Origin of the sequence: Methanosarcina sp. UBA5 (assembly GCF_002505485.1) — an archaeon.
Lineage (GTDB): Archaea > Halobacteriota > Methanosarcinia > Methanosarcinales > Methanosarcinaceae > Methanosarcina.
Map to the genome: position 1 here is coordinate 3,594 of NZ_DAVG01000096.1, position 57,671 is coordinate 61,264.

59 protein-coding genes and 2 pseudogenes (1 of these 61 only partly in view) are annotated in these 57,671 nt (G+C 39.1%); 41 read left to right on the plus strand and 20 right to left on the minus strand.

Annotation, left to right across the window (positions count from 1 at the left end):
* Nucleotides 1-447: 447 nt before the first annotated feature.
* Complete coding sequence (locus tag BP621_RS10615; protein WP_292389738.1) at nucleotides 448-1,722, plus strand: adenylosuccinate synthase; 1,275 nt, start codon at nucleotides 448-450, stop codon at nucleotides 1,720-1,722.
* A gap of 485 nt (nucleotides 1,723-2,207) precedes the next feature.
* On the opposite strand, the gene BP621_RS10620 is transcribed toward BP621_RS10615, so the two are convergent.
* Entirely contained in the window at nucleotides 2,208-2,414 is a 207-nt protein-coding gene (locus BP621_RS10620; RefSeq protein WP_292389740.1) for a peptidoglycan-binding domain-containing protein, read from the minus strand.
* A 696-nt stretch (nucleotides 2,415-3,110) separates the two neighbouring features.
* Between BP621_RS10620 and BP621_RS10625 the strand changes: the two genes are divergently transcribed.
* Both BP621_RS10625 and BP621_RS10630 read left to right on the plus strand, forming a co-directional pair.
* Complete coding sequence (locus tag BP621_RS10625) at nucleotides 3,111-3,602, plus strand: hypothetical protein (RefSeq protein WP_292389742.1); 492 nt, start codon at nucleotides 3,111-3,113, stop codon at nucleotides 3,600-3,602.
* Nucleotides 3,565-4,329 carry a winged helix-turn-helix transcriptional regulator gene (locus BP621_RS10630; protein ID WP_292389744.1) on the plus strand — a complete coding sequence of 255 codons (765 nt, stop codon included), beginning with the start codon at nucleotides 3,565-3,567 and terminating at the stop codon, nucleotides 4,327-4,329. Before BP621_RS10625 ends, BP621_RS10630 begins: the two co-directional genes overlap by 38 nt.
* 647 nt (nucleotides 4,330-4,976) lie before the next feature.
* On the opposite strand, the gene BP621_RS10635 is transcribed toward BP621_RS10630, so the two are convergent.
* Nucleotides 4,977-6,068: a hypothetical protein gene (locus tag BP621_RS10635; RefSeq protein ID WP_292389747.1), complete on the minus strand. Its 1,092-nt coding sequence runs from the start codon at nucleotides 6,066-6,068 to the stop codon at nucleotides 4,977-4,979.
* Nucleotides 6,069-6,812: 744 nt separating this feature from the next.
* On the opposite strand from BP621_RS10635, the gene BP621_RS10640 reads away from it, so the two are divergent.
* The 19 genes and pseudogenes from BP621_RS10640 (at nucleotide 6,813) to BP621_RS10725 (ending at nucleotide 23,010) form a co-directional block, all read left to right on the plus strand.
* The gene (locus tag BP621_RS10640; protein ID WP_292389749.1) at nucleotides 6,813-7,328 is read left to right on the plus strand and encodes a hypothetical protein; all 516 of its coding nucleotides are present in this window, start codon (nucleotides 6,813-6,815) and stop codon (nucleotides 7,326-7,328) included.
* A 147-nt stretch (nucleotides 7,329-7,475) separates the two neighbouring features.
* The gene (tnpA, locus tag BP621_RS10645; RefSeq protein ID WP_292389752.1) at nucleotides 7,476-7,886 is read left to right on the plus strand and encodes an IS200/IS605 family transposase; all 411 of its coding nucleotides are present in this window, start codon (nucleotides 7,476-7,478) and stop codon (nucleotides 7,884-7,886) included.
* A gap of 9 nt (nucleotides 7,887-7,895) precedes the next feature.
* The gene (locus BP621_RS10650) at nucleotides 7,896-9,008 is read left to right on the plus strand and encodes an RNA-guided endonuclease InsQ/TnpB family protein (RefSeq protein WP_292389860.1); all 1,113 of its coding nucleotides are present in this window, start codon (nucleotides 7,896-7,898) and stop codon (nucleotides 9,006-9,008) included.
* 863 nt (nucleotides 9,009-9,871) lie between these two features.
* Complete coding sequence (locus tag BP621_RS10655; protein WP_292389755.1) at nucleotides 9,872-10,708, plus strand: ABC transporter permease; 837 nt, start codon at nucleotides 9,872-9,874, stop codon at nucleotides 10,706-10,708.
* On the plus strand, nucleotides 10,708-12,015 hold the full coding sequence (locus BP621_RS10660; RefSeq protein WP_292389756.1) for an ABC transporter ATP-binding protein: 1,308 nt from the start codon (nucleotides 10,708-10,710) through the stop codon (nucleotides 12,013-12,015). Before BP621_RS10655 ends, BP621_RS10660 begins: the two co-directional genes overlap by 1 nt.
* Entirely contained in the window at nucleotides 12,012-12,788 is a 777-nt protein-coding gene (rfbF, locus tag BP621_RS10665; protein WP_292389758.1) for a glucose-1-phosphate cytidylyltransferase, read from the plus strand. Before BP621_RS10660 ends, rfbF begins: the two co-directional genes overlap by 4 nt.
* Nucleotides 12,789-12,794: 6 nt before the next feature.
* Nucleotides 12,795-13,880 (plus strand): CDP-glucose 4,6-dehydratase, encoded by a 1,086-nt coding sequence (gene rfbG, locus BP621_RS10670; protein ID WP_292389759.1) that lies wholly within the window; start codon nucleotides 12,795-12,797, stop codon nucleotides 13,878-13,880.
* Nucleotides 13,880-14,431: a dTDP-4-dehydrorhamnose 3,5-epimerase gene (gene rfbC / locus BP621_RS10675; RefSeq protein ID WP_292389762.1), complete on the plus strand. Its 552-nt coding sequence runs from the start codon at nucleotides 13,880-13,882 to the stop codon at nucleotides 14,429-14,431. The genes rfbG and rfbC overlap by 1 nt, the downstream gene beginning before the upstream one ends.
* Nucleotides 14,428-15,657 (plus strand): class I SAM-dependent methyltransferase, encoded by a 1,230-nt coding sequence (locus tag BP621_RS10680; RefSeq protein ID WP_292389765.1) that lies wholly within the window; start codon nucleotides 14,428-14,430, stop codon nucleotides 15,655-15,657. The genes rfbC and BP621_RS10680 overlap by 4 nt, the downstream gene beginning before the upstream one ends.
* Before the next feature lie 43 nt (nucleotides 15,658-15,700).
* Nucleotides 15,701-16,549 carry an NAD-dependent epimerase/dehydratase family protein gene (locus BP621_RS10685; protein ID WP_292389767.1) on the plus strand — a complete coding sequence of 283 codons (849 nt, stop codon included), beginning with the start codon at nucleotides 15,701-15,703 and terminating at the stop codon, nucleotides 16,547-16,549.
* A 29-nt stretch (nucleotides 16,550-16,578) separates the two neighbouring features.
* Nucleotides 16,579-17,310 (plus strand): cephalosporin hydroxylase family protein, encoded by a 732-nt coding sequence (locus tag BP621_RS10690; RefSeq protein WP_292389769.1) that lies wholly within the window; start codon nucleotides 16,579-16,581, stop codon nucleotides 17,308-17,310.
* A gap of 1 nt (nucleotide 17,311) precedes the next feature.
* Nucleotides 17,312-18,199 carry a glycosyltransferase family 2 protein gene (locus tag BP621_RS10695; RefSeq protein ID WP_292389770.1) on the plus strand — a complete coding sequence of 296 codons (888 nt, stop codon included), beginning with the start codon at nucleotides 17,312-17,314 and terminating at the stop codon, nucleotides 18,197-18,199.
* A 44-nt stretch (nucleotides 18,200-18,243) separates the two neighbouring features.
* Nucleotides 18,244-18,522, plus strand: a complete 279-nt coding sequence (locus BP621_RS10700; RefSeq protein ID WP_292389771.1) for an FkbM family methyltransferase — start codon at nucleotides 18,244-18,246, stop codon at nucleotides 18,520-18,522.
* A 328-nt stretch (nucleotides 18,523-18,850) separates the two neighbouring features.
* A pseudogene (locus tag BP621_RS17250) lies at nucleotides 18,851-19,014 on the plus strand (IS1634 family transposase); the annotation flags it as partial.
* A 145-nt stretch (nucleotides 19,015-19,159) separates the two neighbouring features.
* Nucleotides 19,160-19,861 (plus strand): class I SAM-dependent methyltransferase, encoded by a 702-nt coding sequence (locus tag BP621_RS10705; RefSeq protein ID WP_292389772.1) that lies wholly within the window; start codon nucleotides 19,160-19,162, stop codon nucleotides 19,859-19,861.
* A gap of 4 nt (nucleotides 19,862-19,865) precedes the next feature.
* The gene (locus tag BP621_RS10710) at nucleotides 19,866-20,069 is read left to right on the plus strand and encodes a hypothetical protein (protein WP_292389773.1); all 204 of its coding nucleotides are present in this window, start codon (nucleotides 19,866-19,868) and stop codon (nucleotides 20,067-20,069) included.
* The gene (locus tag BP621_RS10715) at nucleotides 20,066-20,950 is read left to right on the plus strand and encodes an alpha-1,2-fucosyltransferase (RefSeq protein WP_292389774.1); all 885 of its coding nucleotides are present in this window, start codon (nucleotides 20,066-20,068) and stop codon (nucleotides 20,948-20,950) included. The genes BP621_RS10710 and BP621_RS10715 overlap by 4 nt, the downstream gene beginning before the upstream one ends.
* A gap of 211 nt (nucleotides 20,951-21,161) precedes the next feature.
* On the plus strand, nucleotides 21,162-21,914 hold the full coding sequence (locus BP621_RS10720; protein WP_292389776.1) for a class I SAM-dependent methyltransferase: 753 nt from the start codon (nucleotides 21,162-21,164) through the stop codon (nucleotides 21,912-21,914).
* 34 nt (nucleotides 21,915-21,948) lie between these two features.
* Nucleotides 21,949-23,010, plus strand: coding sequence for a glycosyltransferase family 2 protein (locus tag BP621_RS10725; protein WP_292389778.1), 1,062 nt, complete (start codon nucleotides 21,949-21,951; stop codon nucleotides 23,008-23,010).
* Here the strand turns inward: BP621_RS10725 and BP621_RS10730 are convergent.
* The 3 genes and pseudogenes from BP621_RS10730 to BP621_RS10740 all read right to left on the minus strand — a co-directional run bounded on the left by BP621_RS10730 (nucleotide 22,994) and on the right by BP621_RS10740 (nucleotide 26,263).
* The gene (locus BP621_RS10730) at nucleotides 22,994-23,830 is read right to left on the minus strand and encodes a glycosyltransferase family 2 protein (RefSeq protein WP_292389779.1); all 837 of its coding nucleotides are present in this window, start codon (nucleotides 23,828-23,830) and stop codon (nucleotides 22,994-22,996) included. The two genes, BP621_RS10725 and BP621_RS10730, sit on opposite strands and share 17 nt — an antisense overlap.
* A 470-nt stretch (nucleotides 23,831-24,300) precedes the next feature.
* Nucleotides 24,301-24,470, minus strand: a pseudogene (locus BP621_RS10735) (IS630 family transposase); the annotation flags it as partial.
* Nucleotides 24,471-24,826: 356 nt separating this feature from the next.
* Nucleotides 24,827-26,263 carry a PKD domain-containing protein gene (locus BP621_RS10740; RefSeq protein ID WP_292389780.1) on the minus strand — a complete coding sequence of 479 codons (1,437 nt, stop codon included), beginning with the start codon at nucleotides 26,261-26,263 and terminating at the stop codon, nucleotides 24,827-24,829.
* A gap of 986 nt (nucleotides 26,264-27,249) precedes the next feature.
* On the opposite strand from BP621_RS10740, the gene BP621_RS10745 reads away from it, so the two are divergent.
* From BP621_RS10745 to ftsY, 9 genes are all read left to right on the plus strand, one after another.
* Entirely contained in the window at nucleotides 27,250-27,699 is a 450-nt protein-coding gene (locus tag BP621_RS10745; RefSeq protein WP_292389782.1) for a 30S ribosomal protein S19e, read from the plus strand.
* A gap of 98 nt (nucleotides 27,700-27,797) precedes the next feature.
* On the plus strand, nucleotides 27,798-28,166 hold the full coding sequence (locus BP621_RS10750; RefSeq protein WP_292389784.1) for a DNA-binding protein: 369 nt from the start codon (nucleotides 27,798-27,800) through the stop codon (nucleotides 28,164-28,166).
* Between the two features lie 5 nt (nucleotides 28,167-28,171).
* Nucleotides 28,172-28,789: a DUF7411 family protein gene (locus tag BP621_RS10755; protein ID WP_292389786.1), complete on the plus strand. Its 618-nt coding sequence runs from the start codon at nucleotides 28,172-28,174 to the stop codon at nucleotides 28,787-28,789.
* A gap of 257 nt (nucleotides 28,790-29,046) precedes the next feature.
* Nucleotides 29,047-29,202 carry a 50S ribosomal protein L39e gene (locus tag BP621_RS10760; protein ID WP_292389787.1) on the plus strand — a complete coding sequence of 52 codons (156 nt, stop codon included), beginning with the start codon at nucleotides 29,047-29,049 and terminating at the stop codon, nucleotides 29,200-29,202.
* 20 nt (nucleotides 29,203-29,222) lie between these two features.
* The gene (locus BP621_RS10765; RefSeq protein ID WP_292389788.1) at nucleotides 29,223-29,492 is read left to right on the plus strand and encodes a 50S ribosomal protein L31e; all 270 of its coding nucleotides are present in this window, start codon (nucleotides 29,223-29,225) and stop codon (nucleotides 29,490-29,492) included.
* A 32-nt stretch (nucleotides 29,493-29,524) separates the two neighbouring features.
* Complete coding sequence (locus tag BP621_RS10770; protein WP_292389789.1) at nucleotides 29,525-30,184, plus strand: translation initiation factor IF-6; 660 nt, start codon at nucleotides 29,525-29,527, stop codon at nucleotides 30,182-30,184.
* A gap of 49 nt (nucleotides 30,185-30,233) precedes the next feature.
* The gene (gene rpl18a, locus BP621_RS10775; RefSeq protein WP_349682071.1) at nucleotides 30,234-30,410 is read left to right on the plus strand and encodes a 50S ribosomal protein L18Ae; all 177 of its coding nucleotides are present in this window, start codon (nucleotides 30,234-30,236) and stop codon (nucleotides 30,408-30,410) included.
* A gap of 5 nt (nucleotides 30,411-30,415) precedes the next feature.
* A complete protein-coding gene (pfdA, locus tag BP621_RS10780; RefSeq protein ID WP_292389792.1) occupies nucleotides 30,416-30,850 on the plus strand; it encodes a prefoldin subunit alpha in 435 nt (144 codons plus the stop codon).
* Nucleotides 30,851-30,961: 111 nt separating this feature from the next.
* Complete coding sequence (ftsY, locus tag BP621_RS10785) at nucleotides 30,962-32,203, plus strand: signal recognition particle-docking protein FtsY (RefSeq protein WP_292389795.1); 1,242 nt, start codon at nucleotides 30,962-30,964, stop codon at nucleotides 32,201-32,203.
* A 178-nt stretch (nucleotides 32,204-32,381) separates the two neighbouring features.
* Here ftsY and BP621_RS10790 read toward each other — a convergent pair whose 3' ends face one another.
* The 3 genes from BP621_RS10790 to BP621_RS10800 all read right to left on the minus strand — a co-directional run bounded on the left by BP621_RS10790 (nucleotide 32,382) and on the right by BP621_RS10800 (nucleotide 34,838).
* The gene (locus BP621_RS10790) at nucleotides 32,382-32,567 is read right to left on the minus strand and encodes a PspC domain-containing protein (protein WP_292389797.1); all 186 of its coding nucleotides are present in this window, start codon (nucleotides 32,565-32,567) and stop codon (nucleotides 32,382-32,384) included.
* Between the two features lie 158 nt (nucleotides 32,568-32,725).
* A complete protein-coding gene (locus tag BP621_RS10795) occupies nucleotides 32,726-33,817 on the minus strand; it encodes a hypothetical protein (protein WP_292389799.1) in 1,092 nt (363 codons plus the stop codon).
* 37 nt (nucleotides 33,818-33,854) lie between these two features.
* Nucleotides 33,855-34,838, minus strand: coding sequence for a YbgA family protein (locus BP621_RS10800; protein WP_292389801.1), 984 nt, complete (start codon nucleotides 34,836-34,838; stop codon nucleotides 33,855-33,857).
* 437 nt (nucleotides 34,839-35,275) lie between these two features.
* On the opposite strand from BP621_RS10800, the gene BP621_RS10805 reads away from it, so the two are divergent.
* Nucleotides 35,276-35,965 carry a peroxiredoxin gene (locus BP621_RS10805; protein ID WP_292389803.1) on the plus strand — a complete coding sequence of 230 codons (690 nt, stop codon included), beginning with the start codon at nucleotides 35,276-35,278 and terminating at the stop codon, nucleotides 35,963-35,965.
* A gap of 114 nt (nucleotides 35,966-36,079) precedes the next feature.
* Here BP621_RS10805 and proC read toward each other — a convergent pair whose 3' ends face one another.
* The 3 genes from proC to BP621_RS10820 form a co-directional block, all read right to left on the minus strand.
* Nucleotides 36,080-36,898, minus strand: coding sequence for a pyrroline-5-carboxylate reductase (gene proC, locus BP621_RS10810; RefSeq protein ID WP_292389806.1), 819 nt, complete (start codon nucleotides 36,896-36,898; stop codon nucleotides 36,080-36,082).
* Nucleotides 36,899-37,119: 221 nt separating this feature from the next.
* Entirely contained in the window at nucleotides 37,120-38,271 is a 1,152-nt protein-coding gene (proB, locus tag BP621_RS10815) for a glutamate 5-kinase (protein ID WP_292389808.1), read from the minus strand.
* Between the two features lie 138 nt (nucleotides 38,272-38,409).
* Nucleotides 38,410-39,771: a glutamate-5-semialdehyde dehydrogenase gene (locus tag BP621_RS10820; protein ID WP_292389862.1), complete on the minus strand. Its 1,362-nt coding sequence runs from the start codon at nucleotides 39,769-39,771 to the stop codon at nucleotides 38,410-38,412.
* Nucleotides 39,772-40,905: 1,134 nt separating this feature from the next.
* On the opposite strand from BP621_RS10820, the gene BP621_RS10825 reads away from it, so the two are divergent.
* On the plus strand, nucleotides 40,906-41,322 hold the full coding sequence (locus BP621_RS10825) for a DUF356 domain-containing protein (RefSeq protein WP_292389810.1): 417 nt from the start codon (nucleotides 40,906-40,908) through the stop codon (nucleotides 41,320-41,322).
* Nucleotides 41,323-41,439: 117 nt separating this feature from the next.
* Here BP621_RS10825 and BP621_RS10830 read toward each other — a convergent pair whose 3' ends face one another.
* From BP621_RS10830 to BP621_RS10840, 3 genes are all read right to left on the minus strand, one after another.
* Entirely contained in the window at nucleotides 41,440-41,871 is a 432-nt protein-coding gene (locus BP621_RS10830) for a toprim domain-containing protein (RefSeq protein ID WP_292389811.1), read from the minus strand.
* A 135-nt stretch (nucleotides 41,872-42,006) separates the two neighbouring features.
* Nucleotides 42,007-42,324 carry a DUF167 domain-containing protein gene (locus BP621_RS10835; RefSeq protein ID WP_292389812.1) on the minus strand — a complete coding sequence of 106 codons (318 nt, stop codon included), beginning with the start codon at nucleotides 42,322-42,324 and terminating at the stop codon, nucleotides 42,007-42,009.
* Nucleotides 42,325-42,519: 195 nt separating this feature from the next.
* Nucleotides 42,520-42,666 (minus strand): hypothetical protein, encoded by a 147-nt coding sequence (locus BP621_RS10840; RefSeq protein ID WP_292389813.1) that lies wholly within the window; start codon nucleotides 42,664-42,666, stop codon nucleotides 42,520-42,522.
* A gap of 400 nt (nucleotides 42,667-43,066) precedes the next feature.
* Here BP621_RS10840 and BP621_RS10845 point away from each other — a divergent pair, with 400 nt between their 5' ends.
* The 4 genes from BP621_RS10845 to BP621_RS10860 all read left to right on the plus strand — a co-directional run bounded on the left by BP621_RS10845 (nucleotide 43,067) and on the right by BP621_RS10860 (nucleotide 46,442).
* Nucleotides 43,067-44,176: an amidohydrolase family protein gene (locus BP621_RS10845; protein WP_292389815.1), complete on the plus strand. Its 1,110-nt coding sequence runs from the start codon at nucleotides 43,067-43,069 to the stop codon at nucleotides 44,174-44,176.
* 18 nt (nucleotides 44,177-44,194) lie between these two features.
* On the plus strand, nucleotides 44,195-44,647 hold the full coding sequence (locus tag BP621_RS10850; RefSeq protein ID WP_292389863.1) for a universal stress protein: 453 nt from the start codon (nucleotides 44,195-44,197) through the stop codon (nucleotides 44,645-44,647).
* 86 nt (nucleotides 44,648-44,733) lie between these two features.
* A complete protein-coding gene (locus tag BP621_RS10855) occupies nucleotides 44,734-45,588 on the plus strand; it encodes a CBS domain-containing protein (protein ID WP_292389817.1) in 855 nt (284 codons plus the stop codon).
* Between the two features lie 155 nt (nucleotides 45,589-45,743).
* Nucleotides 45,744-46,442, plus strand: a complete 699-nt coding sequence (locus BP621_RS10860; RefSeq protein WP_292389818.1) for a 2,5-diamino-6-(ribosylamino)-4(3H)-pyrimidinone 5'-phosphate reductase — start codon at nucleotides 45,744-45,746, stop codon at nucleotides 46,440-46,442.
* Nucleotides 46,443-46,607: 165 nt separating this feature from the next.
* On the opposite strand, the gene BP621_RS10865 is transcribed toward BP621_RS10860, so the two are convergent.
* Together BP621_RS10865 and BP621_RS10870 are read right to left on the minus strand one after the other, a co-directional pair.
* The gene (locus BP621_RS10865) at nucleotides 46,608-46,859 is read right to left on the minus strand and encodes a hypothetical protein (RefSeq protein ID WP_292389819.1); all 252 of its coding nucleotides are present in this window, start codon (nucleotides 46,857-46,859) and stop codon (nucleotides 46,608-46,610) included.
* Between the two features lie 802 nt (nucleotides 46,860-47,661).
* Nucleotides 47,662-48,378 carry a YkgJ family cysteine cluster protein gene (locus BP621_RS10870; RefSeq protein ID WP_292389820.1) on the minus strand — a complete coding sequence of 239 codons (717 nt, stop codon included), beginning with the start codon at nucleotides 48,376-48,378 and terminating at the stop codon, nucleotides 47,662-47,664.
* Nucleotides 48,379-48,729: 351 nt separating this feature from the next.
* On the opposite strand from BP621_RS10870, the gene BP621_RS10875 reads away from it, so the two are divergent.
* Complete coding sequence (locus BP621_RS10875) at nucleotides 48,730-48,903, plus strand: DUF5350 domain-containing protein (protein WP_292389822.1); 174 nt, start codon at nucleotides 48,730-48,732, stop codon at nucleotides 48,901-48,903.
* A 162-nt stretch (nucleotides 48,904-49,065) separates the two neighbouring features.
* Here BP621_RS10875 and BP621_RS10880 read toward each other — a convergent pair whose 3' ends face one another.
* The 3 genes from BP621_RS10880 to BP621_RS10895 form a co-directional block, all read right to left on the minus strand.
* Nucleotides 49,066-49,416 carry a fluoride efflux transporter FluC gene (locus BP621_RS10880; protein ID WP_292389824.1) on the minus strand — a complete coding sequence of 117 codons (351 nt, stop codon included), beginning with the start codon at nucleotides 49,414-49,416 and terminating at the stop codon, nucleotides 49,066-49,068.
* Nucleotides 49,417-49,545: 129 nt separating this feature from the next.
* Nucleotides 49,546-50,739, minus strand: coding sequence for a gephyrin-like molybdotransferase Glp (gene glp / locus BP621_RS10890; RefSeq protein ID WP_292389827.1), 1,194 nt, complete (start codon nucleotides 50,737-50,739; stop codon nucleotides 49,546-49,548).
* Nucleotides 50,740-50,757: 18 nt separating this feature from the next.
* Entirely contained in the window at nucleotides 50,758-51,051 is a 294-nt protein-coding gene (locus BP621_RS10895; protein ID WP_292389828.1) for a ubiquitin-like small modifier protein 1, read from the minus strand.
* 81 nt (nucleotides 51,052-51,132) lie between these two features.
* Here BP621_RS10895 and BP621_RS10900 point away from each other — a divergent pair, with 81 nt between their 5' ends.
* Together BP621_RS10900 and BP621_RS10905 are read left to right on the plus strand one after the other, a co-directional pair.
* On the plus strand, nucleotides 51,133-52,776 hold the full coding sequence (locus tag BP621_RS10900) for a flippase activity-associated protein Agl23 (protein ID WP_292389830.1): 1,644 nt from the start codon (nucleotides 51,133-51,135) through the stop codon (nucleotides 52,774-52,776).
* A 607-nt stretch (nucleotides 52,777-53,383) separates the two neighbouring features.
* Nucleotides 53,384-53,605 (plus strand): hypothetical protein, encoded by a 222-nt coding sequence (locus BP621_RS10905; RefSeq protein WP_292389831.1) that lies wholly within the window; start codon nucleotides 53,384-53,386, stop codon nucleotides 53,603-53,605.
* 11 nt (nucleotides 53,606-53,616) lie between these two features.
* Here the strand turns inward: BP621_RS10905 and BP621_RS10910 are convergent, their stop codons facing one another.
* Nucleotides 53,617-56,376, minus strand: coding sequence for a calcium-translocating P-type ATPase, SERCA-type (locus BP621_RS10910; protein ID WP_292389833.1), 2,760 nt, complete (start codon nucleotides 56,374-56,376; stop codon nucleotides 53,617-53,619).
* 337 nt (nucleotides 56,377-56,713) lie between these two features.
* Between BP621_RS10910 and BP621_RS10915 the strand changes: the two genes are divergently transcribed.
* A protein-coding gene (locus BP621_RS10915; RefSeq protein ID WP_292389834.1) for an NAD(P)/FAD-dependent oxidoreductase crosses the window boundary here: on the plus strand, nucleotides 56,714-57,671 show its 5' portion. It continues 377 nt past the right edge of the window; only the first 958 of its 1,335 coding nucleotides appear in the window; its start codon is at nucleotides 56,714-56,716; its stop codon lies beyond the right edge, outside the window.

Genomic DNA, 57,671 nt, shown 5'->3' on the forward strand with positions numbered 1-57,671 from the left:
CCGTTGCGCCGGTTGATCACGCGATATAGGGTTTGGGGATGAGGTTCTCAAACTTAGACGGTGCCTAGTTTTCGATCAAACTTTTTTTCAAAAGGCTTGCGTTGCGCCGGTTGATCACACCGTTACTAGGGTTTTCGATCAAACCTTTTCCCAAAAGGTTTGCGTTTAAGCCTTTTTTTAAAAAGCTTGCTTTTCGCCGTTTAGGGCTTTTGGTCAAGCTTTACACCGGAAAGATTGCGATCAAACTTTTTTAAAAAGGCTAATTGTTAAATTAGCCTCCTTGAGCAAGTTGAAAAAAACAACTTATCTTGCCCATAGTTAAGACCTCTTGAGCGAAGCGTAGCGTAGCGAAAAGGGCACCGTCCTCCAGAGACAAAACTTGGGCTGCAGAGCCGCAACTCTGCCGAAACAAAAAGTTATTAATGGTTAAGCCCGAATCAGGGCTTTATGTTTACGATAATCACAGGCGCGCAGTTCGGCGACGAGGGAAAAGGCAAAATTGTGGACCTTCTTGCGAAAGATTACAACATTGTTGCCCGCTTCCAAGGAGGAAACAACGCAGGCCATACGGTCAGAGTAGGAGACGAGGTTTACAAATTGCACCTAATCCCTTCAGGTATTTTGCTTGATTCCAGAGTTCTGATTGGGCCTGGGGTTGTCCTGAATCCCGAGGTTCTTGCCGAAGAAATCACAATGTTTGAGAAACACGGCATAAAAGTAAATGCCGAAAAACTTGGAGTCGATGCGAAGACAAGCATAATCATGCCTTACCACATCGAAATGGATGGGCTAAGGGAAGCATCTAGGGAAAAGAAAATAGGAACTACAAAACGCGGAATAGGTTATGCTTATATCGATAAAGTAGCAAGAGACGAATTCCGCATGGCTGAGCTTGTAGATCAGGAACGTTTTCTTGCAAGACTTGAGGAACTTGCTCCCCAAAAAGAAAAGGAGATAGCAGCACTGGGAGGAGATCCTAAAATCGTCAGAGACCCTGCATTAATAGATAGATATATTGAGCTGGGCAAAAAGTTTGCCACTTATGTAACAGACGTCTCCATGGAAATCAATAAAGCCCTTGATGAAGGAAAACATGTAATGGCTGAAGCTGCCCAGGGTACGCATCTCGATGTTATACACGGAACCCAGAAATTCGTAACTTCTTCTTCTACAATCGCGGGTTCGGCCTGTGCCAATCTCGGAGTTGGCCCTACAAGAGTAGACAACGTAATTGCCATAGTAAAAGCTTATATCACAAGAGTCGGCGAGGGCCCACTTCCCACAGAGCTTACAGGAGAACTTGGGGAAAGGTTACAGAAAGCAGGAGGAGAGTTTGGGACAACTACCGGCCGAGGCAGAAGATGTGGATGGTTTGATCTACCACTGCTGAAGAAAGCTATCGCCCTTAACGGATATACCGAAATTTCTCTGACCAAATTGGATGTACTAACAGGCCTTAACCCAATTCGAATCTGTACCGGCTACACCTGTAAGGGAGAAAAACTGGAATACCCTCCGGAACTTACAGAGGATCTTGCTGAGTGCAAGCCTGTTTACGAAGACCTTCCTGGCTGGGAAACTGACCTTACCGAAGTAAAAGACTTCGAAGAACTTCCAGAAAATGCCATAAATTATGTCAAAAGACTAGAAGAACTGATGAAAGTTCCTATTAATTACATATCAGTGGGTCCAGGCAGGGCGCAAACCTTTAAAAAAGAGTGATTCTATTTGGTAGACTTGGTAGACCAATTACCGAAAAATGAGTATATTAAGTGTAGATGGGTAATAATACAGATCTTCAATTGTATTTATGCCCAAAATACTTTTTTAGAAACTCTATCATAAATAGATATATCTTTGTTTATTTTTTCGCATTTGATTACAGTGCATTTCTTCCTTAGTTTGCGCTGCCTATAAATTCCGGAAAGTCTCTATCTGTCATCTTCCGGAGGAACACCCCATAAAAAGACTTCAGGTGCAGGGTAAGCCTGCTATATTCTGCAGGCCATTCCTGCGTTTTACTTGGCCTTGATTGAAAGTCTTGAGCTCATTAGTATCCCTCTTAGCTTCCGTTTTCCCTATCTAAAAAATTGCTGTTTTTCTTCTACTTATCCTGCTTTTAGAAGGGATACCACAAGGTTATCTCTCTTCAAGAAGTCTGTTAGTTGTCTCTGAGTTTTAATACATGATTCCTGGATTTTATGAATTCAGTATGGATATCCTTCGTGACGTGCGACATCCTGATCCAGAGCACGTAGGGTACAAGGTCCAACTTTACCATCTGGAGCCAAATAACCTTTATGACTCTGATAGGCTTTTACTGCGTTTTCGGTATTAGTGCCAAAATATCCATCTATCTTCCAATCTGTTGGAGGAAATTCTACATCCCATAGACCTGTTTGGACTAATTTCACTGCGTCCCCAGAACTTCCGTAATGAAGAGAGTAAGGATACAACCCTTTGCAAATATTTACTAAATCCTGGTTGCCACTAAACAGATACGAATGTAAAGTGCAGGTGCAGGCACTTGCTGACGCAGCTGTCAATGACGCTATGAAACAAACCATCAGCGCTATTGCTATTATTCTTCTTATTTTCCCTTTCATGGATCTTTTCACTTCTTATTGTTGTAATCTTTTCCTAAGCCCAAAACTTTATTTATATAGGATTTATACACTTGAAATAAAAAATCAAATGCAATAAGCACTGTGTTTATTTTTCGTTTTTAAACAGTTACTTTAATGCTATTGATTTTTCAGTTCAGTTGCGTAAGTTCAAATACTGATCTTTTACTATGTTCTAGATTTTTGGTTTCAACCGCTTCTTTCGTATTCGATTGAATTCCAAACATTAGAACTTTTATACATTATTATATTTTTTTCACCAAAATATCTAACAATTAACATTATGATTAACTTTATAAAAAGTGAAGCAAAAATGAGACAGTATGCTAATATTTCTGTAAAATCATAATGGGGGAGTTAAAACTTAGTATTAAATAGTCGATGGAATTTATATTAAGAATAATATAAAAAATATTTGTAGCGCTAATTAGATAGATAAAAATCGAAACACTTATACGCTGTTTTATCACACTTTTTTGTGATATTATGACAGCTTCGAATAAAGAAAATTTAGACCTGGAAGTAAATCCGACTTGCACTGTAAATGAATGTATCATTGAACCCTTGACAGATGATTCTTTTTGCACTAAAAGCTCTTTATCTTCGATACCAATCGAGGAAGATGTTAAACTGACAGGAGAGAAAGATGTTGAACTAACAGAACTCGCAAAACCAACTAAAAGCAAAACATTGACAGCCAAGCAGTTCGTAACACAAAGGAAGCGAAAAACTTACACAGCAACAGTACCTTCGGGAGTAAAATGTCTTGACATTAGTGTGACGGGAATTCATAATAATTATAAATTAAGCCTTACTATTTATACCCCAACAGGAGAGTGCTGTGGGACATTTTACGGCACTGGCAATATAACTCGTCGTATATTTGGAGCTGGAAATAAACAATTGCCACAAGGAAAATGGAGGTTAGTGGTGTCCGGGGATGAAGGCTACAAGGTTAAAGTATCCAGGCATTGTTAATCTTCAAAAAAAACTTATTCATTATTTATTATTTTTTTTATTAATATCAACAGCTGGGGCTACTGAATGTATTATAGAGCCTATTCCAAGTGACCAATTCGGAGTCCCAATTCATGGAGAAAAAGTAGTAGAGGTTGAGGTCATCGAAATACCATATTGGCAGTTTTTATTGTGGCTTGCCATAGTGTATGTCTCAACAACGATTGATTTACTTTACCCTACAAAACTAATTTTCGCAATAAGTGGATATCGAATTGTAAACTCCGAAAATGTACTTGACAGTACCATCCGTTTTAGAATTTACACATATATCAAAGCTAAACCTGGAGCATATATTAATGAGATTGTTGAAAGAATAGGCTTAAACAGAGAAACTATAAAATACCACATAAAAACACTAGAAACTCAGAACAAAATCGAAGCTTATAGAGGGAGCGGTAAAACAAGATTTTTCGAAAATAATTTTGCTTATAATGAGGAAGAAATGAAAGTTATTTCTGCTCTTCAAAACTCAACTAATCAAAGAATAATTTCAGAAATATTAACTTGTAGATGTAATACAAATATAGCTCTTTCACGTGAACTTGGAGTTTCTACGGCTACAATCAGCTGGTATACAAAAAATCTCAGAGAAATTGGCCTTATAACAGAAACAAAGGAAGGAAGAAAAAAAATTTACAGAATAAATTCTGTATATAAACTCATTGTCGAAAAATATATTATGTGAGCTCATCCCAAAACTCAAAATTGTTTCTCTGAATCTCATTATCTGAATCTCAAATTCTTAATGACCAATCGAGTTTCGGATCATGGAAATGATTCTGAGACTCTTTTTGATGTGAAAATAAAATTGGTTTTGGGATGAGCTCACAATAACTTTTTCTTTTCCTTATACCATGCCGATCTATCAATTTTGACAGGTAGAAATACAAGAACTTAACAAAAGCAAAATGATTCTAGGACTTCGGGTAGGTTGGGCTAACTGCAGTTTGGAGATAAATAAGTAATAAGGTATTAAAACAGAAAGTTGAAAGGATTCATCAAAAAGTCAAACAAGGCTAAAAGAGCGGTTGATTAGAACCTAGCTACCTTTTAGACCTTGACTAATATTTTCACTTACTTTTTCACTGTAATATATCCTGAGATTTTTTCGTGTTATTACCTTTTGTATTCTTTACTGTCTAAACTCATATTTTCTTTACTATATTTATTATGTACAGGGTTCTTGGCTGTTGAAGTGCTTTTATCCCTAAAATCCCATTTTCAGGAAGTTGGACTATTGGCACTCTTGTCAGTAAGCTGAACTTTCAGTGGAGCTTTTCCTGAAGTTAGAGAAGCTGAGAATGCAGCAACAGGTGGTTTTAGTTCTGCATATTAAATAGCTCTCATGTAGATGTCGGTGTTTCCATAATCACTACCATATTCCCATACTATTTTATTACCGTAAATAGCAGGATTCCATGCTGATTCTTTGGCGCTAATTTTCATTTTCTTCTTAGTGGAAATATCGTACATGTAGACACCATGATTCACCCAACCATCATCATCTCCACCATCATCCTCCCATACTATCCTATTACCATAGATAACAGGATATCTCTGATTATCTGGACTGCTAGTTAGCTGAGTTTCCTTTTTAGTGGAAAGATCATACATGTAAATATCGTAGTTTCCAATGCGTTTATCTTCCCATACTATTTTATTACTATAAATAGCAGGTTGGTATGCTAATCCTTTGGAGCTAATTTTCATTTTCTTCTTAGTGGAAATATCGTACATATAGATACCATGATTCACCCAATGATCATCTACTCCGCCGTCGTCCTCCCACACTATCCTGTTACCATAGATAGCAGGATATGTCTGATCATCTGGACTGCTGGTTATCTGGGTTTCCTTTTTAGTAGAAAGATCATACATATAGATATCCCAATTCTCATTGCGATAATCTTCCCACACTATCTTGTTACCATAGATAACAGGTTCATAAGCACTCCCACTATTGGTAATTTGAGTTTCTTTCTTTGTAGATAAATCATACACATGGATATTTGAGTCTCCGTATATATCGGAGTATACTATCTTATTACCATAAATGGCAGGATTTTCGCCTGCTGATCCACTGGTAGTAATTTGAGTTTCCTTTTTAGTGGAAAGATCGTACATGCAGATATCGTAATATGTGTCTGTGTCTGTAGAATAAGTATTTCTCCACACTATCCTGTTATTGTAAATAGCAGGAGAGTGTGCGTATCCGCTGGTACTTATCTGAGTTTCGGTGATTTTAGACGAAACATAATTATCTTCGACAGTGGCATTTCCAGTATCTATTGTGCTGTTTCCAGTATTTATGGTAGCGTTTCCAGTATCATTCTCAGTAGCTGCTAATGCTGCAGAAGAAACGAAAAGCGAGACAAGCGCTATTGAAACTAAACTTACCTTACAAAGAGTCTTTATTTTATTCAATATTATTCATCTCTATTTTATTGAATTAGCTTATTTAATGTGCTTAACTAGCATTTAAAATCGTTTTCAATATTTTATCAGGAGTAAATAGAAAATAAATACTTGCTTTTTTGTTTCAATACATTAAGACACTTGGAATAAATAAAGAAGCTTTATTATACTTCTTTTCTCACTAAAATCAGTCACTCTAAGCCTTATACATGTAATTACTTCTCCTTATGTATGTGAGTACTCCTGAGTTTTTTCTACAAATAGGAAAAGTCTTTTTTAAGATTTGAGCAATGACTCATTCCTAAGCCCGAAACTTTATTTATATATGGCTTGCACATTTGGACTAAAATCAAATGCAATAAACACTGTGTTTATTTTTCGTTTTAAACAGTTACAGGTTTAATGTTATTGATCTTTTAGTTCAATTGAATAAGTTCAAATATTGGTCTTTTATTGTGTTCTAGATTTTTGGTTTCAACCGCTTCTTTCATATTCGATTGAATACCAAACAGTATAACTTTTATACATTATTATATTTTTTCTCACCAAAGTATCTAACAATTAACACATTAAGTAAATTCATAAAAAATTGAATCAAGAACCCAACGGTATGCTAAGATTTTTGAAAAATCATAATGGAGAGGAATTCTGTAAGTAAATACAGCCTTTGAATAACCTGACTTAAGTTATGAATAAAAAAGGCCTTATAAGAAATAGAGACAATATTAATGCTTATCCAGGGGAGTGATTAGCATGGTGGAGAATGAGCAATTGTATAATGAAGTAAGGGAAGCTGTCAATGTTATTCCGATGAAGATTGGCTTTGAGGGCATAGATGGTATTTCTGAGTACGTTACGAAGCGCGTTTTAGTTGGATATGCATTTGTCCAGTATACAGTAAAAGAAAATGAGTTAGGCAATAGAGAATTCACGAAGACGCTTGTTAAATCAATTCCAGTTTATCAAGATGGTTCAGGTAGTGGTATTTACGGTGTGGATACTTACATCGGGAATGAAGAAACTGTAATTGGTGTTGTGCCAGCTACACGTCCAACGTATGGAGTTTTTGGGTTAATGCCTCTTGAGGACTTATCACTCGAACAAGTCGCTTCACTTTCATTTAGTCACTTTGGCGAAGACAAGTTTTTAGGATTCGAATATGACGGTGTTGAACATCCCGACTGGATTAGTATGCTTCGTGAAAAGTGGATAGAGATAGTGTATGAAAATGAAAAGGAACGTGAGATGTGGGGTGAAATACGTGGATAAGAGAAAAAAGTCAAAGAAACTTAATTTGAAGGTTTAGGAGCAAGTAAGGACTAATCCCCGCCATTTCAATGGTGGGATACAGCCCGTCATCTCCAACATAATAGCGTTAAATTGATATACACATGGTTACCATATGTATATACTAACATGGCAGGAAAAGAATACTGGATAAGTGCAAGAGGTTGTGTATATAACACAAATTACCATTTCGTGTGGTCTACAAAATATAGAAGAAAAGTCCTTATTGGAAAAATAGCTGAAGATTTGAAAGAGCTACATGAAAAGATAGCAAAAGAAAAAGGTGTAACTCTTGTCACTCAAGAAGTAATGCCAGACCATGTGCATCTCTTCATAATAATGCATCCGAAATTTGCACCTGCTGATATTGTAAAAATATTCAAGGGTATTACTGCAAAGAAACTCTTTGAAATGCATCCAGAAATCAGAAGTAGATTATGGAACGGTCATCTCTGGAATCCTTCTTATTATGTTGGAACTTGCGGAGATACAACAAATGAAACTGTTAACATGTATATTGAAACTCAAAAGGTGAAATGATTGTTGAAAGTGTTACGGTATAGAGTCTATCCTACAAAGGCTCAAAAGTCAACTATGAATAACACTCTTGAGCTTTGCAGGTGGACGTATAACGAAACACTTGCACTCAGGAAAAACGCATGGGAGTCAGAGCAAAAGAACATAGGATACTATGATTCTAAGAAAATGATTCCTGAATGGAAAAAAGAAAAGTCTGAATTGAAAACAGTCCATTCTCAGGTGCTACAGGAAGTAGTCAAGAGAGTAGACCTTGCCTTTCAAGCCTTTTTCCGAAGAGTAAAAACCGGAGAAAAAGCAGGTTATCCTAGATTTCGAGGATATGGAAGGTATGATAGTTTCACCTACACACAGTCAGGTTTTTCTCTGGATTCAGATAGGTTAACGCTATCAAAAATTGGTGATATTAAGATCAAGTTGCACAGACCAGTAGAAGGGGAAATTAAAAGGCTCAATGTTCGTAAGATGCCTACAGGAAAATGGTTTGTTTCTTTTCTTGTTGAAACTGATACTCCTTTGGAATTGCAAAAGACAGGATTATCAGTAGGTGTAGATGTAGGTATCAAGAGTTTCTTAACTCTTTCAGATGGTAGTTATGTACCTAATCCACGTTTCTTTGTAACAGAAGAAAAAGCTCTTGCAAAAGTTCAAAGAAAGCTCTCAAAACTTGAAAAAGGAACACCTGAAAGAGTAAAAGCTTTGAAAGCTGTTCAACGTGTTCATGAAAGAATAGCAAACAAGAGAGAAGATTTTGTACAAAAAGTAAGTCTTGATCTTGTCAGAGCTTATGATTTGATTACTTTTGAAGATCTTAATGTCAAAGGTATGACAAAGAATCACTGCCTAGCAAAACATATTGCAGATGCAGCATGGAGTAAATTGATAACTATCACGTCTTACAAGGCAGAATGGGCTGGTAAACGTGTAGAACTTGTCAATCCATATAATACATCACAAATGTGTTCAGGCTGTGGTCAAATCGTCAAAAAAGAACTATCAGAAAGAACACACAGTTGTCCCTACTGTGGTCTTACTCTCGATAGAGATCATAATGCCGCTATTAACATTTTGAGATTGGGATTACAATCTCTTCGGATTACCGGTAGATGCCCGTCACTTCAGTGATGGGAGTAGTCACCAACTAAGCAAGCCTCCAATTTGCTTTCAGTATATGGGAAATAAAGGCGCAGGGGATCAGCATTTCTGGACATATACCACATAACGGTGACAATGTAATCTCTACAAGGAATAAACGTAATAAGAAGCTCTGAAAAACAGACAAAAGACTTAATCAGACTCATTAGGAGACTCCATAGTAAGCTCGGGAGGTCTCTAGTTTGGCTTCAATTTGACTCATCTTTCCCTTTTTCAGACAGGTACCTGCCTCCAAGACTTGATACAGCAATTTATAAAACCTATTCACTTAGGATCTTTTGAACTAATTCAACAGTTTAAATTAAAATATTTGAGCCTTGTAAAAACAATTTTGCTGAGATCTCTTTGTATTTTTTCACTTTTATTAGTAAACCCAATTTACAAAGTAGGATTTTTCATTAATAGTATATTTTTTCCAATCTGCATTAATATATATTTATAAATATATATGAATTGTGTGATTATTTTAAATAATATTAAACTGTATTGAGTATATGTTGAGGTGTGAGTTCATGATTCCTACGCAATTATAGAATTAGCGTTTAAGGAAGTAGGAATCGACATTATGTGGAAAGGCAAAGGTAGTAAAGAATATGGAGTAGATTTCAGTACAAGCAAAGTCTTAGTAGAGATAAGCCCCAGATATTACCGGCATACGAAGTAGATATACTGATTGGGATCCCTCAAAAGCAAAGGAAAAACTTAGCTGGAGGCCTAAAATAAATCTCATTAAAAAATGGGGTTGAACAAACCTATAGGTGGTATCAAAGTCAAGTTAAATGAAAAGCTTAGAAAAATGAATCCACGCTAAAAACAAGTAAATGTGTTCTTCTATGACTGAACATGCAACTGATTACGAGCTGGTTATTCGCCCGAAATATGGGCTTCTGGATCTGAACTGGCAGGAGCTTAAGGAGTACAGAGAGCTTCTTTTCTTCCTTGCCCTGAGAGAAATCAAGATCAGGTATAAACAGACAGTTATGGGGGCATCATGGGCATTATTGCAGCCTTTTTTCACGATGATAGTGTTTACTTTGATCTTCGGCAGGCTTGCAAAAATGCCTTCAGATGGAGTGCCCTACCCAATATTTTCATATTCTGGTCTTCTCCTCTGGACTTATTTTTCGAATGCTCTTTCTCAATCAAGTAATAGCCTTGTTGACAATGCCCCTCTTCTCTCAAAGGTTTACATGCCTCGGATATTCATACCGACTGCTCCATGCCTTTCAGGTCTTCTTGATTATGGAATTGCTATGAGCATTCTTGCGATAATGATGGTTTATTACCGATTTGTGCCTGGAATTTCAATAATCCTGTTGCCGTTCACTATACTCTTGACATTCATGCTTGCATCGGGGGTTGGTTACTGGCTCTCGTCCATCTGTGTGAAATACAGAGATGTAAAGTTCATTGTTCCTTTTTTTATGCAGTTGCTGTTGTTTGTATCACCGGTAATCTACCCTGCAAATATTGTGGGTGAGAACCTGCAATGGTTGCTTTACCTGAACCCTATGACAGGTTTAATAGGTGCTCATCGCGCATGCTTGCTCGGGCACACTCCTGTGAATTTTGTTGGACTTGGAATTTCAGCGGTGCTGACGATAATAATCTTTCTGAGCGGAATACTATACCTAAAGCGTACAGAGAAGTACTTTGCGGATTTGATTTAATGATGGCGTCAAAAAAAGAAGAACCGATAATTGAAGTAAAAAATCTGTCTAAACAGTACAATATCGGCGTGGACACGACTTATAAGACTCTATCTGAAAGTGTTACTTCTGCTGTGAGACATCCAATAAAGGCGCTGAAAGACTTTAGCAGTCAAAACGAGACTTTCTGGGCTCTCAAAGACGTGAATTTCGAGGTCGAGCGCGGAGAAGTCATTGGTATCATCGGGAGGAACGGTGCAGGCAAGAGTACTCTTCTTAAAATCCTCTCACGTATTACCTCTCCGACAGAAGGTGAAGTTCGGATGCGAGGCCGGGTGGGCAGTCTCCTTGAAGTAGGTACCGGTTTTCACCCTGAGCTTTCTGGTCGGGAAAATATCTATTTTAACGGTTCTATTCTGGGTATGAAGAAGAGAGAGATCGACGAGAAGTTTGATGAGATCGTGAAGTTTTCAGGCGTCGAAAAGTTTCTGGATACACCAGTTAAACGGTATTCTAGCGGAATGCAGGTTAGACTTGCTTTTTCGGTGGCTGCAAACCTTGACCCAGAGATTCTTGTAGTGGACGAAGTGCTCGCTGTGGGCGATGCGGCATTTCAGAAGAAGTGTTTGGGGAAGATGGAAGAAGTTGCAGAAGGTGGAAGGACTGTGCTATTTGTGAGTCATAATATGTCTATGATCTCCTCACTATGTGAAACAGCAATTCTGCTTGAAAAAGGAACTGTAATAGAGAAAGGGAAAACTGGGAAAGTTATCAATGCTTACCTTAATTCCGGTCAGGAGGCAACAGGACAGATCATTTTCTCTAAGAACCATCCTGGAGATAGCGAGGCAATTTTACTTGCTGTACGTGTTTTAAACAAAGATGGGATGCCTATCACTGAGGCACTTATTGACGAGGACATATTTATTGAGATGGAATATAAACTGTTGAAAAATGACATGCTTGTTTATCCTAATTTTCATATTTATGATCAGTATGGACAAGTTGTATTTGTTACTTCTGACTCAAAACTTGATCACAGCTGTGAATTAAAGAATAAAGCTGGAGACTATGTATCCAGATGCAAAATACCTGCTAATACCTTGAATAATAATACATATTATATTACGTTCGCGTTGACAACTATTTATCCACTCCATGTTCACTTTTGTGAGAAAGATCTGCTTTTCGTTACAATTAATGATCCTATTGAAGGAATTTATTCAAGGTCTAAAGGTTATTCCGGGCCAATGCCGGGAGCAGTTCGTCCATTATTGGAATGGAAATTATATGGACCTAAAGATAGCAGATTAGGTGATAAAACATGAAAACCTTAATCCTTGCTGGTGGATTTGGCACAAGACTTGCAGAAGAGACATATACCATCCCAAAACCTATGGTTGAGGTAGGTGGGAAGCCTATCTTATGGCATATAATGAAATTGTATTCTTTTTATGGGTTCAATGATTTTGTAATTCTTCTTGGATATAAAGGTTATATCATAAAAGAATACTTTGCAAATTATTTTCTTCACCAGAGTGATGTGACAATCGATCTATTAAATAATAAAATGGAAGTACATTATAATCATAGCGAACCATGGACTGCTACACTGATCGATACAGGATTGGACACAATGACCGGCGGTCGTATATTGAGGGCAAAAGATTACGTTGGTGATGAGACTTTCATGCTGACCTATGGAGATGGTGTTGCTGATGTTAATATTAAAAAACTGGTTTCGTTCCACCGTTCTCATGGTCATCTGGCAACTGTAACTTCAGTGCAGCCTGAAGGACGTTATGGTTCGATTTCGGCAAATGATAGCGGAAGAATAGAACACTTCGTTGAAAAACCAGCAGGCGATGGAGCCTGGATCAATGCCGGTTTTTTTGTCTGCGAACCTGGTGTTTTTGATTACTTGCGTGATGGAGATGCAACTGTTTTTGAAAGGAAACCACTTGAGGCTCTCAGCCATGATGGGGAGTTGTTTGCCTATAAACACACAGGATTCTGGAAATGCATGGATACACTACGCGATATGCAACAACTAAACCATATGTGGAATGAAGGTCAAAGCAAATGGAAATTGTGGGATTGATGATCTATGGAATTAATGTCAACCTACAAAGGTAAAAATGTCTTCATCACAGGTCATACTGGTTTCAAAGGCTCATGGCTGTCTCTATGGCTCGCTAAAATGGGAGCCAATGTATTTGGTTATTCACTCTTCCCGGACACCACTCCCAATAATTATACTGTATCTTCAGTGACTGATTTGCTTTTCGAGGAAACAATTGCCGATGTTCGTGATAAAAAATCACTGAAAAAAGCTATTAAAAAAGCAAATCCAGACTTTGTATTTCATCTTGCTGCTCAATCTTTGGTACGAAAAAGTTATAGTTGTCCTGTTGAAACATTTGAGACGAATGTTATTGGCAGTTTAAATGTCTTGGAAGGTTTACGTGAACTTGGGCAGCCCTGTTCAGTAGTTATGATAACCAGTGACAAATGCTATGAAAATAACGGGCAGATATGGGGCTATCGCGAAAATGATCCTCTTGGAGGTTATGATCCCTATAGTGCAAGCAAGGCAGCTGCAGAAATTGCTGTAACATCATACAGACGATCTTTTTTTCCAAAAGATAGCCTGGATAAACACGGAGTGCAAATTGCTACGGTGAGAGCAGGAAATGTCATTGGAGGAGGAGATTGGGCAGAGAACAGAATCATACCCGATGCTGTAAGAGCTTTGTCAAGTGGTAAAACAATTACAGTTAGAAACCCTAACGCTGTTCGTCCCTGGCAACACGTCCTGGAACCACTGTTCGGTTACTTAATGCTTGGGGCAAAAATGTCAGAGGAGAAAAATCCTGAGCTTTGCTCGGCATGGAACTTTGGTCCGCTTTGTAATGAAGAATGCCCGGTTTCTGATCTGATGGATTTATTTTGTAAAGAATGGGGACGTGGCAACTGGAACCTAGTTTCTCTCACAAATGCACCCCATGAAGCTTCCGTTTTGCGTCTCTCTATTGATAAAGCAGTCTATAAGTTGCACTGGGCACCAAGATGGAATCTATATGAAGCCATAAAAATAACTGCTGCCTGGTATAAAAAATACTATAATGGGTATGAAGGGTCCATGCAGGATGCATGTTTTGCAGATATTGATGCATATCAGGAGAGCTTATAATGAATATTGAAAAATTACCACTGTCTGGCGCAGCGGTTATTGATGCAGAACCTTTTATAGATAACAGGGGCGTTTTCGCACGATTTTTTTGCGAGAAGGAACTTTCAGAATTAATTGGGGATCGGCATTTCGTGAATGTCAATTTCTCCAGAACTCTTAAAAAAGGAGCGATTAGAGGTCTTCATTTTCAGCATCCTCCTAAAGCGGAAATGAAGCTTGTGCGTTGCATACGCGGTTCAGTATATGATGTTATAGTCGACATCCGCAAGGATTCTCCAACGTTTCTCAAGTGGTTTGGTATAGAACTTAGTTCTGATAATATGAAGATGCTGTGTGTTCCCGAAGGTTTTGCTCATGGATTTCAGGTACTTGAAGAGTCTTCAGAAATGCTCTACCTTCATAGCGAGTTTTATTCAAAAGAATATGAGGGAGCATTGAACTGCTCCGATCCATTGCTTGCAATAACATGGCCTGTTGAATCGGCAGATGTATCAGAGAGAGACAAAAACCATAAAATGATCGATGATGATTTTCGAGGTGTTATATTATGAAATGCCGATTTTGTGGTCACACTCTGGAAAATGTATTTATTGACTTAATAAATGCACCTACATCAAATTCCTATCTTACAAAGGAACAGTTGAATGAACCGGAGATATACTTTCCCTTAAAAGTATTTGTTTGTGAACATTGCTGGCTTGTGCAACTTGATGAATACAAAAAATCAGATGAGATATTTAGTGAAGATTATGCTTACTTTAGTTCTTACTCAAAATCCTGGGTCAAACATGCCGAAGACTATGTTGAGATGATCTGTAAGAGATTATCGCTTAATAAATCATCAAAAGTGATGGAGATTGCATCCAATGATGGATATTTACTTCAGTTTTTTGTAGTGAAAGGAATACCCTGCTTTGGAGTTGAACCTTCTGCCGGAACGTCAAAGGCAGCAGAGGAAAAAGGCGTTGAGTCAATAATTGAGTTTTTCGGTTCAAATCTGGCAAACCAAATCATTAAAGAGCGCGGGAAACAGGATTTAATAATTGGAAATAATGTTCTGGCTCATGTTCCTGACATAAATGACTTTGTCGGAAGCTTAAAAACTGTGCTTTCAGATACAGGAACAATTACAATGGAATTCCCTCATCTTTTAAAGTTAATTCAGTATAATCAATTCGACACAATATACCATGAGCATTTTTCGTATTTTTCATTGAATACTGTTGAGCAGATATTCCTTGCGCACGGCTTAAAAATATACGATGTTGAAGAACTGCCAACCCATGGGGGTTCATTGAGAATTTATGCCAGCCACGTAAATGATGAATCACATAGCATGGCTTTAGGCGTGGAATCCATTAAGAAAAAAGAAAGGGAAATGGGTCTACTAAACCCCGAAATTTACGCTTCTTTCCGGGAAAAAGCGAATATTGTCAAACATTTCTTTCTTTCATTTCTTTTAAAACAAAAAATAATGGGGAAAAAAATAGTTGCTTATGGTGCGGCAGCAAAGGGAAATACACTGTTGAATTATTGTGGAATTAAGGGAACTGATCTGATTGAGTTTGTTGTAGATGTCTCTCCACATAAGCAAGGTAAATATTTGCCGGGGTCACAGATTCCGATAGTGCCTGAACAAAGGATATTTGACGATAAGCCAGACATAATAGTTGTTTTTCCTTGGAACATAAAAGAGGAGATTTTTGCTCAATTGTCTTATGTAAAGGATTGGGGATGTCAATTTGTTGTTGCTGTTCCTAAACTGGAGTTAATGTAAAGGTATCGTTTGAATTATACTAACTATTTTGGTATGGGTACGTATGAGAGTCTTAGTTACTGGTGCTACAGGATTTATAGGTCGCCATGTTGTCCCCTGTTTATTGGATAAGGGACTGGATGTTATTGCTACATCACGTAATAAAAACAAAGCAAAAAATTATGACTGGTATAGTGAAGTGGAATACATCGAGTGTGACTACCACAATGACACCCTGGATTACTACAATGTCTTCGGAAAACCAGATGTTATCATTCACCTTGCCTGGAATGGTCTCCCAAATTATAAAGATCCGTTTCATGTTGAAAGAAATCTTCCTGCAAATTGTCTTTTCCTAAAGAACTTCATAGATGGAGGAATTAAAAAGATGGTAGTAACAGGCACTTGTTACGAATATGGTATGCAATGTGGTTGCCTGCATGAATCGGATAATACTCAACCTGTGACTCAATATGGCCTTGCTAAAGATACACTCCGCAAGTATCTTGAATTTTTAGTCCGTGATACTCAAACTTCTTTTAATTGGGTCCGTCTTTTCTACCTTTATGGAGATGGGCAAAATCAAAATTCTCTTCTTCCCCAGCTTGAAAAAGCTATATACGAAGGTGAAAAGGTATTCAATATGTCTGGTGGGGAGCAGTTACGCGATTATCTATCCGTAGAAGATGCGGCTCGAAACTTGTGTACAATTGCACTTCAGAGCGAAGTTGATGGAATTGTTAACTGCTGTTCGGGCAATCCGATATCAATTCGTCGTTTGGTGGAGAAAAAAATAGATTTGCTAAACTCTGATCTCAAATTAAATCTAGGATACTATCCGTACCCTGATTATGAGCCAATGGCTTTTTGGGGCAGCGTAGATAAACTCATGAAATTAAAAAATTTAATTTAAAAAATTAAGACATTTTGGAGATTCAGCATATGGACAAAAATTTAGAGTTTAAGGAAGAGTGCCGCTTACGTGTCGCAAATTATAAAAATGATGTTCTTTTGCAGGATTCAGTTAAAAGTTTTGTCAATGAATCCATAAGAGCAAAATATTCATACAACTTCACATGGCTTGGTCGCCCAATCATCCAATACCCACAGGATATAATTGCGATGCAGGAAATCATCTGGCAGGTGAAGCCAGATTTAATTATTGAGACGGGTATTGCACATGGTGGTTCACTTATATTTTATGCTTCCATGCTCGAACTATTGGGAGGAGACGGACATGTAGTTGGAATTGACATTGATATCCGCAAGCATAATCGGATGGAGATCGAGAAACACCCAATGTTTAAGCGAATCACAATGATTGAAGGTTCCAGCACTGATGAAAAAATTGCTGGGGAGGTACGCAGGTTGGCGGAAGGAAAAAAGGTTTTGGTGTGCCTTGACTCAAATCATACACATGAACATGTTCTTCGCGAACTTGAATTATACGCACCGCTTGTGTCTGTTGGGAGTTACTGTGTGGTTTTTGATACGATAGTTGAGGATATGCCTGCCAGTTCATATCCAGATCGACCTTGGGATAAAGGAAATAATCCAAAGACTGCTGTGAGAGCGTATTTGAAGGAACACAATGAGTTTGTGGTTGATGAGGAAATTGAAAATAAATTGTTGATTACTGTTGCGCCGAGTGGGTACCTGAAGAGGGTTAAATAATATGGAAAAACCACTTGTATCGGTAGGGATTCCTTGCTATAACCGGCCAGAAGGTTTGAGGCGTACACTGGAATGTATTACAGGACAGACGTATAAAAATCTGGAAATAATTGTATCAGATAATTGCTCCCCTGATCAGGAAGTTGAAAGAGTTGGGAGAGATTTTGCAAGCAAAGATTCGCGGATACAATATTATCGACAGAAGGAAAACATAGGCACAATGCCTAATTTTCAGTTTGTGCTGGAAAAAACAACTGGTGAATATTTTATGTGGGCGGCGGATGATGATGAATGGCAGCCGAAATACATTGAAACTATTTTAAATAATATTGGCAATGCAGGAAGTTGTTTTACAGATTATATATATCGAAATCGATTTAAAAACTACGAAATAAGATATAATGTGCCTTCAATCTCTCCTGAAAAATCTACCTATATTAATAGTATATTGTTCTTAAAAAATCTTACTCCAAGTATGATCTATGGACTACACAGAACGGAGACAATTAGATGGGTTAGCAAATCTGAATTTTTTGATTTTTGGGATTGTTTTTTTTGTTTGAGGCAGATCATCGAACACGGATATAATATAGTGCATTCCCCACTGTATATAGCAGGTGTCGATACCGAAGAATACATAAAAAAACCATATTATCCAAAGGAAGGGCAGGTCTTCGTTTACAAGCCTTTCTTTAAAAGTTCTTTGAAATGTATTATGTCAACTAAGAAATTTACGATTACCCAAAAATTAAGCGCACTGTATGTATTAACCAGTGTTACTTCAGGTTTGTTTATTAGCCATGAAAAAGATGAACAGCTATTGAAAACTTCATTAATGAGACTCTTTTTATCATGCCTGAAACCTATGACTCTATTTTTAAAGAATTAAGTGAAGTAATCCCATAGGAGATCGATGGATATTATGTATAACATATGTCAATATTTTTGATTAAAAAACAAGAACTGAAATTAAAAGATGATTACGGATATGAAATAGTTAAGGTAATGAAAATACACACTAAGAATATATCGAAATTAATTGATGAATATTGCAAAGGTATTTTTCCAGATTATTTAACTATTGATGTTGAAGGAATTGAAATAGATATTCTTAAAAATATTAATTTTACTAAAAATTATCCTAAAGTAATAGTTTGTGAAACTATTTCATATTCAGAAAATGGAAATGGTGTGAAAATAATGATATCATAAAATATCTTGAAAAAAATGGATATATTGTTTATGCTGACACATACATTAATACGATTTTTGTAAGAGAACAATTATGGAGGAGATGAAAGGGCTTAAGTTATAAAATCATATTTATTTAGGTAAGGGGAGGCAATTTCGAGTTTTGGGATGCACTCATGATATATCAAATCATTATAAAAAGGCAATACTGGATCACGTGTTCCTTCAACACTAAACCTTTCAAAAGATTTGTTGCTTCCAGATCTTATATTTAAACAAGGAAACGACCGACTCTACTTGATTTAGGAAACTATCGTTGAATATAGTGAAGTAGAACAAAGTAAGGTTGGAAAAGGAATTTCAGTTCATAAAGGATAACAGTTTCAGGGTCTCTAAAGTTTATCTGAAAAAGCCTCAAGGAATTTAAGCTTTGTCAATGGTCATGGTCTTGTCTCAGATGATTTTTCAGTAGTGGAATGGAAGCTAAGAAATAAACTAAAAGAAACAGAGAAAAAAACCTAATCAGAGGTGAAGATGCAAACCAAAACCGAAGTAAAAATGGGGTTTTCAAGAGGGTAAAAGGTGTTACAGAAGTGAAATTGGAAATGAACACAATTTCAGAAAAATAACATTTCAGATTACATAAAGGTGACATTAAATGTTTCTCGTTTGCACTCAAAACCAATCAAATCGTGAGGCATGGCTGGAAAAAACATTAAAAAATATTCCCTCCGGTTCTCGAATTCTGGATGCAGGGGCGGGAGAACTGCAATATAAACCCTTCTGCGAGCATTTGAATTATGTCAGCCAGGACTTTGCACAATATAATGGCGAAGGAGATGGAAAAGGTCTTCAGACAGGAGCGTGGGATCAAACTAAATTAGACATTATCAGTGACATCACTGCAATCCCTGAGCCTGACGGATCCTTTGATGCCGTAATGTGTATTGAAGTATTCGAACATCTACCAGAACCGATCAAAGCCATCAAAGAATTTTCACGTTTACTCAAACCGGGCGGTCATCTTATCATCACTGCTCCATTTTGCAGCCTAACACACTTTGCCCCTTATCATTTCTATACCGGATTTAACCGATATTTTTATCAAGAACACCTTTCAAAGAATGGATTCGACATCATAAAACTGGTTGAAAACGGGAATTACTTTGAATATCTCGGCCAAGAGATTCGGCGCATACCATCTGTCGGAGAAGAATATGCGAGCAAAAAACCAACATTCATCCAGTTTCTTGCCATGAAAATTGTGCTTTCGATGTTAGACCAGTTTACAAAAAAGGATACCGGATCATCGGATCTTCTTCACTTTGGTTGTCAAGTACACGCAATAAAAAAGGACTGATACAATGCTTAAAAAGGCACTGAAGTGTTTGGCCAGCACCATCAGCAATCAATATGTTGATCTATCTGAAATTTCACGGTGGACTTTTGAAGAATTCAAAAAGCTTCAGAAATTCCAGCTTCAAGAGATAACAAAAGTGACCGAACAGACCCCTAAAGAAGCAATTATTTTGACGCTAGTAAAACTAGAGTTTGGTGGTATAAATTGATCATCGTCAAACTCATTGGTGGGCTCGGCAACCAGATGTTTCAGTATGCTTTAGGTCAACACCTCGCAATGAAGAACAATAGTACATTAAAACTAGATATACAGGGATTTAAGAATTATAAACTTCGAAATTATGACTTAAACTGTTTCAATATTCAGGAAAATATTGCTAGATCGAAAGATCTAATGTGTGTTTCCCTCCCGTCAGACAGATTCATTCATAAAATTGGAAAGCATCTAGAGGTTAAACTCACCGGTGTTCAACAAATACAATATATAAAAGAACAGAAGAGTGATTTCCAACCGGAGATCCTCAGTCTTGGGGATAACATCTATCTTGATGGTTACTGGCAGAGTGAAAAGTATTTTTTGGATATTGAGAATATTATCAGAAATGAATTCAGTATTGTAAATCCACTCACTTCGACAAGTCAGAATATTGCAGAGCAAATTAAGGGTTGTGAGTCTGTGAGTATTCATGTTCGTAGGGGCGATTATGTTTCAAACCCTGTAGCAAATCAAATACTTGGAGTGTGTTCTTTAGATTATTATAATTCTGCCATTCAACTAATGAATAAAAAATTGAAGTGTCCCCATTATTTTATATTTTCAGATGACTTGGCTTATATGGAAACAATTTTTAAAGATAATTCTTCGGTATCAATTGTTTCTCACAATAATTTAGATAAAAACAATGATTTTCAGGATTTATATCTTATGAGTCTTTGTCAGCACCAAATAATTGCTAATAGTACATTTAGTTGGTGGGCTGCTTGGCTTAACCGTAATAAATACAAAATTGTTATTGCGCCGGAGAAATGGTTTAAAGATAAATCTATGAATTCAAATGATTTAATTCCAAAAAATTGGATTACGATTTAACCATAATGAATATATATTTTAATTAAAAAATTAGACTATTAACTTTTGAGCCTACATTCCACATATATACACATATGTGGAATTTGTTTGCCGATTTGTCTTATATATTTGCAATTATATTGATGTCCGGCTTTAAACAATGGCCATATTAGGAAAAATATGTGGCATTTTTGTGGACTTCTGCGGAAAGTTGGTTTGAGGTTGAATGATTATGAACAAGATAGTATCTGTAATTAATAAGATGCTTCCGGTCACTGGATACCAAATATCTCCAGTCACTTCATATAAATATCATGCTGAATTGGAATTTTGGAAAAATGAATTAATAAAATATCAAAAATGGTATAATAATGAAATCACTGAGCACTATGGTGAACCATCACCAAAGGATGAGGAGAAAATAAAAAAACATTCTCTTAAAGATAGTGCAATATTAACATGGTTTAATATCCATCAACAAATAAAATATATTGAGGATTTATCTCTTGATAAAAAAGCATTTTCTGGTATGAAAATCTTAGATATTGGATCTGGACCATTCCCAAGTGCATTGGTATTTGAAGAATGTGAGTTATACTGCCTTGATCCATTAATATCTTGTTACATTGAAGCAGGGTTTCCTGTACACTATTATGATGGTGTAAAATTTATTTGTGGTTTCTCAGAAAAAATTCCTACGGATGATAATTTTTTTGATGCAGTTATCTCTGTCAATGCGATTGATCATGTTGATGATTTCTTTAAAACTGCATTAGAGATTAAGAGAGTTTTAAAACCAAATGGGAAACTTAGAATGCATATTCATTACCATAAAAAAACTCAAACCGAGCCAATAGAATTGAATGACGAAATTGTAAAATCTGCATTTGGATGGTGTACAAACTTTTGCAAAATAAAAGAATCAAAGGTTAAAAGAGGTACGGTCTTGAATAATGATGAATCTTACACATTATGGTCAAATTAAACTCTTAAACATTTAAATACAAAAGGAATCTCATATGAACGTTGATATTCCTAAAGTATCAGTTGTCATGCCAGTGTACAAAGGCGATAATTATCTGTCAGAAGCTGTAGACAGCATTCTTAATCAAACTTTTTCCGATTTTGAATTTATAATTATCTGCGATGATCCAACCGATAAAACTAGAGGTATTCTTGATAAATACAAGCAAGAAGATTCTCGAATGAAAATTTACTATCAAGAAAGACAAGGATTGGTTAATTCTCTCAATAGAAGTTTTTCCCTTGCACAGGGCGAATATATTGCAAGAATGGATGCTGATGATATCTCACGTCCGGAAAGGTTGGAGAAACAACTTGATCATCTTGCTAATCCGCAGACTGATTTCGTATGTAGCTGGATTGATATAATAAATGAAACAGGAGAAATTATAGATCATATAGCTGACATATCCTCTTCCGAGGAAATATATTACACATTAAATTTTAGAAATTGCATTGCTCACGGCTCTATTATGTTTCGAAAAAACATAATTGATGTCATTGGCAGTTATGATGAAAGCTGCGCAGCCGAAGATTATCATTTGTGGCACAGAGTATCAAAGAAATACATAATCCACAAAATAGATGTACCGCTCTACGCATGGAGAACACACGAAACGTCAATCAGCTCCGTAAATTATAATAGGCTCAGCGAAGCTGTGTACAAAATATTCCGAGATAATTTTACGCAACTGCTTGGCAGAGATATTGAAGATAAATTAACTAGGCTTATGTGGGATAATTTCTGCAACACTCATTACGCTGATCTCAATAATTATTCACGTCAAGAATTGCTAACTATAGCAAAACTAATACGAAAACTGAATGCTGCAATTGTGGATAACGCTCCTCCGGATTTAAGTAAACGCTCCATAAATGAACTAGGTAATGAAAAGTACATTCGATATCTGGCTGTAGCAGGAAGAAAAATAGGAGTGCTCAAAACACTAGAGCTAATCAATGAAATTGATGAAAGTGATTTAGATAAAATCGCAATAATCAGGAGGTTGGCGGGTAATCTTATAAGAAACAGGAAAAACACTACAAAAAATTATTAACGAATGTCCTACGGCTAAATTCCATAAAGAAACAAGGTATCATATATGTCGATCTGATTCCGAAGTTTCGAAGTAAAAAGACAATGTGATTTTTAGTATAATAATAGGTCTGTTTCAAGCGCCCGGATTGCCTGCAACCGCCTGTACTAACTTTATTGTGATCTGCTACTGCAGCCGGTTGGAAATAAAATTTAAATCCCCTGTTAATGAGTCGCATGTTCAGATCGCTTTCTTCACGGCAGTAATTGCCCTTATAGGCTTTTTCTTCATACCCGCCTATAACCTGTAGCTGATTTCTTGGGTATAAACAACAGGCGTGTCCCATCTCTACTTCTAATATATTTCCAGAATTATGTCCATAATTATTGAAAATTTCGCCAGTCAATTTATTTACATAAAATGGAACATTGTGTCTGACAGCTTCTTTATCTGGATCTGTGCTTTCTATCAGTCTCGGAACAATAACAATATTCTGCGTACCAAATGAATCGTAAGTGCTGACAAGTTTCTCTAAACAATCTTGATGCAGAACCAGATCGTCTTCAATGAAGAACACTAATTGACCTTTAGCTACAGATAGAGCCGCATTTCTATTGCGTGGGAGTCCTAGATTATGTTCATGCATTAAACCGTTTATCCTGTAATCACGGTTCACGTAATGTTTTATGACTTCTCTTGTATTATCAATTGAGCAATCATCCGAAATCAAAAGTTCCCAGTTGGCATACGACTGATTTAAGACAGATTCTACACAGACTCCGAGAATAGATGCTCTATTATATGTCGGTAAAATTATTGATACTAGAAGTCTTTTGTTCATGAATCATCTACCATTTATTTAGCTGAAGTATTAATTAATTAATAAAGTAAAGACGTTACATCTATAAATATGTTTGTAAGTTGTAGTAGTCGAAAGTTTGTTGTTAATTACCTTATTTTTTCTTTTGAAAAGAATAAAAAATAGGTTAAAGAAATAGTGAATTTGAGGAAAATAGAACAAAAAAAATCTGTTTTTCCAGTTTATTAAGACCTTTATTACGACCTTTATTATATGCGCATTCTTAGGATACTTGTCTCACAATTTGATGGAATACATGCTGGAATTTTATTGGAACTAGCGTTGGAATTGGCGCTGTATCTATGAAAATAAGAGAAAAAAAGACGAGAAGATAGGAAACGAGGAGAAACAGAAGACACAGTCTCAGATAATATGAAGTTATAATTCAATAATACTTCTGGAATTGGGAACAACGAGATTTTCTGAAAAATCGAATTTATACTAGTGTTTTGTCAATCTTCAAATGTCGGATAAAGGCGTGACAATTTTATCCTTGCATCTTCTGTTGTAAATTGCCAATTTACCTTTGCATTTTTGTTGATTCTGAACTTTTGCCATGCTAATGCCTCATTCCTAGCACCTTGATTTCATCCATTCTTCTTTTTAAGCACCGACCTGTGAGTTCAATTCGATCTCTGCCTCAGTTAGGCTGGCATTGAAAGGCTTTCAATCTTCTTTTGGTCAAGATCCAAGTAATATAGAGCCTTTGGCCCAATTATGCCATCTGTAGATTGGTCGAACTTGCAAAAATGAGGCAAATGTTAAATGAAGGCTAGCAAGAGAAAACAGGACCTTAAGGCCCATGCACAATAATTACATGTTGCAGGTTCAGATTTTGATTAGTCCGAAGGCAATAGAAGCACTGGGGAATATGAAGGGATAATGGAAGTTCTGGTAATTCTATATTTTTAAACTTCTAATTAAATTCCTCCACTCCCTTCAGCCCTGACTTTTCATCGTTTTTTTCAATTTAAGGATTTATTTGCTTTTAGAATATATACCCGGTCTTGTATTTGTTGTCACTTTTATGTAATTTGTTTTTGTTTTTGTACTACTGCCTGCATCATTGGTCACTGTAAGTTTTACTGTATAATTCCCTTCCTGTGAATATTTATGTGTTGGATTTTTTACTTTTGAAGATGTTCCATCTCCAAAAGTCCACTTCCATTTGGTCGGTGAGCCTGTACTTTTGTCAGTAAAAGCAACCATTAATGGAGCTTTTCCTGAGGTTGGGGATGCAGAGAATGCAGCAACCAGGGAAGTTGATGAGAGAGTACCCATATAAATATCGTCGTTTCCATTACGAACGTCTTCCCACACGATCTTGTCACCATAGATATTTGGACGGTACTGAGCTGATGTCTCAGTAGTGTGAGTTTGCTGGCGAGTAGCAAGATCGTACACATAGATATCCCAGTTTCCGTTACGGTCATTCTCCCACACTATCCTGTTTCCATAGATTGCAGGATACCGTGAATTTGATGTACTATTGGTTATCTGAGTTTCTTTTTTAGTAGAAAGATTGTACATGTAGATATCACTGATTAAACCACTATCATCATTGCGCCAATCTTCCCATACTATCCTGTCACCGTAGATTACAGGATTTAACTGATCTGACCCATTGTTGGTTATCTGTGTTTCAGTGGAAGTAGATAAATCGTACATGTAGATATCGTAGTTATCACCGCGCTCCTCTTCCCACACTATCCTGTTACCGTAGATATCAGGATTGTATGCCATTCCACTAGTGGTGAGACGAGTTTCCGTGGAAGTTGAAAGGTCGTACATGTAAATATTGGAAACATCTTCATCTCCTCTGCCCCAATCCATCCACACAACTTTGTCACCGTAGATTGCAGGACATCTCTGACCTGAATCATCATTGGTGATTAAAGGAGTTTCTTTGGAAGTGGATAGATCATACATATATATATCGCAGTTTGAATTGGTATCATCATTACGCCAATCCTCCCAAACTATCCTGTTACCGTAGACATCAGGATAGTATTGATCTGATGAGTTGGCGGTTATCCGAGTTTCCTTGGAAGTAGAGAGATTATACATATAGATATCCCAGTTTCTGTCTTCACTGCGACAATCCTCCCACACTATAGTGTTACCATAGATCGCAGGATAACGCGAATCTGCTTCGTCGGTAGTGATCCGCTTTTCAGTTATCTTGAGCGAGGCAGGTTGTACAGATTCCATAACTGTACTTTTTCCTTCTATAGAGAGCTCATCTGACAGAGCTTTGTCATCGGAGGAATCCCCTGCTCCGCTGGTAATATCAGGCGGAGCTTTGTGAAGATCTTCTCCAGTGGATGCAGATGCCGTAGATGAGGCAAAAATTAAAAATAAAACCATAAGTGTTGAAGCTAAAGCTATCGAATAAGTTTTTTCTTTATTTTTCATTGATTCTTCCTCATTCATCTTTTCTATTTATTTTAGTGCTTGTTATTCTTCCAGGATTGTCAAAGTCGAGCATTGATTCTGCTTGCGATTAGCTACTATCACTAGAACCTAGAAAACATTGAAAACTCCTTTTGTGGATATTTCAACTATTTACAATAGTTAAATTAAAGGGAGGCGTGTCCGTATATAAAATACTTTTGACTTTTTTTAAATAATGGATATTTTGGCACAAAAGCGTACAAGAACACCTTAAGAATTTTAAATAAACTAAAAAAAGTAAGATTGAAAATCTTAATACATCTCTACAGGGAGCTCTGGACCCGTTAGAGCTTGCAAAGCCACGCGCCAGGTATGAAGAAGTAGAAAGGCATAATCAAGCATTGAAAGAAGAGCTGGAGAAAGCGGAGAGATAGAGAGAAGACCTCAAAGCTGCCTATAATAATTATTTTCTACAGGCTCAAAAGTTGATTAATCAGAAGGCCATTGAATCACCTAGAGAAAATAAGCGCCTCTATCTCATCAATAAACCAGATTTAGCTTCCTGTTTAGCTTCCAGAATAAGTTCAACTGAGGTTCGCTGTGAATTCGCAAAATGCTTTTATAGCTTGAAATTAATTACGCTGGGTGTTGGCACTTGCGTCAATTGACAAAAGCCAATTCGATACAATTAGATCGTTTTTCAGTTTGAAGTTTTTCATACTATAAATTACCTGATCGATTGTATACGATTATCCAAACACAGTAATTGATAAATACATCAACCTCCTTCCAGTTAAAACTAAAAATCACATTTACCGGCTTATCGGGCCTGAAAGCCCAAACCATAAGAGTCCATAAATCCAGCTATAAAGATTGGAAAGGACCTCTCGAAAGAGAATGAGTTACCTCGTTTCGGGAAAAAGTAGATTTCTGGCAGCCAGGGGAGAAGAATCGGCACTATCTCTCAGGATCTGCAAAGACAACCTAATTTAGAAAAGGTGGCATGCATGACAACAGTGTTTGATGTCCCTGCAATGGAACTTATCGAGAAGGTTGCAGGCATACTTAAAGAAAATGAAAACGTCATTCCCCCTGAGTGGGCAAAGAACGTAAAGACCGGGGTTCACAAGGAACTCTCTCCGAGCAACGATGACTGGTGGTATATCAGATCCGCTGCGATCCTGAGGAAGATCTATACTGATGGACCTGTAGGAATTGAAAGGCTCCGATCAGTATATGGTGGAAAGAAGGACAACGGATCAAAGCCAGGCCACAAAGCAAAAGGCAGCGGTTCGATTGCCAGAAAGACAGTACAGCAGCTTGAAGCTGCAGGTTACCTGCAAAAAGTAAAGGACGGAAGAACGGTATCTGCAAAGGGACGTTCCATGATTGATAATGCGGCCAATGAGCTCAAGCAAGAACTTCTTGAGAAAATCCCAGGACTTGCAAAATACTGAGAAAAATTCCATCCGAAGGGGACCTGGAAATTTCTTAGGATTCCCTTTCAAATATCATTAATCTTAATCCAGATGCTCCGGAAAACCGGTTTTTTTAGATGATTGCCATGTCTACAATGGATGACGAACTCAACGAAATCCGAAAGAGACGGCTTGCAGAAATTCAGAGGCAGCAGGCACAGAACCAGCAGCCTGACATCCAGGCAGCTTATCAGCAGGAACAGGCAAAAGCTGAGATGGAAGCTCAGAAGCAGGCCATCCTGAGGCAGATCCTGACCCCTGAGGCCAGAGAACGCCTTACAACCTTAAAGATGTCAAGACCGGCCCTTGGAGAACAGCTCGAAATGCAGCTGATCTCGCTTGCTCAGAGTGGAAGGCTCCCGTCTCAAATCAGCGACGAACAACTTAAAAACCTCCTGATGAAGATGCAGCCAAAAAAGCGTAAGACATCTATAACCAGGGTTTAAAAACAATGAGAATTTCGGTCCTGTTTAGTGGAGGCAAGGACAGCTCGCTCTCTGCCCTTTTGATGGAACCGTATTTTGAGATAGAACTCGTAACCTGCAGTTTCGGCCTGCTTCCCAATGGTGAGCTGGCAGCAAAAACTGCAAAAAGGTTAGGGTTCCCACATAGAGTTATTTCTCTGGAATGGGAGATCCTTGAAAAGGCTTACGAGAAAATAATGAAGGACGGTTTCCCGAAAAGTGCAATTAATTATATCCACGAAAAAGCCGTAGAAACTCTTGCTTCGGATCCGGAAGTTAAATTCATTGCTGATGGAACCAGAAGGGATGATAGAGTTCCTGTACTCTCGATCTCACAGGTACGAAGTATCGAAGACCGATTAGGAGTTCAGTATATCTGCCCTTTGAAGGGGTATGGCAAAAAAACCGTGAGTATTCTTGTAGAGCGTTATCTGAAAATTGAAGAGGGACCGAGTGAGAATACTCAGAAAGCCGATTACGAAACCGAGCTCAGGGAGTTAATCAGGCAGAGAGACGGAGAAGAAAAAATAAAAGAACTGTTTCCTGCCCATATCCAATCCCATGTGCTTTCCAGGAAAAACTGCCCTGAAGAAAGTATGCCTTGAAATCAGGAAGTCTTCCGGAAGGGGAAAAATTCTGGAATAAAGATTTATACAATAATCGAGTTATATTCAACCCTTATACTGCTGCAGATTAACCGAGACCCTAATAGAATTTACCGGATATGGTTTTGAAAACTGTCTTTTAACCGGCAGAAAAAAACCTCGATTATTCAAGGGTTAAAATCACAATCAGCTAATTATTGGATATAACCGGAAGTTAACAAAATTAAGTTATTTACAGGTCAACAGGTGTGATCCACTTGAGTCATAACATGAAAGGACAGAAGAGGCGCCTTGCAAAGGCGCACAAACAAAACACACGCATTCCAGTGTGGGTTATTGTGAAAACTAACCGGAAGGTCGTGAGTCATCCCAGACGCAGGCACTGGAGAAGAAGAAGCCTGGATGTGAAATAAGCGAGGAAGGTGGGAAAAAAATGGCAGACGACATGGTAAAAGAACAGGTATATACTATCCCCCTCAGGACAGTAAGGAAAGTTCCTGCATGGAAAAGAGCAAACAGAGCAGTTACTGAAGTAAGAGGTTTTCTCGTAAGGCACATGAAGGTTGATTCTGTGCAGGTCAAACTGGACAAATCAATTAATGAGCGCCTCTGGGAAAAAGGCTGTGAAAAGCCTCCTCTCTCCATCCGAGTCAGAGCTGTAAAATTCGCAGATGGCGAGGTACAGGCAGAACTCGCCCAGTAAAATATACCAGAAGACGCGAAGCTTCAAAGAATATGATTCGAACAGTGGATATCTACGACACCCCAATGATCGGTGTCTTTGCAACCTGCACAGAAGATGTTGTTCTTGTTCCTACAGGAACAAAGCCCGAAACCTGTGCCATACTTGAGGATTCCCTGGGTGCAAGGGTCATTGAGACTCTTGTAAACGGAAGCGTTGTTATCGGAGCCCTTTCCAGAGGAAACTCAAACGGCTTCCTTTTTTCATATGGGACCGATGCCAGGGAGATGAAAGAACAGACAGGAGTTAAGGCTGAGATCCTCCCGAGCAAGCTGAATGCAGTCGGAAATATCGTACTTGCAAACGATTCCGCAGCCCTTGTCCACCCTGAACTGTCAGACCACGCTATTGAGGCAATTGCCAGTACCCTCAAAGTAGAAGTTTACAGGGGAACAATTGCCGGGATAAAGAATGTAGGGATGGCTGGAGTTGTTACCAACAAAGGGCTTCTGGTGCACCCTAAAGTGACATCATCGGAAATCGAAATCCTGGAAAAGCTCTTCGAACTTCCGGTAAATATAGGGACTACAAACTTTGGGACTCAGATGCTAGGCTCAGGCCTGCTTGCGAACTCAAAGAACTATCTGGCAGGTTCAGACACTACAGGCCCCGAACTTGGAAGAATCGAGGAAGCACTCGGGTTCTTAGAATGATATTAATCCACCTGTTTCGTAAAAAATTACAGCAAGAGTGGTGACCAAGATGAAGAGTTTTATTGTTAAAGGCAAATTTAAAGCAGGAAATTCCTGGGAAAAATTCACAAAGCAAGTCGAAAGTCAGAATGAAAAGAACGCAACGGATAAGGTCTATTCTGTCTTCGGAAGCAAGCATGGGATTAAAAGAAACCAGATCCAGATCGAAAGCATTGCTGAGGAGTGAAGGATATGGTAGAAGTCAGTGAAGAAGATATCAGAAATCTGGCAGCCAGGCATCAGGAGTTCCAGAGACAGGCCGAAGCCTTAAGGCAGCAGATGAACATGGTCCAGGCTTCTATTACAAGCTGCGACCAAGCAATCGTAACCATCAACGAGCTTAAAACCGCTTCAGCTGAAGGCAGGACTGCCGAAACGATGGTACCGGTTGGATTTGGCTCATTTGTTTACGCCGAAATAAAAAATACAGAGAAGGTTATTGTGGATCTTGGAGCAGGCTTCAGTGCGGAAGAGACCGCCGATGAAGCCATTGAAACCCTGAAACGCCGCAAAGAGCAGCTTACGAAAATTCTCGAACAGATGAGTGCTTCACTGACTAAATATGTACAGGGTATGCAGGCCCTAGAATCTGAGGCTGCAAGGCTTCAGCAACCCGACCAGGCCTGAAAGACCTGGCTCAGACATAAAAGGATGGGACTCAAAGCCTGCATTTGAGAACGAACTTTTTATTTTGAATTAACTACTATTTTTTATTGAATTTTTTTGGGATGGGATCCTGTGTTCAACAAATTCAAAGAGAAACTAGGGAATTTTAAAAAGGCGCTCAGCAAAACTATTGACAATAAAGCAGTAGATATTGAGCCCGTGGTTGAGCCTGTACCTGAGGCCGAAGAAGGCTTTGAAGAGGACATTGAGCCCATTCCGAAGGAAGAAGCTCTTGAAATGCTGACAGAAGAGGAAAGTTACGAAGCAGAACCTGTAACAGCTGCCCCTACAACTGTTGGAATAGAAGACAGAAAAAAGGCTGAATACAGGAAAAAATTGGAAAATAGAAAAAAGGCGATCGAGAGTAAACCTGAAGAAGAAAACGTACCTGAAGAAAAAAAGTCCTTTTTTAAAAAATTCACGAAGATAGGATTTACAAAGAAAGCAAAAGCCCTGGTCCTTAATAGAGAGGTATATCTGGATAGTAAAGATCTCGAAGAGCCTCTCTGGGAACTCGAAATGGGGCTTCTTGAAAGTGACCTTGCCCTCTCAGTTTCCGAGGCAATTGTCGAATCAGTAAAAAAACAGCTCACAGGCACTACAAAACGCATTGGCAGCAATACTGGAGAAATTGTAGAGGAAGCCCTGAAAAAAGCCATTCTCGAGGTAGTATCTGCGAATACTTTTGATTTTGACGAGTATGTAAGGGACAGGGAAAAACCTGTCCATATTGTCTTTGTCGGAATTAACGGGACAGGAAAAACGACATCCATTGCGAAGATGACACACAGGCTGCTCAAATCGGATTATTCGGTAGTCCTTGCTGCAGGGGACACTTTCAGGGCAGGTGCCATCGACCAGCTTGGGATCCATGCTGACAGGCTCGGGGTAAAAATGATAAAACATCAGCCTGGTGCCGATCCTGCTGCAGTTATTTACGATGCCGTGCAGTACGCAAAAGCTCATAAAATCGATTTTTTGCTTTCCGACACGGCAGGCCGAATGCATACCAACCTTAACCTTATGTCACAGATGGAAAAGATATGCAGGGTAAGCACTCCTGACCTTATAATTTTTGTAGATGAGGCTGTAGCAGGGAACGACGCCGTTGAAAGGGCTGCGCAGTTTAATGAGGCTGTACCAATAGACGGATCCATTCTGACAAAAATAGACGCTGATGCCAAAGGGGGAGCTGCAATATCCATTGCCTACATTACAGGCAAACCCATTCTCTTTTTCGGGATAGGACAGGGCTACGAAGATTTAAAAAAGTTCGATCCCGGATGGTTTATAGACCAGCTTTTTAACCAGTAAACTGCGCTTAAGCTTTAAGCTAACAGAAAATGGTGTTCCCGAAGTATTTCGGGAGCATTATTTCACAAGCTCTCCTGCGATTATGCTGAAGAAAATTTGAGATTTTTCCAAAATTTTAGAGTTTCCAGAAAAATATTTTAGAGCTTCCAGAAGGAGTTTTAGATTTTGCCTGAGAAGTTCAGGGCTCTTCAGGAATTATAATCCATGCTATTATATAAGCAATTATACCGCTTCCCGAACCCACTATAGAAATGAGCAACCATAAAAGCCGTATAAGCGTAGGATCAACTTTAAAGTATTCACCTATCCCACCACATACCCCTGCAATAATCCTGTTCTTCTTTGACCTATACAATTTATTCATTAGACCACCCCTAACTTCAAAATGCTTAAATGCTACTATACTTATATTTGATTTATAAGTACAATTTTTCAATCAATCCTTTTTTAAAAGGATTATAATAATAGATTGCTGATATTCAATTTATAAGTAACTCTTGGATAAGAATTTTATCGGAATTCTCAGATCATAGCCCACTCACTGGTTATGTTTTCAGATATCAGGTTCTTTCCAGATGCCTGCACATATACCCTAAATTTTTCCCCCGCAGGAACTGTAAGGCCTTTGGCAGTGTAATTGAAGACTTCTTCCGGCTTAATCGCAAATGAAGGACTTTCAATTTCATCCCACAAAGAAAGCTTATCTTCAGCCTGAAGGGCAATATAAACGGTTGTATTTTCAGCTCTCTCCGAACCCACGTTTCTTACAGTTACGTTAACATCGACAACTCCTTCTTTTTTTGAGTATTCACATTGCGCTTTGAAATCAAGTTTAATCATGGGCCTTCTGTAGATGGGGACAACATGTACAGGCTGGTCTGCATATTCTTCTGGGACTTCACCTATCTGCCAGTCACTGCCTGTGGTCTCCACATAATAGTAATCGTTGCCTTCGTATTCGAAGCTTTTACCTTTCTGCTCCGGACTGCACTTTATCCCAAGAGCCATATGCTCAGGAAGTTGCAGAAGGACAACATCATAACCCATCTCCTGAAGAATTGCCGCGGATAGTATTGCAGTATCCTCACAGTCCCCGCAGTTTTCATAGAGAGTCTCGTAAGGAAAACGGGGGTACTCTTCGTAACCCGAACTTTCAAGATCCGAAGTATAGTTTAAAGACTGGACAAACGAGATACAGAGACCTGGAACTTTGCTCTCTTCAAGCCCACAATCTGTTGAGAGAGAATATAAAGTATCTGAAATATTTGTGATTAACCAGTCGTCATATGGATCTGAAGCAAAGAGGTCGTAGTCTCGGTTTCGAGTCCTGGATTTATATGTTTCATAGAGTTCATCGTCAAGAGACAGGGTAAGCTGACAGTTCCGGCCTTCATAGTCCCATGAGTAAGTTCGGGAAAGCGTTTCAGGAGTAGTTGACTCCTCTATTATCGAGGCACTGTAAGGCTCAGAATTTACAATATCTACTCCTATCAGGCTATCCCCAGCATCGCCTATGTAGGAATCCACGGAAGTTTCAGAGTCGGGCCAGGCAAAGAGAAATTCAACCAGATAAAAGAGTAAAAAGAAATAAAACAAAGCGGTTACGCTTTTCATAAAATTATCCCCACCCAGAATTTCATAGTTTACTAGTTCATTCCCAGAGGTCTTTCCTGAGGTGGGAGTCTATAGGGTCAACTTCCATCAGGCCTTCTGGATAGGGTTCAAAAAAGGTCTGATTCATAAGGTACTGGTCTTCAAAGCGCACGGCCCATGACCTGATGATATTAATTGCAGGGCAAAGAGAGGCTTTTCCGCTCCTGTATTTTTGGATCCACTCAAAAAATAGCGTTTTTTCATGGCTTGAGAGCTTCTCTGAAAAATGTCCGAAGGCATGCATGAGCACATTAATATTTGAAGTATACCTGGGAGGTCTGGAGAGGGCGCTGTAAAGATGCTCCTCATACTCAGAAACCAGTTCTTGAAAGGTTTTCCTTTCTTTATTTGCAACAATAGCTCCCAGTTTCCGGAGTTCCTCCTGGCTATACACCATGAGCAGATACTTATTTTCGGAATGGAATGCAACGAGGTCCCTCATGCGTCCTTCGGATTTCATATTTCGGAAAGCTGCAAGTATAAAGATCCTGGTCATGAAATGTTCTTTTATGCGGGCGTTCCTTAGCCTTCCTTCATCCTCGACAGGAAGATAGGGAAATTGTTTCAGGACTGCCCCCCCGAAAGACCCTGAAGTTTTCCCAATTACAGCTGATTTGAGCGCAGCAGTCGGGTAAACTTTTACGTCCTTAATGCCGCAGGAAGGAGACCTGTATTTTAGAATAAACCCGTCAATGTCTCCTGCGGAATTGAGATAATCAGTGCAAAATGCCTTCATAACTTCAGTTATATCCCTGCCGCTCGCAGACTGGACGAGCCGCTGTTCCCCATTCTCAAGGATTATTCTTACCGGATCTCTTGGGATACCAAGCCCGATCTCCACTTCAGGGCAGACAGGCAGAAAATCAACATACTCCATGAGGTTCGCCACTATCGGACTGTTTATAATATTTCCATTATATCGACAGTGGTCAAACCCAAGGCACCTACTTACCACAACCCTTGGCCGAACAAACTCCCTCATTTAACCCCCATATAAGAAAGGATTTCCAGCATAAATTATTTTCCAAAAGAGGGGTTTAGAACACTTCTTTTTTAAAAATAAGAGGTTAGAAAGTTGGGATCTTTTAAAAAAAACTTCAAAATACATTATATATAAAAATTAAAAGTTTTGAAGGAAAAAATAGATCAAAAATAGGTACATAGTACTTATTTTGGAAAAAATAAAACCCAGAAAGAACAAATTTTTAAAAAGAGTGCATTTAACAAACTAAATTTTTTTCCTTATTCGGAAAAGATATATAAGAATGGAAATAACTATGAGGTAGTTTTGGGGACGATTGAGGGAAGGAAAGGCTTTTAAGTGGTAAGTCTACGAACTCTTTTAAAGGTAAGCCTACGAACTTGAACTCAGTTTCCGTTCCCGAAAGAAACCGCATGAACTTAAAAATAGGTGAAAATATGGTAGAAGCTGAGTATGAACAGATACACATGCCTCTGATCGGAGACGATGCACCGTCATTTACAGCAGCGACAACTCAGGGACCAATAAATTTCCCTGATGATTACAAAGGCAAATGGGTTATTCTTTTCAGTCATCCTGCAGATTTCACACCCGTATGTACCACAGAATTCATGACTTTTGCCAGTATGCAGGACGAATTCAGAGAAATGAACACTGAGCTTATAGGACTTTCTATAGACAGTGTATTCTCCCACATTGCCTGGCTTAAGAGGATTGAGGAAAAGATTGAGTACAAAGGGATGAAAAACGTGGAGGTCAGGTTCCCGGTAATAGCTGACCTGAAAATGGATGTTGCGAAAAAATACGGAATGATCCAGCCAAATGCTTCAACCACGCAGGCTGTAAGAGCCGTATTTATCATAGATCCTGAGGCAAAGATAAGAGCAATGCTTTATTACCCGCAATCAGCCGGAAGAAACATGCAGGAAATAAAGAGGCTTGTGACCGCCCTGCAGAAAAATGAAACTGAGAAAGTTGCAACGCCTGCAAACTGGCAGCCTGGGGACGATGTTATAATTCCAGCTCCCAGTTCAATGGAAGCCGTAAAAGAAAGACTTGGCAAGTCAGAAGAAAATATGTACTGTCTTGACTGGTTTTTATGCCTGAAGAAGGAGAGCAAAAAATAACCCGGAAAGAAATGTCAAAGGAAATAAAATCGTAAATAAAAAGAAAATAAAGGGTAAATGAAAAAGGAAACGAAAAAGGAAATAAAAAAGTGAAATGAAAAGGAGAAAAGAAATTTACTTCTTTCCAAGTTCTTTTGAGCGTTCGGTTGCCCTTATAACTGCATTCATAAATGCAGCCCTGATTCCGGCCTCTTCGAGGGCATGAACGCCCTGAATAGTAGTCCCGGCAGGAGAAGTAACCATATCCTTGAGTTCTCCGGGGTGCAGGCCTGTCTCAAGCGCCATTTTTGCGGCCCCAAGTACAGTCTGAGCTGAGAGAGTGAGGGCACTTTTCCTGTCCATTCCTTCAAGGACAGCTCCATCGGCCATTGCCTCAATCACTGGAAAGATGAATGCAGGCCCACTGCCTGAAAGACCTGTAACGGCATCCATTATGGATTCAGACACCTGAACTGCAGTGCCGACCGCAGAAAAGATCTCAAGGGCAGTTTTCACGTCTTCGGCAGTGGCATATTTGCCTGGAGCAATGCCTGAAGCAGCTTCGGAAACTGTGGCCGCAATGTTTGGCATTACACGTATGACTCTTGTACCGGTAGGGAGCGCATTTTCGTAAGTGGCAAGAGGCACACCAGCTGCAATTGAAATTAGAAGTTTATCGGAAGTAATGTCGGCTTTAAGATTTTCAAGTACCGAACCCAGAGTCTGGGGCTTCACCGCCAGGATAAGAATATCGGATGCCCTGACGATAACTGAATTGTCAGTTGATATATTAATGCCAAGCTTTGCCTTCAGATCGTTCAAGAAAGGCTCGTACACATCACTTGCACCAAGATTTTCAGGCTTTACAATTCCGGCCTTTATAATTCCCTGCATGAGAGCAGAGCCCATTTTTCCTGCTCCGATAAATCCTATCTTTCGGTTCTGATCTACCATATAATTTCTCCTATTTTCAAAATAAATATGAATATCGAGGCAATTGCCTCAAAACGTATTTTCGATTAATATTAAACGATTTAAAGAGATATTATAGTCTAGATAAATTTATAAGAAATTAGTAGATTGATAAAAGCTTCCAAACTACAAGAAATTAATTTTTGATTCTTCAGAAATCCCGAAAAATCCAGTTAATTCTTCAAATATGGTGGAAACTTAATTCAGTTCTTCAGTATGCCGATGTTTTCTTTTTTTATTACATTGCTGTAATTGTTATAGCCCAGAATACCCTCAATTTCGTCGGTGTGAGCTCCTTTTATTTTCATAAGTTCTTCAGAGGTGTAGTCTGTAATTCCTTTCGCAAAGACCCTGCCTTCACACTCTAGTCTAACCACATCTCCCCTATCAAAATTTCCCTCAACATCTACAACTCCTGCCGGGAGAAGGCTGTTTTTCCCGAGGACTGCAGCTTTTGCCCCTGCGTCCACACGGACAGTGCCTGATGCCCTTGCAAGAATGATCCAGCGGGCACGGTTCTTCTGGATATGCCTTTCAGCCAGGAAAAGAGTGCCTATCTCTTCTCCCGACAGGACCTTCAGAAGCACATCCTTAATTTCGCTATTTGCAATCAAGACATAGCAACCTGCCATGCTACAGATCTTTGCAGCTTTTATCTTGGTCCTCATTCCCCCTACGCCCTTGAAGCTTGTAGGGTCACCCCCATAACTTTCGATTTCAGGTGTGATTTTTTCCACGAGAGAGATGAGTCTGGCATCATCGTGTATCTTTGGATTTTTGTCAAAAAGGCCGTCGATATCCGAAAGAATAACCAGGAGATCAGCATCGATTTTGCTTGCAACCATTGCAGAGAGCTTGTCATTATCTCCGAAGATTGCTTCAATCTCGTTTGTACAGGTACAATCGTTTTCATTTATTATGGGGACTACCCCATATTCCAGAAGTGTGGAGATACTGTTTCTGAGGTTAAGATAGGATACCCGGTCAGAATAGAATTCATAAGTAAGAAGGATCTGAGCAACTTTTATCCCATGTTTTGAAAAAGCTTCGCTCCAGTACTGCATCAGGATACTCTGTCCTACCGCTGCCGCTGCCTGCCTGATAGGAATTTCACGAGGTTTTGGGGCAATGCCCAGTTCATAGAGTCCTACACCTATTGCCCCCGAACTTACCACAATTACCTCTTTTCCGCGCCTTCGAAGTTCGGAGACCTGAGCTGCAATACTTTCCATAAAGGTAGGATCAATACTGCAGTTTTCTTTTGTACTGTCACAGTTCTGTTTTGTAATTGAGGAAGTACCGATCTTGATAACGATTTTATTAACATCATTGAAAAAGTTATTTCTATCTGTCAATCACAAGGCCTCGTAAAATATTTTGGAAATGCAGCTGAAATAAGTAGCAGCCGCAATCCGATTTCCATCGCTTGCACTCAATTTGCGCTTGTATTTCAATTCAGATATATAAACATATCAGAAATCTTCGCCAGAATTTCAATTTATGTCTTCAAATTTAAGGTCAAGCTTCCTGTGCGTATAGGGCTTTGCATTTTCTCCTGCATAATCTGCAACAACCTGCCCTTTCCCGAGCAAGATATATTTGTAGATCAAGAGACCTTCCATGCCTACAGGCCCACGGGAATGGATTTTGTTTGTACTGATTCCGACTTCAGCCCCTTTCCCGTAACGATAGCCGTCCGCAAAACGGGTTGAGGCATTTACCATAACACTCGAAGAATCAACAAGCCCTGTGAACTCTTTTCTTCTTGAAGCATTATCAGTTATTATCCCATCGGTGTGATGGGAACCGAACGTGTTTATGTGGTTGATGGCTTCCTTTATAGTGTCAACGAATTTTATCGAAAGAATGAGATCATTGTACTCAAGACTCCAATCCTCTTCCGTAGCTCTTGAGAGAGGAGAAAGCCCTCTTTTTTCAAGCAGAGCATAGCTGTCCTCATCACAGCGTAATTCAACCCCTGCGCCGAGGTACATCTCTGCCATTTTCGGCAGGAAAGCATCCGCAATTTTACGGTTTATCAGAAGGGTTTCAATGGCGTTGCATACAGCAGGATACTGTACTTTCGCATCGAAGCAGACCTTCCATGCTATGTCGAGATCCGCATACTCGTCCACATAAATATGGCAGATCCCACTGGTATGTCCGAGTACCGGAATTTTCGTATTTTCCTGGATAAACTTAACAAACTCATTTGAACCCCGGGGGATCAGGAGGTCTACATAGGCATCAAGGCTTAAAAGGTCCATAATCTCTTCTCTTGTTTCCATAAGCTGGAAAGCCCCTGCTGGCATGCCGTTGGTGGATTCTATGGCTTTTACAAGAATCTGAAAAATAGTGCGGTTGGACTCTTTTGCTTCACTCCCGCCTTTGAAGATGGTCGCGTTCCCGCTCTTAAGGCAAAGGGACATCACCTGAGGCACCACGTCAGGTCGGGATTCAAATATAACCCCTATAAGGCCGATAGGACAGCTCACCTGATAGAGAATAAGGTCTTTGTCCAGCTCAAGAGTAGAGATGGTATCTCCTACAGGATCTTTGAGCTTAATTACATCTCTGATTCCTGCAATCATTCCGTCAATCTTTGAGTCGCTCACTTTAAGTCTGTCTACAAGCGCCTGAGTAAGCTTTCCTTTCTTTTTCAGTTCCGCTGCAGATTCAAGATCTTTGGCATTTGCATTCAGAATAGCTTTCCTTTCCTTGTCCAGAGCCTGAGCCATTGCCTCAAGCGCTCGACTTTTTATTTCTGTACATACACTGGAAAGCTCAATCGATGCCTTTTTTGCCTGTATTACTTTGGATTTAATATCTTCAGCCATATAATCACCGTTTGATATGATAACCTTCTGAATGCCCAAATTCCGGAGCTGGGCATCCAAACCTATTAATTAAATGAGTAAATTCACAGGAAATTCGGTGTTACTCGATACCGGATAGAAGTAAGATCTTATTATTGGATTACAGGTAATGATTTCATTATTGAATTACAAGTGATGGAGCTTATTGTTGAATAATAGTGCTGAACTTAGATTGAATATAAGAATTAAACTAAAGATCATTTTCTCTTTAAATATTAAGAGTATATTCATAATTCTAAAGATGTATTAACTCTTCCGCTGTATATAGGAAGTAAATACGGACGAAAAGAAAGCTAATACAGTTTTAGAATACCTTTTAACACTTTGTTGTACATGGTTTCGGCATATGATATAGCGAAGTTCTAAATAAAAGATGCCATTTTATCAAGTAACATCTTACCTGTAATATTTTACTTGCAATATTTTACTTGTAATATATAATTTAGGGTTTTAATTCTGAAAATTTCATCTGATGACTTGACACTAGGAGCGCAAGTTTTTTAAAATAGTCCTTATTTTAAATTTACCTGAAATAAGACTTCAAAGTAAGGATCTATCTTATTAAAGTTTATTTTTAACTCCAGTAAAATTGGCAGTTAACCTTGAATAGTTTGGTATAACGGATAAACTTATTCTCGTTTTAAATTTTTAAAGTCGGGAATTAATGCCATCGTCAAATGAAATTAGTATTTCAAGTTATATAAATAAAGACAATAAATTCAGATAAAGCCCAAATAAGAGAAAAGCTCAAAAAGGCTTTCTTATTGAGAAATAAAACTTTTGTATTGAGAGATATTATTTCAAAACGAATATATATACGATGAATACAACTATAAAATACACGACTTCATTACTTGGAAGCGTATACTACATCTGAAAAAAGAAATTTCAAGGTACCCTTATAATTTTTGAAGATCTCTTCGATTAGAGAAATGAAATTTTACAGCCCTGGGACCAGACCATCTATAGTGCCTTAAAAGCGATTAAAAGGTCATAAGAGGCCCGAAATGTCCGAAAACCTGGCTGTTCAGCATATCTAATACACAAAGATTATTATAGGGGTAGATCCATATCGAAATGGGGAAACTTCAGTAAATTGGTGGTGTGTAAAAAATGAAATCATTCGCATTAGTCCGGGCAGACGACTCGGATAAAGTAAAAATAGCCTTACATGATCTAGAACGATACGGACACATTCAATTTTCAGCTACTCCGAAATGCATAGAACCAAACTATGCTGATGAACTTCTTGTTAGTGTAATGGGCGTATCCCTCAAGTCAAAATGTAATTCTGCAGCACTGGTGGAGTTGAATAATCATGCAGGGGCGGCGATTAGTAGACTGAAGAAAATTCATCCTCCTGCTCATATAATCATCATCAGTCCAAGACATAAAATGTTTGAAGAGCTGGCTGGCAAGTTTCCAAAGTATCCGGAATTTGACCGAACATTCAACCATCAGAAAAGTCCACAAAGTATGGAAATGATTCAGGAGAAAGCAGACCCTTCCAATCCCATGCATAAAGAATAAAAATAACTCCGTCAATTGTTAATGTTAACTTTAATATTTAGTTCAATAGTGATTATATATTAATTTTAATATTAATTTTTGGATTCCATCTTTAATTTTCATTTTTAAGATTTAGATTTATTGGAAATCCTGCTTTGAGCAGGAGCCAGTTTTCAATCTCAGCTTGGAAACATAAGTGTACAGGCTTTCTACATCTTTAATTTCCTTCTGAGAGATGAGCCGAAGTTTGTTTCGGATTTCAAGTTCGGGTTTCAAACCAAAACTTTGAAAATATCCTGAAAGCTTTATAGCCAGCATGTCACCTCTTCTGTCCCAATCGGTTAATATAACTACTTCGCTACCGAGCCGGGCAATTCTCTCAGAGAAATTAAAAAGAGATTGTCGGGTTGCAAGTTCGAAATTGCCTTTAATTCCAAGCCTTTTCAGTGAGAGAACATCTCTTTTTCCTTCAACAATGATAATTGCTCCCCTTCCTGAATATTCGGAGAGTTCCGAAAGCAGTTCCTCAATTCTTTCAAGCCTTTTTCTGTAAATATCAAGATCAGCCACGTTTTTTGCAACCTTTTTATTAATTAAAACTTTAAGAGAACTGTAGTTTACTTATTAGGCGGTTTACTTGTTAGGAGCTAAGTAAGTTACTCTTAAAATTTGGTTATTTTTAAATGTAGTTTTTTAATTTTTGGTTTATCTTTTTAAATGCGCTCCAAAAATTGAAACTGCCTGTTGATATGAAACTCCTTTTAACAATAAAGACTTCTTACTGCTTGTTGCCCCACTGTTTATAAGAATATCCAAACTGCTAATTGCGAAGAGTTCAGCAAGGCATTCTACCAGCTGTTCGTTTGCCTTTCCCTTCTGGGCATTTTTGGTTAATTTTACTTCAATTCGCTTGCGCCACTCGTTATAACCGCTCGGAACCGAAATCGACCTGGAGCCGGGAGTAACCTCTATATCAACAATTACACCAGATCCCACATCTGTTATTGCCTCTTCGAAGGACATATCATCTTTTACCTTTCTGGAGGGATTCTATAAATCAATAACGGATTGATTCATTAAAGTAAAGGAATAATCGGAAACAATGTGAGAATAGGATTAAAAATATCAAATAAATAAAATGTCAAATAAATAAAATGTCAAACTAGATTCAAACAAAATTTAAACTTATTATTCAAAGAAAATATAGATAAGAGTTTTTTAAAAGACGAAAAAAATAGTGCTGTAGCCCTGGCGCACTAACTCCGAAAGTTCATCCTCTGGTTTTCCGCAGTCACTTTCAGTTACCCTCGTGCCGGGCAGTGTCACACTATCGATGTACCGCATTGGGGTTGTCTGTACACTCACAGTCAGGATTTTCCATTACCTCATGCAAGGACCTATACAATGCGACGAAGTTACATTATATACACAATAATATATAAAAATGTCGGCGAACCATGGATTTACTACATTGCAGATCTTAAGGAGACACTTATATTAAAAACCGATTTTTCTCAAGAGAAATTATTTAGATTACAGGGACGATATAAGAACCGGAAAATGCGGAGAGATGACCTGAAGAATACATGTGACACATGTGACGAAAAAATATTGGAAAAGTCGACTTTTATATCCCCTGAGCTAAAGATCCAGGAGTTTTATGCTTGTAATATAAAAAATCTGAAGAAAAACTTATATATTATGTATATGTTTGCTCTTCCACGATTAAGCACAGGTGCTTAATGAGTAGCTGAGGTGCGTATATATGTACGGCACTGAACAGATAATTTCCGGGACAATTATTGCAGGCTCCGAGCTGGAACCTATTGAGGGGTACATCTGCATAAAGAAAGGAATAATTACGGAGATTGGGGAAGAGCGTACATCCTCTACGAACATAATTGCTCCCTGTTTTGTCAATGCACATACTCACCTTGGAGACTCGGTATTCAAAGACCCTCCTCTGGGAAGAGTTTCCGGATTTCGAATTCAAAGAGACCTGGATGCTCTTGTAAAGCCTCCTGACGGGTTAAAGCATAAGATTTTAAGAGAAACGCCATACAAAACCCTGATTGAGAGCATGAGAAAGTCCTTGCTGGACATGATAGAAACAGGAACCTGTGCTTTTGCGGATTTCAGGGAAGGGGGTGTTGTAGGGGTAGCAGCCCTGAATAAAGCTCTCGAAGGACTTAAACTTCATTCCATGATACTGGGTAGACCTGCAGAGCCTGAATTGCCGCTTCAGGTTGTACTGGCTGAAGTAAGAAGAATTCTTCTATATTCTACCGGACTTGGAATGAGTGGGGCAAATGACCTTGATCTCGAACTATTGGAGAATATTGGTACCTGCACACGGCAGCATAGAAAATTCTTTGCAATCCATGCAGGAGAGAAAGATACGAGCGACATAGAAAAAGCATTGTCACTTGAGCCGGATCTCCTGATTCATTTGACAAATGCCACAAAAAGAGATCTTGAAGACGTGGCCGACGCAAAGATTCCGGTTGTTGTCTGTCCCAGGTCTAACCTTATTACAGGAGCCGGAATTGCACCTGTTGCCGAGATGCTGGAAGCTGGGATAAGAGTAGCTGCAGGAACGGATAATGTAATGTTAAATTCTGTAAATATGTTTGCTGAAATGGAATTTATGTCTAAGATTTTCTCTATTGATGATAGGCAAGTATTTAAAATTTGCACACTTAATGGTTCTTTTGTAATGGGATCTGATTCTACGGGTTCGATACAAAAGGGGAATAAAGCTAATTTCATGATCCTGAATGGAAGTTCCAACAATCTTGCAGGGATAAAGAACCCCATAAGTGGAATCACAAGGCGGGCAAGACCCGATGACATATTATCAGTACTTCATTCGTAAAGCAAATGGAGAACAAATATAATGAGCGAATTTTACCGGAATATAGTGATTGCAACAGACGGATCCGAGAATAGCCTTAGGGCTATTTCTTACGGAATTGAGATTGCAAAACTCAGCGGGGCCACGGTTCATGCTCTCTACGTAATAGATATAACTTCTTTTTCTTCGATACCTATGGATGCAGGATGGGAAGCAATGTATGATACCCTAAGAGATGAGGGGGAAAAAGCGATATCCATGGTAAAGGAACGCGGAAAGGTCTCAGGGGTTGAGGTAAGAGAAGTACTGTTGGAAGGTCACCCGAGTAATGAAATCATAGATTTTGCAGAAAATAATAATGCTGACCTGATAGTTGTGGGCACCCTCGGAAAAAGCGGGCTCGACAGGTTTCTGATGGGAAGCGTTGCAGAGAAAGTAGTAAGAGGCTCAAAAGTCCCGGTCCTGGTCGTCCGGAGTGAGAAACAAGATTAAGACTTTCTGCCAACTGGAAGCCTTTTGAGAAAATAGACATCGGGGAAAGAAAACCAGGATTTAAAATATACAAAGGTGTAGATTAAATGCCAAAGAACATCTTCATTGAAGATATCATGGTAAGGGATGTAGCAAACGCAACCCTTCCAGGTTCAAGGGACGAAGTTCTTAAAATTCTTAAGAACAAACACATTTCAGGAGTTCCGGTACTTAAAGACTCTAAAGTTGTGGGAGTTGTAACACGGACAAACCTTTTACAAAACCCTGAAGAAGAACAACTGGCTCTTCTTATGACACGGGATCCAATAACCATATCCTCTGGATCGGATCTGCAGACTGCAGCACGCTTACTTTTGGAACACCACATTAGAAGGCTTCCGGTGGTAGATGACGGGAAACTTGTAGGGCTTGTTACCGTAGCAGACATCATAGGCACAATTGCAGACATGAACATCGATATCCCGATAAAGGACTATGTAGAAAAGGAAGTAGTAGCTATTTACAATGAAACACCTCTGCCCGTTGCTGCCAGGATTATGGAGCTTGCAGGTGTTAAGGCTGTCCCGGTACTTGATTCAAACCTGGAGCTCGTAGGAATAATCTCGGATCGTGACGTTATTGCTGCCAGCATAATTGAAGACAGTGTAGAGATGTCAGATATGTCTGCGGGTCAGGACGACGACGCCTGGACCTGGGAATCAATGCGAGACACCATGAGCATTTACTACAGCGTCTCAAGGATTAAGGTACCCAACCTGATCGGAAGCGATATAATGATCAAGGAACCAATCACAGCTACGTACATTACATCTGTCAGCGACTGTGCGCGAAAAATGAAGCGGAACAGAATCGACCAGGTTCCGATCATCAATTCAAACCGAAAACTCCAGGGACTTTTGAGAGATCATGATCTCCTGAAGCCTCTGATAGAAATTGAATGAAATTAGGATTAAATCTCGCTTTTAAAATCGTTAAACCCTTTAACGTGAGGCGAAGAAGAATAAGGCTATTTAATACCTGTTCAAGAATTTTTCAAGAAAGGAGGCATTTTCCCTAGAGACGCCTCCAAAAACTACTTTTTTCAGGAGCTAGAAAAATGGACAGACCTTTTGTTTTTATTAATTCTGCTATGTCAGCCGACGGCAAACTCTCAACAAAGGAAAGGAAACAGGTCAGAATCTCCGGAAAACTTGATTTTAAAAGGGTCGACGAACTCCGAGCCCAAGCAGATGCAGTTATGGTAGGAATAGGAACTATTCTTTCGGACGACCCGAGCTTAACCGTAAAGTCTCCAAAGAGACGGGAAGCCAGGAAAGCCGCCGGAAAAAATGAAAACCCAGTAAGGATTATTGTGGACAGTTCAGCAAGAACTCCGCTTGATGCCGATATTTTCAAAAAAGGGGAAGGACTCAGGATAATTGCTGTTTCAACTTCTGCACCTGCTGAAAAGATAGAAAAACTGGAAGAAAAAGCTCTTGTTATCAAGACAGGGACTGAGAAAGTCGACCTTCAGGAGCTTGTAAGAAGATTAAAGGAAATTGACATAAATACAATTATGGTCGAAGGAGGGGCGACCCTCAACTGGGGAATGCTCTCTGCAGGCCTTGTTGACGAAATTTACACCTTCGTAGGAAATCTTATTATAGGCGGCGCTACAGCCCCAACTTTCACTGACGGAGAAGGATTTTCAGAAGCCGAACTCCTGGGGCTTGAACTATTTTCTGCTGAAAAAATTGAAGAAGGAATACTCCTTAAGTGGAAGGTCAAAGGAAAAATAAATCAGGTTGTTTCCTAATTTTTTGCCCCTCATAACTTTTCTAATATCTACTTAATATTTATTTTGTTTAAACTTTACTTTCATTAATTTAAACCTTACCTCATCAAATAACGAAGAATTTATATGAAATTTGGCAAACTCTACATTTTATCATTTTTAGTATCGGCCGCTGCGGTAAAAAAATCAATCACCGCCACTAAAACTGATAACAAGCTCACAAACATTGTCCCCACAGGTCCCTCTTTTAGTATATGTATTCTTTGAAAAAGGCAGTATACCTTCAATCAACCCCGCTTCATAATTATCTATGGATAAACAGGTTCGAGCATTCCATTTATTTAAACGCCCTCCCCAGCGGCATTTCCTGGCATGAATTACTATTTTGTTAGTATCTTTCTGTATTATTTTACTTTTGATTCCAAAAATTCGGTGCATTGCAGCAACACATATGCACATCCTTCTAGATCTCTTTTTAAATCCAGCATATTTAGAATTTTGGTTGATTGCCCAAGTCCAATGTTATACATAATCTCATTTAAGTTGCTTACACCGCCTTTTCCATATTTCTCCTGCGTCATTTCCAGAATGTCCGCATATATTATCCCAATCTCACTTACGGATTTTTTTCCATCTCAAAGAATATGGGATTTTATCCCATACAATCAGTCTCTTCAATAGGAAACTTTTAAAAGACATGCTACTCCTCTTAGTTTGGAATCTGAATTTTCCAGAATGAATACAAATAATTCTTGAGGCAGTCTGATTAGATCGTTTCAACCAGCATCCAGCAGGTCAATATCAGATTTTGATAATTGACAATGATTGTTGGTTTTGAAAATATTGTGTAATTTATTCTAGGTTGAAAATATAATATAACAAATGTAATATAGCCCAGATCTCACATAACGCAGATCTCACGACATATAAGAATGAACACTTTCTTCAAGAATATTTAGCTTAAGGATAATGTGTTTTTCAGCAAAAACGCTATCTTTATCGTTTAAAATATAGGGAAAACGAGTTATCTTCCAAAAGTAGATCTCAAATTCTTTTTTCACGTAGATAGTTGTTTGAGTTTCTAATATTCCTGACTTTTGTTTGTTTTACTTATCCTTTGCTTAATTTTAATCCACCAAAGCTAGGTCTTTATTTCCCTATAGGAGTTTTATATGATCAAATAAATAAAAAGAGAAATTCCAATATTTAATCGGGTTGCTAGTTAAATTCTACTGCTCTGTTAATCGGCATATGGTTTAAGATTATATTTTTCAAACCCGCCCTTAGAATATACAAAGACTTCAAGTTCGCACTTGCCTTTAAGAAATTCCCGTATTCTGCGATCATATACGCTTTGAACGTGTTTCAGCCCGTTTTTTTGGAAGTGGACTTCCACAGCTTCAAAAAACCCGATAATCTGTTTCAGGTAAGCCTCTTCATAAGCCCGGGTTTCCTGCGCAATTGCTTCACACTCGGAATTTTCAAGTTGGGAATAATAGCTTCCATGCTCGTTTAAGCCGCTTATCTGACGCCAATCCACCTTACCTGAGTCGTCCGCTTCCCGATGGAGCATATAAGGATAGACCCTGCAGATTGAAGGACGCTTATCATAAATTCTGCAGCGCTTATTCTTAAGGAAAACACAGGAGCCATCAGGCTTTGTTTTCAGAGCATAGCCTGAGACATAAAACCTGCCCTTCTGGTCGCAAAACTCAGGATAAGGAGCAGGAGTGAGGGAGGCAGGATCTATCTGCTTTAGAACGGCCAGGTCGGTATCAAGCAGGAAAACATGGTCGTTAAATTCTTTAGTGCAGCAGCGGGCACAGAGTTCACACCTGAACCCCAGTTCTTTAATAATGCCTACAAACTCAGAGTCCGGAAATTTCTTTACGCCCGCAAGTTCTTCTCGTACGCCTGCAAGCCTTGCTTCAATGTTATCTTTTTTTACGCTAATCACCTTTTTAAGAAAAGAATCTTGCAAGTCTACCTTATTTTAATTCCATGTCCGCAACATTTAATTACTAGCATTTCTCTTTATGATAAACCAAGGTTTGATGACATTTATAATTTCGCACTTTCAGGCTTCAAGGAATATTGGATATTCTTCAAGTAGATTCGAGAATTATCGATTTTAACACTATCGAACCAGGAATACCTGTATAAATACCTGTTTATTGAGACCCTGCCGAGGAAAAAAATCCGCGGCAACCGGCAGTGTCCAGCAATAAGCAAAGCCCTGGATATATTATGTAATAAACTACAAATAAACTCAAATGAAATTAAGATTAAAATTTAAAGAGGAATGATAATGGGCAAAACCGGTAGCATTGATTGGGTAAAAGTAAAAGGCAGAAAAGGCAGAGTAATCAAGGTCCAGAGGTCACAGGCTCAAAAAGCACACCCAGGACCTGCACAGCGCTTCACTTCTTCAGGTCATAAGAGGCGCTTCATCAGAAGATCTGCAAAAGCCCTTGTGAAGTAACTTTAAGGGCTTTTTAATTTAACTTTTTTTGAATTTACTTTTTTAACTTAACTTTTATGAGTTTTCTTTTGAAATCTTCATTTTTGTAAAGCAGCTTTTTAGAGGACTTATATTGTGCTTACTCTGGAATTCAATCAGTCATAAGTCAGTGCAATTTTAAGCTCACAAGCCCAGGGCCAAGTATGCAATGCTTACCCCTGCGAGGCAGAGTGCAACGTTAAGAAATATATTCAGGAAAAAGGAGAGATTTTGCCCTTCTTCAAGCAATTTGAAAGTTTCATATGCGAAGGTAGAAAACGTGGTAAAGGAACCTAAAATTCCTATATTTACGAAATAGACCATTGATTTGGGCTCAAAAGAAAAAATGAGAGGAGCAAGCACAATAGTTCCTAGTAGGTTCACTGTAAGCGTGCCTGCAGGGATATTCTTAATCCTGGGAACCTGGCTTAAAACCATATATCTACGGCATGCTCCAATAAAGCCGCCCGTGCCTATCAAAAAGAATTTTCCCATGTATGGAAAGGAGAACGTCTCTTTATTCCTCCCTGCCTGAAAGGGCTTTTATCTTACTTCGGCCCATAAACACGCCGGCCAGGGTAAGAAATTGATTAGCACTAATATTTCTAGGAGAGCGCAGGGATATCACTCGATTAAGAAGACATCCACCTCTTTTCCTTTATCATACCCTTCAATGTTTTCTGGTACCAATATATATCCGTCAGCCTTTGCAACTGAACTTAGTACCCCGTCTCCGGCTCCGGTCAGAGGGCGTACCTTATCTCCTTCAAAGACAACGCGGATGAAATTAACGTATCCTATTTTCGAACTGACTTTTGCAGCCAGGCGCCTTTTAAGAATAGGTTCGGGAATCTCCGGAATTGCTGCCAGTTTCCTGATCCCGGGACGGACAAAGAAATAGAGGGCAACAAGTCCGGAAACAGGATAACCTGGAAGACAAACGACAGGAACATTATTTACAACCCCGAGGGCTGCAGGTTTACCGGGACTGACGCCTATACCATGTACGAGCAGTTCTCCAAGTGCTGCCACAGTCTTAGGGCCATAGTCTCTTTTTCCTACCGAGGTTCCACCTGAAAGAAGAATCATATCGACATCCAGGTTTGCTTCTATGGCTTTTTTTATACTATCCGGATTATCAGGCACTATATCGAGACATCGGGGAATTCCACCCCATTTCTTCACATAAAGGGCCGACATCAGCCCATTAGTTTCAAGCACCATACCCGAAGGAGGTACATCCCTACCCCTCTGACGACTTACGAGCTCGTCCCCTGTAGGAATAACTGCAACAACCGGCTTTTTGAAAACCTTAACTCTGTCAACCCCAAGCGACGCAAGCACAGCAGCATCACACGGTCGAAGAAGATGCCCTTCCTCAAAAACCAGATCTCCTACTTTTATGTCCTCTCCGACCTGTCCCACATTCCTGTTCGGGTAGACCTGAACCCTGATCTCAACAAGGTTTCCTGCAGTGACGGTATCTTCAACCATTACAACAGCATCGGCTCCTTCAGGCACTGCCGCTCCGGTATGAACCCAGATCGAACTTCCTTCCTCTATCCGGTCAGAAAGCTGCAGCATTACCGGATTTGCAGAGGAAGCTCCCAGAGTGTCGGAAGCCCTTACCGCGTACCCATCCATAGCAGCACGTCGGTAGTGAGGCACATTCCTTTCCGAAATTACGGTTTCTGCCAGTACCCTGCCTACGCAGGCTTCGAGTGAAACTTCCTCTATTTTACTCAAAGTAGAAATATTCTCAAGAAAAAGTCTCAAAGCTTCATCAACCGAGGTTCGCTCTTTGAATATCCTGCCCATGGTCTTCCTTCCTGAGAATTAGCCCCCCGAAACCGGAGGCAGGACTGCAAGCTCATCGGCATCTGAAAGAAGAGTATCAAGCCCGTCGAGATGCCGAATATTATTTCCATTTAGAAGGACATTAATTGAACCGCACATAACAGGAGCTTCACTTTCTCCTTCAGGCTTCTCAAAAATAAGATACTCTAATTTGGGATATTTTTCAGTAAGGGATAAAAGAACATCAATAACCTTTTCTCCCGGCAGTTGCAACTCCGATGTACCTGCCTTTTCACGCAAATTTGCAAATAATTTGACTTTTACTTCAGCCATAAGAGAGATAATTTCATCCTATCCCTTAAATATACCTATGCCCCATAAAGAAAACAGCTATGCTGGAAGGTTTGGGGAATAATGCAGCAAGGTCATGATTGCAATATTGAAAACTCACCAGGGCTTTCTGAAAAAAAATATAAAATACTCGGATTCTTGATAATATTTTTTGCCCTGTTAATAAGGTTGTTTGACCTGGGAGAGCGAGTATTTCATCACGATGAAAGTGTACATGCCAGTTTTACCCTTAAACTTCTCGAAACCGGGCAATATAAGTATGATCCAGCCTACCATGGCCCCTTTCTTTTCCATTCTACTGCTGTTGTCTTTCACTTTCTGGGAATAAACGATACAACAGCACGCCTGATCCCTGTCTTCTTCGGAGTAGCGACAATTATTCTGCTCTTTTTACTTAAGAAGGAACTCGGAGAAAGAGGTGTAATCTGGTCAGCTTTCTTGCTCTCTTTTTCTCCAAGTATGGTATATTTCTCAAGGTTCTTCAGGAACGATCTGATTATTGTTTTCTGTACCCTGGCCACTGTTATAGGGGGAATTCGCTACCTTGAGAACCTTCACAGCTCAAAGAGATACCCTTATCTTATCCTTGCCGCTTCTTCTCTTGCAGTTGCCGTATCCTCAAAAGAAAACGCCTATCTTGTTATTCTCATGTTCGGAGCCTATGCAGGGATTTATTCTTTGTACAGGTTTTATTCCGACTGGAAAAAAGAGAAATTGAGCCTCAAAAGGGCCCTCTTTCGTAAAAGTTCAGCTATTTTCCCTTTCCTGCCGGAAATTTTGCTTTCAGGTACTCTTTTTATTTTTATCGTAATGTTATTCTACACAAGCCTTTTCAGAACCCCAGAGACCTTCTTTTCAATTGTGGAAAGGGCTTTTTCCCACTGGATGGCGATGCACAGAATCGAACGCATAGGAGGCCCTTTTTATTTCTACATACCTATCCTTCTCGTGTACGAAAGTCCTATTCTGCTTTTCGGAACTGCTGGTATTGTCCATTTCCTGAAAAAGAAAGGCAAAAATGCCTCCTTTTTCCTGTTTCTTTCCTACTGGGCAGTTGCGAGTTTACTGCTCTACTCATATCTCCAGGAAAAAGTCCCCTGGCTTGTTGTGCATATTGTCCTGCCCTTCGGAATTCTGGCAGGGGCTTACCTGGGAGATTTTTTTTCCGGGATGCCTGGCATAAGACAGAAGAATTTGTCAGGCATAGAAGACCCAAATTTCGGAATAGACAAAAACCCCGCTTTCGGGATAAAACGTTCCAGTGTCTATACCCTTGTTACAGGGATTCTGATACTTACCCTGATAATATCCCTGGCTCAATGTGTTTCTGTAAATTTTTACAGAAGTATGGAACCTGACGAACTGATGACGTATTCACAGGCATCTCCGGATATCCGAGAGCTTATGGAGAAAATAGGAGGATTCAATCTTGGGCCTGAAACTCTAAAGATAGCCGTTGTTGATCCTGAAAATCTTTACTGGCCCCTGCCATGGTACCTCAGGGATTATGAGAAAGCAGCATATTATACAAAACCTCCGGCTAAATCAGAATACGATGCAATAATCGTGCCTGCAACATATCGAATGTATGAGGTAATTCCAGAAGAAAAATATGCCTCATATAATTTCTCCTTACGCCCTGGAAAAGAGTTTATCCTTTATTATGATAAAAAACTTGAAAATACATACGAAAAAAGGAGAAGTTGAAAGAAAAAGTAGACTAAGAATTGGATTGTCCTGCATAAGATAAATTTGAATTCGAATCTGCCAGCGTGTTGATTTTTCTGAAAAATCACAAATCTCAGATAATAATTTAGTAGAAAACTCCACGCTTAAAGAATTGTCTAGAATAACACAACCTTTTATCCTAAATTGTTGCTATAAAATCCGCTGACAGCTTAAACATACATTAGAACAATAATAAATAAGTTTAAACCGATTTTTACTAGCATGAAATCACCCAAAGCATTAATCGCATCACTAATTGCAGCTGTAATGTATCTTATCGTAAATACAACATTTCCATGGTGGGCGGCCTTAATAATATCAATCATCATATTTATAGTAGCTATGGAACGTTTACTACAGGGAGGCAGCAGGTAAACTTAAGGCAGACTTAAAGCTGTCAGCTGATAATAAGATAGCAGACTTCAGCAGGCGGCAAGTAGTCTGCAAGCTCCGTAAGGCAGTCAGGAAGCTAGCCGGACTTCAGGGCAGATAATAAAAGCCGATAAAGGCTTTACTGGTTTTTAAGTAGTTCATAAAAGTAAATATAAAGAAACTATAAATGTTTATACGCCAATAAATAACAAACGTGATAAATATGACATCAAAAACCAGCCTCAAACAATCAACAGTAATTATAGGATGCGTAATAGCCTTCGGAGCGATTATAGTAGGAATTTCGTTTACACTAGCATCTTTTTTACTTCACGATAAAAGTTTAGAAGCAGTAAATTTATTCGTGACTGCAATACTCGGTTCGGCAGTCACTATGGTAGCCTTGGGGGAATTAAAATTTAAAAATATGGATTAAAAACCTTAATATCAATCAAAGTTCGTCTTTTCCTTAATTATCTCCTGAGAACTTTTTCCAGAAAAATATTTTACAAGTTCCATTGAGATGAACGTGGTAGAAGCAAGAGCCAGTACCACTCCCCATTCAGTGAAAGAAAGTGGAACGGTCCGAAAAGCAGTCTGGAAAAAAGGAACATAAATTACTACCAGTTGCAGGATTATTGTTGTCAGGACTGCATAAACCAGGGATCTATTTGTAAAAAGCCCCAGGGAAAAGATCGAGTATCGGTCAGACCGCCAGTTAAAGGCATTAAACATCTCTGAAAAAACCACAAGCGTAAAAATCAGAGTCTGGAGTTTCTCAAGTGGAAAACCCCTATCAACCGCCCAGGCTAGAATGATTAAAGCCTGAAGCGCAATCAACCCTCCAATTCCCAGCCCGGCTGCAATTTCCCGACGAGTGATAAGTCCTTCCTCAACGTTTCTTGGCTTCTGTCTCATAATACCGCTGTCCGGAGGCTCAACTGACAGAGCCATAGGAGGAAGCCCATCCGTAATCAGATTAATCCAGAGGATCTGAACCGCGAGCAAAGGCAGGATCTGCCATCCCAAGATAGAAATGAGGACTATGAGAACCTCTCCTATATGAGCTGAGAGCCCGTAAGTGATGAAGTTTCTGATATTTTTAAAAATATTGCGCCCTTCCTCAACCGCTGCAACAATGGACGCAAAATTATCGTCCGTAAGGATCATGCTTGAGGCTTCTTTGCTGACATCCGTGCCTGTAATCCCCATAGCTATTCCCATGTCTGCAGCTTTAAGGGCAGGAGCATCATTAACCCCGTCTCCGGTCATTGCCACGATATAGCCTTTTTTCTTAAAAGCGTCTATTACCCTCAATTTATGGGTAGGATAGACCCTGGCATAAACCGAAACTCTCTCGACCTTCCCTTCGAACTCGGCATCCCCAAGGCTATCAAGCTCTGATCCTGTAAGAGTGAGATCGTTTTCCTTCAAAATCCCCAGTTCCTTTGCAACTGCAGACGCAGTAATCTTATGGTCTCCTGTTATCATTACGGTTTTAATACCTGCATCTGCACATTTCTGGATTGCAACCTTTACTTCCTCTCTTGGAGGGTCTCTCATGCCCATTAAACCTAAAAAGACCATATCCTCTTCAATTTCCTCTGAAGAGAATTCTCCTGAAGAAATGTTTTCAAGAGATGGGCCCTCATCCAGAGAGCGGAATGAAAGAGCCATAACCCTGAGGGCCTGATCAGCCATTTCCCTGACTTTTCCCGCAATCAACTGCTTCATTTCGGGAGATAAAGACCTTATTTCCCCATCAAGAAAAATTTTCGTACATGAACTGAGAATTACCTCAGGGGCTCCCTTTGAGAAAGCAACCAGTCCTTTAAGGGGAAAGCTACCGGAATCGGCTTCCAGTTTATTGAAGGTAGTCATTCTTTTTCGTTCAGAGGAAAAAGGTATTTCTCCAAGTCGAGGATATTTTTGGTCAAGATCGACTTTAAGGAGCCCTGTCTTTGCCGCAGCAACCACAAGAGCTGCCTCCGTAGGATCTCCTTTGATCTCCCATTTCTCATTTTCCTTAAAAAAGTCAGCGTCGTTACAGAGAACAGCTCCCAGCAAGAGAACATGAAGATGAACATCGTCTGCAGAAACTTTTTTGTTTCCCTTAAAGACCTCTCCTTCAGGAGAATATCCTGCTCCCGTAACCTTTAAAATCTGCTCATTGACGCAGATCCTTTCAACCGTCATTTTGTTCTGCGTAAGTGTGCCTGTCTTATCCGAACAGATAACATTTGTGGCTCCAAGTGTCTCTACAGATGGCAGTTTTCTCACAAGGGCATGCCTTTTGACCATACGCCTTACTCCTAGCCCAAGCCCTACTGTAACAACCGCAGGTAGAGCTTCAGGGATAGCAGCAACCGCAAGTGCGACCCCCCAGAGAAACATATCAAGGAGAGGAAAGCCGTAAAAGACGCCAAGCATTGCGACAAAAGCCACAATTATAAGAGTTGCAATCCCAATCCATCTGCCAAACTTGTCAAGGCTTTCCTGTAAAGGCGTTTTGGATCTCTCGATTGTCCCCAGAAGTCCGGCCAGTTCCCCAAAAGCAGTATTCATCCCGGTTGCAGTAACAATCGCACTGCCTCTTCCGTAAGCAACTGCAGTTCCTGTATAGACCATGTTTGTCCTGTCAGCTTCAGGAGTTTCGGAAGGCAGGGTTTCAATGCTTTTCTGGACCGGCACGGATTCTCCTGTAAGGGAAGACTCGTCAGTTTTGAGGTTGAACCCTTTGATTATCCTGGCATCTGCAGGGATGCGGTCTCCGGTCTGAATAAGGATAAGATCTCCAAGAACAAGTTTTTTTGAAGGAATTTTTTTTTCAACCCCGTCCCTTATAACAGTCGCTTCCGGAGAGGTGAGAGACCTTAGAAGCTCAATTGATTTTTCGGCTCGATATTCCTGCACGAAGCTGAGAATACCTGCAAGAAAAACCGTAAAAATAATGACTATTGCATCAATTAGCTCCCCGAGAAGAGCCGAAACAATAGAGGCAATTATCAAAATAATAATCAAGATACTTTTAAACTGTGAGATAAAGAGCTGCAGGACCGAGACTTTTTCATTTTCTTTAAGTTCATTTTCGCCATACTCTTTAAGCCTTTTTGAGGCTTTCTCAGAACTCAAACCTGCTTCTGATACCTCAAGCTCTTCAAAAACGGAGTTGACTTCCTGATCGTAATACACCCCTCTATCCCTCAAGCCTCCGGATTATCCAGAGATGTCCCCCAATTAATATATCTGCCTATCTAATATAAGTTTCAAAGCATATATAACAGTTAAGCATATCGATAGATTAAGGGGTTTTTAAAGGAATTTCAGTAATACGGACTCTTGTGGAAAAAAAGATATAAAACTTTAGCTATTTTTATATCAAGACAGGGGTCTGGAATCTATTTGAAATCTATTTGAAATCTATTTGAAATCTATTTGAAATCTATTTGAAATTTATCTAAAATCTATTTGTAAATACATTTGAAATCTTAAGGGATAACAAGGTTCTGTTTGAAAAATAAAACAGATAAGGGAAAAATTGGGTATGAAAATCATAATAATAGGAAGTGGACTTGCAGGACTGTCAGTCGGGTATAAGCTCTGCAAATCGAATGAGATTGTTATTTTTGAAAAAGATGAGGAAATCGGGGGGATGGCCGCAAGTTATTGCCACGATTTTGCTGGGAAGAAGTACTTTATAGAGAAGTATTATCACCATATATTCAGGAGCGATTCGGAACTTCTTGACCTGATAAAGGAACTGGGACTTGAAGATCAAATGCTGTGGCTTAAGGGGAAAAACGCCTATTTTGTGGACGGTAAAAATTATCCTATGAATACTCCTGCTGAAATTCTAAGGTTTAAACCTCTTTCGTTTACGGATCTGGTCAAACTTGGGCTACTGGTACTCAGGATAAAGCTAATAAATGATACGACTTCCTATGACAGAATAAAGGCGAAAGACTGGATTCTTGATACGGCAGGACAAAATGTATACGAAAACTTTTTTGCTCCTCTAATGAAAAGCAAATTCAGTGAAAATGCCGAAAGTGTCTCTGCCGCCTGGTTAATAGGGCGTGTGAAAATAAGGTCAGATAGGGGAAAAGAAGGAGAAAAACTTGGGTACCTGAAAGGAGGTTTCAATTCCCTGATAGAAGCCCTAGCAAGGGAAATCACTGCACAGGGAGGCAGAATTTTACAGAATAAAGCAGTAACGGAAATCGTAATCAAAGACAATGCAATACAGGGAGTGGTTACTGATGGAGATTTTATACCCTGCGATGCCGTGATTTCAACTGTTGAACCCAGAGTACTTGATGTCCTCACGAAGGGCAAGCTTGGAGCCCTTCACACAACCTTGCAAGGTATTCGATATCAAGGGACTGCATGTGCCCTTATAGGACTGGACAAAAGGCTTATGAAAGATGAGAATTACTGGCTGAACATAAGAGCTGACGTGCCTTTTGGAGCCGTAATTGAACACACTAACTTTATGCCTTTTG

Coding starts and splice junctions, on each gene's coding strand:
- BP621_RS10750 (WP_292389784.1), top strand. CDS start 27,798: ATGATTGCCATGTCTACAATGGATGACGAACTCAACGAAATCCGAAAG.
- BP621_RS10900 (WP_292389830.1), top strand. CDS start 51,133: ATGCAGCAAGGTCATGATTGCAATATTGAAAACTCACCAGGGCTTTCT.
- tnpA (WP_292389752.1), top strand. CDS start 7,476: ATGGCAGGAAAAGAATACTGGATAAGTGCAAGAGGTTGTGTATATAAC.
- BP621_RS10825 (WP_292389810.1), top strand. CDS start 40,906: ATGAAATCATTCGCATTAGTCCGGGCAGACGACTCGGATAAAGTAAAA.
- BP621_RS10700 (WP_292389771.1), top strand. CDS start 18,244: ATGTCAATATTTTTGATTAAAAAACAAGAACTGAAATTAAAAGATGAT.
- BP621_RS10860 (WP_292389818.1), top strand. CDS start 45,744: ATGGACAGACCTTTTGTTTTTATTAATTCTGCTATGTCAGCCGACGGC.
- BP621_RS10880 (WP_292389824.1), bottom strand. CDS start 49,416: ATGGGAAAATTCTTTTTGATAGGCACGGGCGGCTTTATTGGAGCATGC.
- BP621_RS10625 (WP_292389742.1), top strand. CDS start 3,111: ATGACAGCTTCGAATAAAGAAAATTTAGACCTGGAAGTAAATCCGACT.
- BP621_RS10640 (WP_292389749.1), top strand. CDS start 6,813: ATGGTGGAGAATGAGCAATTGTATAATGAAGTAAGGGAAGCTGTCAAT.
- BP621_RS10740 (WP_292389780.1), bottom strand. CDS start 26,263: ATGAAAAATAAAGAAAAAACTTATTCGATAGCTTTAGCTTCAACACTT.
- BP621_RS10685 (WP_292389767.1), top strand. CDS start 15,701: ATGAGAGTCTTAGTTACTGGTGCTACAGGATTTATAGGTCGCCATGTT.
- BP621_RS10720 (WP_292389776.1), top strand. CDS start 21,162: ATGAACAAGATAGTATCTGTAATTAATAAGATGCTTCCGGTCACTGGA.
- glp (WP_292389827.1), bottom strand. CDS start 50,739: ATGGGCAGGATATTCAAAGAGCGAACCTCGGTTGATGAAGCTTTGAGA.
- BP621_RS10705 (WP_292389772.1), top strand. CDS start 19,160: ATGTTTCTCGTTTGCACTCAAAACCAATCAAATCGTGAGGCATGGCTG.
- BP621_RS10655 (WP_292389755.1), top strand. CDS start 9,872: ATGACTGAACATGCAACTGATTACGAGCTGGTTATTCGCCCGAAATAT.
- BP621_RS10660 (WP_292389756.1), top strand. CDS start 10,708: ATGATGGCGTCAAAAAAAGAAGAACCGATAATTGAAGTAAAAAATCTG.
- rfbG (WP_292389759.1), top strand. CDS start 12,795: ATGGAATTAATGTCAACCTACAAAGGTAAAAATGTCTTCATCACAGGT.
- BP621_RS10795 (WP_292389799.1), bottom strand. CDS start 33,817: ATGAAAAGCGTAACCGCTTTGTTTTATTTCTTTTTACTCTTTTATCTG.
- BP621_RS10730 (WP_292389779.1), bottom strand. CDS start 23,830: ATGAACAAAAGACTTCTAGTATCAATAATTTTACCGACATATAATAGA.
- BP621_RS10805 (WP_292389803.1), top strand. CDS start 35,276: ATGGTAGAAGCTGAGTATGAACAGATACACATGCCTCTGATCGGAGAC.
- pfdA (WP_292389792.1), top strand. CDS start 30,416: ATGGTAGAAGTCAGTGAAGAAGATATCAGAAATCTGGCAGCCAGGCAT.
- BP621_RS10800 (WP_292389801.1), bottom strand. CDS start 34,838: ATGAGGGAGTTTGTTCGGCCAAGGGTTGTGGTAAGTAGGTGCCTTGGG.
- BP621_RS10615 (WP_292389738.1), top strand. CDS start 448: ATGTTTACGATAATCACAGGCGCGCAGTTCGGCGACGAGGGAAAAGGC.
- BP621_RS10710 (WP_292389773.1), top strand. CDS start 19,866: ATGCTTAAAAAGGCACTGAAGTGTTTGGCCAGCACCATCAGCAATCAA.
- BP621_RS10790 (WP_292389797.1), bottom strand. CDS start 32,567: ATGAATAAATTGTATAGGTCAAAGAAGAACAGGATTATTGCAGGGGTA.
- BP621_RS10630 (WP_292389744.1), top strand. CDS start 3,565: ATGAAGGCTACAAGGTTAAAGTATCCAGGCATTGTTAATCTTCAAAAA.
- BP621_RS10895 (WP_292389828.1), bottom strand. CDS start 51,051: ATGGCTGAAGTAAAAGTCAAATTATTTGCAAATTTGCGTGAAAAGGCA.
- BP621_RS10875 (WP_292389822.1), top strand. CDS start 48,730: ATGGGCAAAACCGGTAGCATTGATTGGGTAAAAGTAAAAGGCAGAAAA.
- proC (WP_292389806.1), bottom strand. CDS start 36,898: ATGGTAGATCAGAACCGAAAGATAGGATTTATCGGAGCAGGAAAAATG.
- BP621_RS10680 (WP_292389765.1), top strand. CDS start 14,428: ATGAAATGCCGATTTTGTGGTCACACTCTGGAAAATGTATTTATTGAC.
- BP621_RS10745 (WP_292389782.1), top strand. CDS start 27,250: ATGACAACAGTGTTTGATGTCCCTGCAATGGAACTTATCGAGAAGGTT.
- BP621_RS10695 (WP_292389770.1), top strand. CDS start 17,312: ATGGAAAAACCACTTGTATCGGTAGGGATTCCTTGCTATAACCGGCCA.
- BP621_RS10765 (WP_292389788.1), top strand. CDS start 29,223: ATGGCAGACGACATGGTAAAAGAACAGGTATATACTATCCCCCTCAGG.
- rfbC (WP_292389762.1), top strand. CDS start 13,880: ATGAATATTGAAAAATTACCACTGTCTGGCGCAGCGGTTATTGATGCA.
- BP621_RS10725 (WP_292389778.1), top strand. CDS start 21,949: ATGAACGTTGATATTCCTAAAGTATCAGTTGTCATGCCAGTGTACAAA.
- BP621_RS10755 (WP_292389786.1), top strand. CDS start 28,172: ATGAGAATTTCGGTCCTGTTTAGTGGAGGCAAGGACAGCTCGCTCTCT.
- rfbF (WP_292389758.1), top strand. CDS start 12,012: ATGAAAACCTTAATCCTTGCTGGTGGATTTGGCACAAGACTTGCAGAA.
- BP621_RS10865 (WP_292389819.1), bottom strand. CDS start 46,859: ATGCACCGAATTTTTGGAATCAAAAGTAAAATAATACAGAAAGATACT.
- BP621_RS10845 (WP_292389815.1), top strand. CDS start 43,067: ATGTACGGCACTGAACAGATAATTTCCGGGACAATTATTGCAGGCTCC.
- BP621_RS10690 (WP_292389769.1), top strand. CDS start 16,579: ATGGACAAAAATTTAGAGTTTAAGGAAGAGTGCCGCTTACGTGTCGCA.
- BP621_RS10770 (WP_292389789.1), top strand. CDS start 29,525: ATGATTCGAACAGTGGATATCTACGACACCCCAATGATCGGTGTCTTT.
- BP621_RS10835 (WP_292389812.1), bottom strand. CDS start 42,324: ATGTCCTTCGAAGAGGCAATAACAGATGTGGGATCTGGTGTAATTGTT.
- rpl18a (WP_349682071.1), top strand. CDS start 30,234: ATGAAGAGTTTTATTGTTAAAGGCAAATTTAAAGCAGGAAATTCCTGG.
- BP621_RS10855 (WP_292389817.1), top strand. CDS start 44,734: ATGCCAAAGAACATCTTCATTGAAGATATCATGGTAAGGGATGTAGCA.